This is a genomic window from Pseudomonas sp. GM48 (genome assembly GCF_000282335.1).
Lineage (GTDB): Bacteria > Pseudomonadota > Gammaproteobacteria > Pseudomonadales > Pseudomonadaceae > Aquipseudomonas.
In genome coordinates, this window is sequence record NZ_AKJM01000064.1 from 1 (window position 1) to 57,671 (window position 57,671).

42 protein-coding genes (1 of these 42 running past the window's edge) are annotated in these 57,671 nt (G+C 59.8%); 23 read left to right on the forward strand and 19 right to left on the reverse strand.

The features are described from left to right. Positions 1-434: 434 nt before the first annotated feature. A complete protein-coding gene (locus PMI28_RS16660) occupies positions 435-2,486 on the reverse strand; it encodes a putative bifunctional diguanylate cyclase/phosphodiesterase (RefSeq protein ID WP_007986061.1) in 2,052 nt (683 codons plus the stop codon). Positions 2,487-3,272: 786 nt separating this feature from the next. Here PMI28_RS16660 and PMI28_RS16655 point away from each other — a divergent pair. Continuing rightward, positions 3,273-3,539, forward strand: coding sequence for a DUF6124 family protein (locus PMI28_RS16655; RefSeq protein WP_007986063.1), 267 nt, complete (start codon positions 3,273-3,275; stop codon positions 3,537-3,539). A 213-nt stretch (positions 3,540-3,752) separates the two neighbouring features. On the opposite strand, the gene PMI28_RS16650 is transcribed toward PMI28_RS16655, so the two are convergent. From PMI28_RS16650 to PMI28_RS16640, 3 genes are all read right to left on the reverse strand, one after another. Continuing rightward, positions 3,753-4,349 carry a superoxide dismutase gene (locus PMI28_RS16650; protein ID WP_007986065.1) on the reverse strand — a complete coding sequence of 199 codons (597 nt, stop codon included), beginning with the start codon at positions 4,347-4,349 and terminating at the stop codon, positions 3,753-3,755. 164 nt (positions 4,350-4,513) lie between these two features. Continuing rightward, the gene (locus PMI28_RS16645; protein WP_007986066.1) at positions 4,514-5,116 is read right to left on the reverse strand and encodes a LysE/ArgO family amino acid transporter; all 603 of its coding nucleotides are present in this window, start codon (positions 5,114-5,116) and stop codon (positions 4,514-4,516) included. A 6-nt stretch (positions 5,117-5,122) separates the two neighbouring features. Next, on the reverse strand, positions 5,123-5,524 hold the full coding sequence (locus PMI28_RS16640) for an ACT domain-containing protein (RefSeq protein WP_007986068.1): 402 nt from the start codon (positions 5,522-5,524) through the stop codon (positions 5,123-5,125). A gap of 96 nt (positions 5,525-5,620) precedes the next feature. On the opposite strand from PMI28_RS16640, the gene PMI28_RS16635 reads away from it, so the two are divergent. The 3 genes from PMI28_RS16635 (at position 5,621) to PMI28_RS16625 (ending at position 8,599) form a co-directional block, all read left to right on the forward strand. Beyond that, positions 5,621-6,520 (forward strand): LysR family transcriptional regulator ArgP, encoded by a 900-nt coding sequence (locus PMI28_RS16635; protein ID WP_007986070.1) that lies wholly within the window; start codon positions 5,621-5,623, stop codon positions 6,518-6,520. A gap of 96 nt (positions 6,521-6,616) precedes the next feature. Continuing rightward, positions 6,617-7,609, forward strand: a complete 993-nt coding sequence (locus PMI28_RS16630; RefSeq protein WP_007986073.1) for an NAD-dependent epimerase/dehydratase family protein — start codon at positions 6,617-6,619, stop codon at positions 7,607-7,609. Between the two features lie 117 nt (positions 7,610-7,726). Continuing rightward, positions 7,727-8,599, forward strand: coding sequence for a hypothetical protein (locus PMI28_RS16625; protein ID WP_007986074.1), 873 nt, complete (start codon positions 7,727-7,729; stop codon positions 8,597-8,599). Between the two features lie 190 nt (positions 8,600-8,789). Here the strand turns inward: PMI28_RS16625 and PMI28_RS16620 are convergent, their stop codons facing one another. Together PMI28_RS16620 and pobA are read right to left on the reverse strand one after the other, a co-directional pair. Next, complete coding sequence (locus PMI28_RS16620; RefSeq protein WP_007986077.1) at positions 8,790-10,307, reverse strand: MDR family MFS transporter; 1,518 nt, start codon at positions 10,305-10,307, stop codon at positions 8,790-8,792. 78 nt (positions 10,308-10,385) lie between these two features. Further along, positions 10,386-11,570, reverse strand: a complete 1,185-nt coding sequence (pobA, locus tag PMI28_RS16615) for a 4-hydroxybenzoate 3-monooxygenase (protein ID WP_177318966.1) — start codon at positions 11,568-11,570, stop codon at positions 10,386-10,388. A gap of 190 nt (positions 11,571-11,760) precedes the next feature. Between pobA and PMI28_RS16610 the strand changes: the two genes are divergently transcribed. Next, on the forward strand, positions 11,761-12,657 hold the full coding sequence (locus PMI28_RS16610) for a helix-turn-helix domain-containing protein (protein WP_007986082.1): 897 nt from the start codon (positions 11,761-11,763) through the stop codon (positions 12,655-12,657). A gap of 9 nt (positions 12,658-12,666) precedes the next feature. Here PMI28_RS16610 and PMI28_RS30760 read toward each other — a convergent pair whose 3' ends face one another. Both PMI28_RS30760 and PMI28_RS16605 read right to left on the reverse strand, forming a co-directional pair. After that, the gene (locus tag PMI28_RS30760) at positions 12,667-12,843 is read right to left on the reverse strand and encodes a hypothetical protein (protein ID WP_007986083.1); all 177 of its coding nucleotides are present in this window, start codon (positions 12,841-12,843) and stop codon (positions 12,667-12,669) included. A 206-nt stretch (positions 12,844-13,049) separates the two neighbouring features. Next, positions 13,050-13,955 (reverse strand): LysR family transcriptional regulator, encoded by a 906-nt coding sequence (locus PMI28_RS16605; RefSeq protein WP_202949525.1) that lies wholly within the window; start codon positions 13,953-13,955, stop codon positions 13,050-13,052. 224 nt (positions 13,956-14,179) lie between these two features. Here PMI28_RS16605 and PMI28_RS16600 point away from each other — a divergent pair, with 224 nt between their 5' ends. Further along, complete coding sequence (locus PMI28_RS16600; protein ID WP_007986087.1) at positions 14,180-15,064, forward strand: MBL fold metallo-hydrolase; 885 nt, start codon at positions 14,180-14,182, stop codon at positions 15,062-15,064. 189 nt (positions 15,065-15,253) lie between these two features. Then, on the forward strand, positions 15,254-15,868 hold the full coding sequence (locus PMI28_RS16595; protein WP_007986089.1) for an NAD(P)-dependent oxidoreductase: 615 nt from the start codon (positions 15,254-15,256) through the stop codon (positions 15,866-15,868). A gap of 115 nt (positions 15,869-15,983) precedes the next feature. Here PMI28_RS16595 and PMI28_RS16590 read toward each other — a convergent pair whose 3' ends face one another. Beyond that, positions 15,984-16,865 carry a LysR substrate-binding domain-containing protein gene (locus tag PMI28_RS16590; protein ID WP_007986091.1) on the reverse strand — a complete coding sequence of 294 codons (882 nt, stop codon included), beginning with the start codon at positions 16,863-16,865 and terminating at the stop codon, positions 15,984-15,986. 159 nt (positions 16,866-17,024) lie between these two features. Here PMI28_RS16590 and PMI28_RS16585 point away from each other — a divergent pair, with 159 nt between their 5' ends. From PMI28_RS16585 to PMI28_RS16560, 6 genes are all read left to right on the forward strand, one after another. Then, on the forward strand, positions 17,025-18,662 hold the full coding sequence (locus PMI28_RS16585; protein WP_007986094.1) for a 5-guanidino-2-oxopentanoate decarboxylase: 1,638 nt from the start codon (positions 17,025-17,027) through the stop codon (positions 18,660-18,662). Continuing rightward, positions 18,659-20,107: an aldehyde dehydrogenase family protein gene (locus PMI28_RS16580; protein ID WP_007986097.1), complete on the forward strand. Its 1,449-nt coding sequence runs from the start codon at positions 18,659-18,661 to the stop codon at positions 20,105-20,107. The genes PMI28_RS16585 and PMI28_RS16580 overlap by 4 nt, the downstream gene beginning before the upstream one ends. A gap of 295 nt (positions 20,108-20,402) precedes the next feature. Continuing rightward, entirely contained in the window at positions 20,403-21,506 is a 1,104-nt protein-coding gene (locus tag PMI28_RS16575; protein WP_007986100.1) for an ABC transporter substrate-binding protein, read from the forward strand. A gap of 195 nt (positions 21,507-21,701) precedes the next feature. Next, a complete protein-coding gene (locus tag PMI28_RS16570) occupies positions 21,702-22,610 on the forward strand; it encodes an ABC transporter permease (protein WP_007986102.1) in 909 nt (302 codons plus the stop codon). Next, entirely contained in the window at positions 22,607-23,455 is an 849-nt protein-coding gene (locus tag PMI28_RS16565; RefSeq protein WP_007986104.1) for an ABC transporter permease, read from the forward strand. The genes PMI28_RS16570 and PMI28_RS16565 overlap by 4 nt, the downstream gene beginning before the upstream one ends. A gap of 18 nt (positions 23,456-23,473) precedes the next feature. Continuing rightward, complete coding sequence (locus PMI28_RS16560) at positions 23,474-24,529, forward strand: ABC transporter ATP-binding protein (RefSeq protein WP_007986106.1); 1,056 nt, start codon at positions 23,474-23,476, stop codon at positions 24,527-24,529. A 135-nt stretch (positions 24,530-24,664) separates the two neighbouring features. Here the strand turns inward: PMI28_RS16560 and PMI28_RS16555 are convergent, their stop codons facing one another. Then, positions 24,665-25,594: an AraC family transcriptional regulator gene (locus PMI28_RS16555; protein WP_007986108.1), complete on the reverse strand. Its 930-nt coding sequence runs from the start codon at positions 25,592-25,594 to the stop codon at positions 24,665-24,667. 336 nt (positions 25,595-25,930) lie between these two features. Here PMI28_RS16555 and PMI28_RS16550 point away from each other — a divergent pair, with 336 nt between their 5' ends. Then, entirely contained in the window at positions 25,931-26,284 is a 354-nt protein-coding gene (locus PMI28_RS16550; protein WP_007986110.1) for a putative quinol monooxygenase, read from the forward strand. A gap of 41 nt (positions 26,285-26,325) precedes the next feature. Beyond that, positions 26,326-26,556, forward strand: a complete 231-nt coding sequence (locus tag PMI28_RS16545; RefSeq protein WP_007986112.1) for a hypothetical protein — start codon at positions 26,326-26,328, stop codon at positions 26,554-26,556. Between the two features lie 5 nt (positions 26,557-26,561). Here the strand turns inward: PMI28_RS16545 and PMI28_RS16540 are convergent, their stop codons facing one another. The 8 genes from PMI28_RS16540 to PMI28_RS16505 all read right to left on the reverse strand — a co-directional run bounded on the left by PMI28_RS16540 (position 26,562) and on the right by PMI28_RS16505 (position 41,956). After that, positions 26,562-27,185: a flavin reductase family protein gene (locus tag PMI28_RS16540; RefSeq protein ID WP_007986114.1), complete on the reverse strand. Its 624-nt coding sequence runs from the start codon at positions 27,183-27,185 to the stop codon at positions 26,562-26,564. 267 nt (positions 27,186-27,452) lie between these two features. Next, positions 27,453-27,686 carry a hypothetical protein gene (locus PMI28_RS16535; protein ID WP_007986115.1) on the reverse strand — a complete coding sequence of 78 codons (234 nt, stop codon included), beginning with the start codon at positions 27,684-27,686 and terminating at the stop codon, positions 27,453-27,455. Positions 27,687-27,910: 224 nt separating this feature from the next. Then, positions 27,911-29,230 carry an MFS transporter gene (locus tag PMI28_RS16530; protein ID WP_007986116.1) on the reverse strand — a complete coding sequence of 440 codons (1,320 nt, stop codon included), beginning with the start codon at positions 29,228-29,230 and terminating at the stop codon, positions 27,911-27,913. 300 nt (positions 29,231-29,530) lie between these two features. Further along, on the reverse strand, positions 29,531-30,865 hold the full coding sequence (locus tag PMI28_RS16525; protein ID WP_007986117.1) for a sigma-54-dependent transcriptional regulator: 1,335 nt from the start codon (positions 30,863-30,865) through the stop codon (positions 29,531-29,533). Beyond that, positions 30,859-32,625 carry an ATP-binding protein gene (locus PMI28_RS16520; protein ID WP_007986118.1) on the reverse strand — a complete coding sequence of 589 codons (1,767 nt, stop codon included), beginning with the start codon at positions 32,623-32,625 and terminating at the stop codon, positions 30,859-30,861. Before PMI28_RS16520 ends, PMI28_RS16525 begins: the two co-directional genes overlap by 7 nt. A 126-nt stretch (positions 32,626-32,751) precedes the next feature. Next, entirely contained in the window at positions 32,752-35,604 is a 2,853-nt protein-coding gene (locus PMI28_RS16515) for an RHS repeat-associated core domain-containing protein (protein WP_033063272.1), read from the reverse strand. Next, entirely contained in the window at positions 35,601-40,223 is a 4,623-nt protein-coding gene (locus tag PMI28_RS16510) for a SpvB/TcaC N-terminal domain-containing protein (RefSeq protein ID WP_007986120.1), read from the reverse strand. Before PMI28_RS16510 ends, PMI28_RS16515 begins: the two co-directional genes overlap by 4 nt. A 209-nt stretch (positions 40,224-40,432) precedes the next feature. Further along, positions 40,433-41,956 (reverse strand): fumarate hydratase, encoded by a 1,524-nt coding sequence (locus tag PMI28_RS16505; RefSeq protein WP_007986121.1) that lies wholly within the window; start codon positions 41,954-41,956, stop codon positions 40,433-40,435. A gap of 501 nt (positions 41,957-42,457) precedes the next feature. Between PMI28_RS16505 and PMI28_RS16500 the strand changes: the two genes are divergently transcribed. From PMI28_RS16500 to PMI28_RS16490, 3 genes are all read left to right on the forward strand, one after another. Next, the gene (locus tag PMI28_RS16500) at positions 42,458-43,564 is read left to right on the forward strand and encodes a GGDEF domain-containing protein (RefSeq protein ID WP_007986122.1); all 1,107 of its coding nucleotides are present in this window, start codon (positions 42,458-42,460) and stop codon (positions 43,562-43,564) included. Next, entirely contained in the window at positions 43,557-44,492 is a 936-nt protein-coding gene (locus PMI28_RS16495; RefSeq protein ID WP_007986123.1) for an iron-sulfur-binding ferredoxin reductase, read from the forward strand. The genes PMI28_RS16500 and PMI28_RS16495 overlap by 8 nt, the downstream gene beginning before the upstream one ends. Before the next feature lie 146 nt (positions 44,493-44,638). After that, complete coding sequence (locus tag PMI28_RS16490; protein WP_007986124.1) at positions 44,639-45,388, forward strand: enoyl-CoA hydratase-related protein; 750 nt, start codon at positions 44,639-44,641, stop codon at positions 45,386-45,388. Positions 45,389-45,580: 192 nt separating this feature from the next. On the opposite strand, the gene pyk is transcribed toward PMI28_RS16490, so the two are convergent. After that, positions 45,581-47,032, reverse strand: coding sequence for a pyruvate kinase (pyk, locus tag PMI28_RS16485; protein WP_007986125.1), 1,452 nt, complete (start codon positions 47,030-47,032; stop codon positions 45,581-45,583). A gap of 170 nt (positions 47,033-47,202) precedes the next feature. Here pyk and PMI28_RS16480 point away from each other — a divergent pair, with 170 nt between their 5' ends. The 5 genes from PMI28_RS16480 to PMI28_RS16460 form a co-directional block, all read left to right on the forward strand. Next, on the forward strand, positions 47,203-47,586 hold the full coding sequence (locus tag PMI28_RS16480; RefSeq protein WP_007986127.1) for a tetratricopeptide repeat protein: 384 nt from the start codon (positions 47,203-47,205) through the stop codon (positions 47,584-47,586). A 231-nt stretch (positions 47,587-47,817) separates the two neighbouring features. Next, entirely contained in the window at positions 47,818-48,177 is a 360-nt protein-coding gene (locus tag PMI28_RS16475; RefSeq protein WP_007986128.1) for a PilZ domain-containing protein, read from the forward strand. 249 nt (positions 48,178-48,426) lie between these two features. Then, a complete protein-coding gene (locus tag PMI28_RS16470) occupies positions 48,427-48,768 on the forward strand; it encodes a hypothetical protein (RefSeq protein ID WP_007986129.1) in 342 nt (113 codons plus the stop codon). Between the two features lie 147 nt (positions 48,769-48,915). Further along, the gene (locus PMI28_RS16465; protein WP_007986130.1) at positions 48,916-53,616 is read left to right on the forward strand and encodes a Tc toxin subunit A; all 4,701 of its coding nucleotides are present in this window, start codon (positions 48,916-48,918) and stop codon (positions 53,614-53,616) included. Positions 53,617-53,708: 92 nt separating this feature from the next. Then, positions 53,709-57,671: the 5' portion of a neuraminidase-like domain-containing protein gene (locus PMI28_RS16460; RefSeq protein ID WP_007986133.1), read on the forward strand. The gene runs 630 nt beyond the window's last position; only the first 3,963 of its 4,593 coding nucleotides appear in the window; it begins with the start codon at positions 53,709-53,711; its stop codon lies beyond the right edge, outside the window.

Here is a 57,671-nt window from a genome sequence, read left to right on the forward strand (position 1 = left end):
CGGCTGGAGCCGCCGCAATGCTGGCAGCTGGCGCAGGCGCGGCAGCTTTTTCTTGGTCTTTACCATCGCCGCAACCGGCGAGGGAAATAGCGATGGCCAACAGACTGGCGGTAGCCAGAGGCATACGAATCATGGCGAACATCCTGCTTCGATAAGGGGTGGAGTCGTGCTATGCACACGCAAAACTGCGACATAATGCAAATCTTTCGCATTATGTGTAAAGGGTTGTACCTGGAAATATTTCTTATTCAGCGGGTGGTTTGCGGCAAATCAAAAGATCGCAGCCTTGTAGCAGCTGGCGAAGCCTGCGTTCGGCGGCGCAGCCGTCGTAAACCCTGACGACGCAGTTCGCCTGACACACCGAGGTGCCTGATCTCACGACGGCTGCGCCGCCGAACGCAGGCTTCGCCAGCTGCTACAAAGGCTGCGTTGTTTCAGAGAATGGCCGCGTTACTGCGTTGGGCCTGCTTGAGGTAAAGGCCCAGCTCCCGTGCCGGCAACGGCTTGCTGTAGTGATAGCCCTGACCTTCGTGGCAGCCTTCGGAAATGATATAGGCCTCCTGCTCGGCGGTTTCCACGCCTTCGGCAATCACTTGCATGCCCAGGCTCTTGCCCAGCTGGATGATGGCGCGAACGATGGTCGCATCGTCGTCGTCATCGAGCAGGTCCTGGACGAAACTCTTGTCGATCTTGATCTTGTCCAGCGGCAGGCTCTTGAGATAGCTCAAGGACGAATAGCCGGTTCCGAAATCGTCGATGGCGATCAGCGCGCCGGAGCGGCGCAGGCTGAGCAAGTGCTGGGCCGCGGTGCTGATGTCTTCCATCAGGCCGGTTTCGGTGACTTCCAGCTCCAGGCTGCGTGGTGGCAGGCGGTACATCTGCAGCAGATTGTTGACCACCCGTGGCAGTTCGGCGTGGTGCAATTGAACCGTGGACAGGTTCACCGCCATGCGCAGCTCGGTAAAACCCTGGTCATGCCACTCGCGTAATTGTTTGCAGGCCTGGTCCAGCACCCACTCGCCGATGGCAATGATGGTGCCGTTCTGTTCGGCCAGCGGGATGAACAGGTCCGGTGGCACCATGCCGTGCTCGGGGTGTTGCCAGCGAATCAGGGCTTCGACGCCCACCACGCGATTGTCGCGATAGCTGATCTGCGGCTGGTAGACGAGGTAGAACTGATTGCGGACCAGCGCATCGCGCAGGTCTTTTTCCAGTTCGCGGCGGCGGCGCATTTCGGTGTCGACGCTGGCGATATAGAACTGATAGCGGTTGCGCGAACGGGTCTTGGCCAGCGTCATGGTCTGCTCGGCCTTTTGCAGCAATTTCTCCGTGCTGTCACCGTCCTCGGGGAACAGGGTGATGCCGATGGTGGCGCGCAGGCGGATCTCCTGATGGTCGAGGGCAAACGCCGCTTCCAGGTCATCGAGAATGCTTTGCGCCAGCTCGGCGGCTTCGTAGGGCTGCTCGATATCGGCCTGGACCAGGGCGAACTGGTCGCCACCGAGACGGGCGAGGGCGCCCAGGCGACCGCTATGGCCGCGCAGGCGATCGGCCAGGGCCAGCAGCAACTGGTCGCCGGTCTGGTAGCTGAACTGCTCGTTGATGCCCTTGAAGTCATCGAGGCCGACACACAACACCGCGACCCGGCGCTGCAACTTGCCGGCGTCGATGAGAATCTTGTCCAGTTGCTGCTGCAATTGCTGGCGGTTCGGCAGCCCCGTCAGGAAGTCGTACTGGGACATGCGCAACAGGCTGTTTTCCGCTTCGTGGCGCAGGTGGGTATTGCGTTCGATGGATTCGAGCAACTGGTTGGCGGTGTTGATCCAGATGCCCAGTTCATTTTTCTCGTGACCCTTGAGCAGCGGAATCTTGTGCTCGCTGGGACGATCCGGATTGATCTCCGTGAGGTGCTCGATGATCCGCGACAGCGGCTTGGTCAGCAGCCAGTGATAGACCAGATACAACACCAGCCCCATGGCGAGCGCGCGCAGTACGCCGGAAATGAAGATGATCACCGAACTGACGATGAACCCCTGGCCGTAGGTGGCGGTATCGAGGGTGATGCTCAGGTCGCCGTAATACTCGCTGTACGGCCCGCGACCGACGAGTTGGGTGGTGAAGGTGCGTTCCTTGCCAAGAATCAGGTCGGTCAGCCAGCGGCTGTGGGAGTGCTGTAGCTCGCGGGTTTTTTGCGCGAGCATGGCTTCGTTGGGATGGCCAATGGAAGCCTGGCGCACGGCGGCGTCCTGAAACAGGCCTTCGATCACCTGCATGCCCATTTCCCGGTCCAGGCTGTAGACGGCCTGGGTCGAGGGGTCGCGAAACATGTCGAGGATGCGATCGGCATCGCTGGCGACGGCCTGGCGTGTTTTATAGGCATCGAACACGATCTGTGCGCAGCTCAAGACCACGCCGACGATCAATGCCGACAGGAGCACGACCCGGAGCAACTTCACCGACAAGCTGTTCTTGAGTTCCAGCTTCAAAGGGTTATTCCTTGTTCCGTGCGGGTGGCATCAAGTTGCCATGAGTATTGGCAATCCCGTGATGGCAGTCAAAGGGACAATCATCCTTGAGGGATTTTGCCTTTAGCTTGGCCAATTTGCAGTTGTCTTGACGAGTTAGCCTATTAGCACTGTGTCGGTTGTCGAGTCCTTCAACTTGAGGGGCGGGGGTGGAGATATTTTCCTTTTGTTTGATGTTAGTCGTCCGGGGCGTTGGGGCAAGGGGGGCAAGACTTGTTTCATCGTTAGAAATTGTTCTGGGTTGCTCGCTCAGGCGGCCTGCCAGCCGACCTGAATCTGGCGGATGTACCTCGACCCTGTGGGAGCGGGCTTGCTCGCGAAGGCGGCCTGCCAGCCGACCAATCTCCCACGCCTCTAAGCTGATCGCTCCCATGCTCCCGCGTGGGAGTGCTGCCAGGGACGCCCCGCGTTACGTTTTTGCGAGATGGCGCGGTGTAGGAAAGCGCCAGAAGTTTCCCACGCAGTTTTCAGGTTGTCCGTCGGAAGCGGACTCAATAGCCTCTGACTGTCGCTGAAAACTCAGCGATCGGGTGTGAGAACCCGGCTACTTATGGTCATCCAGAGCCTGTGCACGCATAATCGCCGCCAGCTATTCCGCTGTCTGTAAATGCGTCATGGCAGCTGTGTGCGGGCAGACTTAGGTCTGGCCCGGGTGTCCATACCGGTTTCTCACCTCGCACATAGCTGCCACCTCTTCACCGCGTGAGAAACGGCAAGTGGTGGCCACAGCGTTAGAGGAATGGTTTTATGGACAAATTAATCCCCGATCCCCCCAGCAGCACCACCAAACCCTACAGCCCCCGCACCATGTTCATGATCGTCCCCGACATGGACACTGAAAGCCTTCTTGCCCACGCCTGTGAATCACTGGCTTCAGCCAACGTCATGGCGAGTGATTTCGCCACCTTCCTGACCGGCCCTCAGCGCAACACGGCGTTGGCCATTGCGCAGATCATCATGCTGGCGGAACTGGCGGTGAATCGTGCGTTGGATAACGTCGATCCGCAGGGATAGGTATTCAGTCGGGTTGACCGCGTCATCGTTCTTCGCGAGCAAGCCCGCTCCCACACTGGATCGTGCCGTATACAGATCTAATGTGGGAGCGGGCTTGCTCGCGAAGACGGCCGGATAATCGACACGTTTTTCATTGATGTGGCCACTTTTCGGACTTTCCCGAGCTCATAAAAAAACCCGGCATAAGCCGGGTTTTCTTGACTGGCGTCGAGCTTAAGCGGTGAAGGTTTTGCCTTCGAACTGCTCAGCCACGAATTTCCAGTTGACCAGGTTCCAGAACGCTTCGACGTACTTCGGACGCAGGTTGCGGTAGTCGATGTAGTAAGCGTGTTCCCAGACGTCGCAGGTCAGCAGCGGGGTGTCGCCGTTGGTCAGCGGGTTGCCGGCGCCGATGGTGCTGGCCAGGGCCAGGGAACCGTCAGCCTTCTTCACCAGCCAGCCCCAGCCGGAACCGAAGGTGCCGATGGAAGTCTTGCTGAACTCTTCCTTGAACTTGTCGAACGAACCGAACGCTGCGTTGATGGCTTCAGCCAGTGCGCCGGTTGGTTGACCGCCAGCGTTTGGCGCCAGGCAGTTCCAGTAGAAAGTGTGGTTCCAGACCTGAGCGGCGTTGTTGAAGATACCGCCCGAGGAAGTCTTGACGATTTCTTCCAGGGTCTTGCCTTCGAACTCGGTGCCTGGCACCAGGTTGTTCAGGTTCACGACATAGGTGTTGTGGTGCTTGTCGTGGTGGTATTCCAGGGTTTCCTTGGAAATGTGCGGCTGCAGGGCATCGTGTGCGTACGGCAGCGGCGGCAATTCGAAAGCCATGATGATTCTCCTAATCAGGTCAGTTGCGGTGAGCGCAAGGCCGATCACGGGCGGCCAGACAAGCGCCGGGGAGTTTGTACTCTTTGCGGCGCAGGGAGTCGGATCATAGCACCGGGGGGACGGCATAACCACGCAACAACTGTGTGGAATAGAGGTTCCGCGAATCAGATGGCTGCGATTAACTGCAGCGCTACGGCAAACATCATCACTGCCACCAACAGATCGAGAATTCGCCAGGTACTGGGGCGGGCGAGCCACGGTGCCAGCCATGCCGCACCGAGCGCCAGGGTGAAGAACCACAGAAGCGAGGCACTGGCCGCGCCCACCACATAAGCGCCGGGCTCGGTTTGTTGTGCGCCGAGGGAGCCGATCAGCAAAACGGTGTCCAGATAGACGTGCGGGTTGAGCAAAGTCACCGCCAGCGCGCTGAGCATGACCGCCCGCAGCGAGCGTACGGTCTGGTTTTCGCCCTCTTGCAGGCTCTGTGTCGAAAAGGCCCGACGCAGCGCCTGGCTGCCATACCACAACAGAAACGCTGCACCGCCCCAACGGGCTATGGCCAGCAATGTCGGGTTCTGTGCCAACACCGTCGCCAGGCCAAACACTCCGGCGGCCACCAACAAGGCATCGCAGGCCACGCACAGCGCCGCCACCGGCAGGTGATGCTCACGCCGCAGGCTTTGCGCCAGGACAAACGCATTCTGGGTTCCGATCGCCATGATCAGGCCGAAGGCCACGAGCAGCCCGTTGACATAACTTTGCCACATGATTTTTTACTCCGCGTTGGCTGCCAGATCCCGCAGCACTTGCAGGGCACGGTCGGCGTCGGCCTGGCCGACAAACAAATGGTCGTGGTAGTAGCCGGCAATCACGTTGCAGCTGATGGCAGCCTGGCCGAGTGCCGTGGCGAACGCGGCGGTCAGGCCGACCGCTTCGAGGGCCGAATGCACGTTCAAGGTGATCCAGGCGGCGACGTAGTCGAAGCTGAATCCGGCCTTTTCGGCCTGGGAGCGTTCGAGAATAACGGTCAGGCCTTCCTGTTCGCGGAAGCTGCCGACAATCTCCAGATCCGTGGGCAACCTGCCGTCGCGCAGGGTGCAGAACACGTATTCGCCGGCGTTGAGTTGCGGGCTCATGCTGCGCAGCAGTGTTGCCAATGAAGTTTCGCCAGCCATGTGGGTGATCCTTGTTCAAGAGTTCTTGCTGGTCATTGTCGTTGTGAAGGCTGTATAAGAAAAACCAATCTTGCTGATCGCTCATTAGGAAAACTGATGTTCGACTATAAATTGCTTTCTGCCCTCGCGGCCGTGGTTGAACAGGCCGGTTTTGAGCGGGCAGCCCAGGTGCTGGGCCTGTCGCAATCGGCGATTTCCCAGCGCATCAAGCTGCTGGAAGCGCGGGTTGGTCAGCCGGTGCTGGTACGGGCCACGCCGCCAACGCCGACGGAAATCGGTAGGCGGCTGCTCAACCACGTGCAGCAGGTGCGCTTGCTTGAACGGGATTTGCAAAGCCTGGTGCCGGCGCTGGATGAAGAGGGCCTGCCCGAACGCCTGCGGATCGCCCTCAACGCCGACAGCCTGGCCACGTGGTGGGCGCAGGCCGTGGGGGCGTTTTGTGCGGAACAACATCTGTTGATGGATCTGGTGGTCGAAGACCAGACCGTCGGCCTCAAGCGCATGCGCGCCGGTGAAGTGGCGGCCTGCGTCTGTGCCAGCGAGCGCCCGGTGGCGGGGGCGCGCAGCGTGTTGCTGGGGGCCATGCGTTACCGTGCGCTGGCCAGCCCGGCCTTTATCGCCCGGCATTTTCCGCAAGGCGTACGCGCCGATCAGTTGGCCCGTACCCCGGCGCTGGTGTTTGGCCCGGACGATTTCCTGCAGCATCGCTATCTTGCGTCCCTCGGCGTCGAGGGTGGTTTCGAACACCATTTATGCCCGTCCTCCGAAGGTTTCATTCGGCTGACGGAAGCCGGGCTCGGCTGGGGCCTGGTCCCGGAACTGCAGGTGCGTGAGCAACTGGAAAGGGGCGTATTGCAGGAGTTGCTGCCAGATAAGCCGATCGATGTGCCGCTGTACTGGCATCATTGGCGTAATGGCGGCCAGTTGCTGGGTCTGCTCACCGATCAATTGGTACGCGTATCAAAGCAATGGCTGGTGCCCTTGGAGCAGCAGTAAGCGTCAAGCTGCATGCCGCAAGTGAAGCGCTTGCGCACTCGATTTAACTTGCAGCTCGTAGCTTTAAGCTTGTAGCTGCATCTGTAGGAGCAATTCATGAAGATTCTGGTTACCGGCGCAAGCGGCTTCATCGGCGGGCGCTTTGCGCGTTTTGCCCTGGAGCAGGGCCTGGACGTGCGGGTCAACGGTCGCCGGGCCGAGAGTGTGGAGCATCTGGTACGCCGCGGAGCCGAGTTCATCCAGGGTGACTTGAGCGACCCGGAACTGGCGCGTGAACTGTGTTCGGGCGTCGAGGCCGTGGTGCATTGCGCCGGTGCCGTCGGTTTGTGGGGACGTTATCAGGACTTCCATCAAGGCAACGTCCAGGTCACCGAGAACGTGGTCGAAGCGTGCCTGAAGCAACGGGTTCGGCGGCTGGTGCATTTGTCGTCGCCGTCGATCTACTTCGATGGTCGCGATCACCTGGGCCTGACCGAAGAGCAGGTGCCCAAGCGCTTCAAGCACCCTTACGCCGCCACCAAGTACCTGGCCGAGCAAAAAGTCTTCGGTGCCCAGGAGTTCGGCCTCGAAACCCTGGCCCTGCGCCCGCGTTTCGTCACCGGGGCCGGCGACATGAGCATCTTCCCGCGCCTGTTGAACATGCAGCGCAAGGGGCGCCTGGCAATCATCGGCAATGGCCTGAACAAAGTTGACTTCACCAGCGTGCAAAACCTTAACGAGGCGTTGCTCAGCAGTTTGCTGGCCAGCGGTTCTGCGCTGGGCAAGGCTTACAACATCAGCAACGGCACGCCGATTCCGTTGTGGGATGTGGTCAATTACGTCATGCGCAACATGGAAGTCCCACAGGTAACCCGCTACCGTTCCTACGGCTTGGCCTACAGCGTGGCGGCGCTCAACGAGGGGGTGTGCAAGATGTGGCCGGGGCGACCCGAACCGACGCTGTCGCGTCTGGGCATGCAGGTCATGAACAAAAATTTCACCCTGGACATCAGCCGCGCCCGGCATTATCTGGATTACGATCCCAAGGTCAGCCTCTGGACGGCGCTCGATGAGTTCTGTGGCTGGTGGAAGGCCCAGGCTAATCGGTGACGCTCGAACAACGACCCCTGACTGAACCGGAAACGGGGCTTCGGGGTCAATGGTTACGGCTGTGGGGTTTATACTGCGCGGCATAAAGCCATTATGTGATTCACTAAGGTTGACTCAATGTCCATGCGAAACGATGCCAACGACGACTTCGACGATGTACCGAGCCTGCGTGCGGACGTTCTCGACGACGACTTTCCGCCCACTGCCCGCACGGTCGTGCATTCGCGCCCGGCGCCGGTGGTGAAGGTCAAGGCGGCGAGCACCGGCCCCCTTTGGGCGTTGGTCGGGGCGCTGGTCATTGCGTTCGCGGTCCTGGCCTGGTGGAGCTTTCAGCAGATTTCCCTGATGGAACAGCAATTGGTGGCGACCCAGGAAAGTTTCGCGCGAATCAGTGAGGAGGCGGCGGGGCGCTTGCAGGATATTTCCGGAAAAGTTGTCGCCAGTCAGACCAACGTCACCACCGACAGCGAGGCCTTGAAGCTGCAAATCCGCCAGCTGGAAAACAAACTCCAGGACCAGAGCGCCCAGCAGCAAGGTGTTGCCGGCCAGGCCTCGGACCTGGACAAGCGCCTGGCACAAATGACCGCGCAAACCACCGAACTGGACAAACGCCTGGCGCAGCTGGCTGCCCGGGACACTGAACATCAGGCAGCCAATACGCAGTTGCAGGCCCAGGTCAAAACCTTGAGCGGTGAATTGGCCGCCCTGAAAAGTGCCCCGTCCGACGCGGAAAAACTCGATGCACAGTTGAAAAGCCTGGGCGCCGATATCGTCGCGCTGAAGAAGCAAGGCAACCCGGGCGCGGCCATTGAGCGTCTCGAGCAAGACATGATCGTGCTCAAGAGCCAGCAGGACAACCGTCCGGCCGCCGCACAGGGCTCGACCAACACCGCCGAGTTCGATGCATTCCGCAGCCAGGTCACCCGCAACATCAACACCCTTCAAGCGCAGATCCAGAACCTGCAGCAGCAACTGCGCGCCCGGCAGTAATACGAGCACTTGTGGCGAGGGAGCTTGCTCCCGCTCGGCTGCGCAGCAGTCGTAAGTCGGGCACCGCGGTTTACCTGTGCAACCGCGGCGAATGGATGGGGGGCGGCTGCGCCACCCAGCGGGAGCAAGCTCCCTCGCCACACAAGGCCATATCGCGGGCTTGCTCGCGAATACAGGCAACGCGGTCTACCTATCGAACCTTGTCCTCGCGCCCGCGCAACAACATGTTCGGCATGGCAATCGCTGCCGCCAGCCCCAGCAACGACACCACCGCACTGACCGTCAGCAAGTGCCGGAACGTCAGCAACAACTCGGCGCGCAAGGCGTTCTGCGCGTCGCCCGGTGCGGCGTTCAAGCCGTCCAGCAACACATTCCCTGAACTGCCCTCGACGATCAGCGACGAGCCGGCCAGGTGCGCGAAGCTTGAATCCTGCAACAGCGCCAGCAGCAGCGCCGACATCAATGCGACACCGACCGCACCACCCAACGAACGGAACAGATTGGTGGTGCTGGTGGCCACGCCGATGTCCCGCTGTTCCACCGAATTCTGCGTGCCCACCAAGGATGTCGGGAACTGCATGCCCGAGGAAATCCCGCAGAGCAACATGAACAGGCTGCTCACGACGAATGCCTGCGGAGGGCTGAACGCCATGCCAAGAATCGCAATGGGCATCATTGCGGCACCGGTGAGGATCATCGGTTTGTAGCGTCCGGTCACGGAGGTGCGGCGGCCAGCGAAATACGCGCCAATCGGCAAACCCATGGCCAGCGGCAGCAGGTGCAGGGCGGCGCTGTCGGCACCGGCGCCGGTCACGCTCTGGAAGCGCAAAGGCATCAATACAATCAGCGAGATGGCCTGGAAACTGGTGAAGAAAATCGTGCACCAGCACAGGATCGCATTGCGGTTGGCGAACAGATGCATAGGCAGCAACGGCTCCCGTGCCCGCCGCTCGTGGGCGACGAACAGCCCCAGCACGAGTACCGCACAAACGAGCAGTGCCAGCACTTCGGCACTACGCCACGAATGGCCCTGACCGATCTGCGTGATACCCAGCAACAACGCCGTCAGCCCGATGATCATCAGCACGGTGCCCAGATAATCGATGATCGGTTTGCGTTGCGGAATCGGCAGCCCCACCAGGGTGCGACAGGCCACCAGCCAGGCACCCAGGCCCAGCGGCAGGTTGATCAAAAATACCCAGCGCCACGACAGGTATTCGGTCATGTAGCCGCCGAGCACCGGGCCGGCCACGCTGGCCACCGCGTACATGCTGCTGAAATAGCCCTGATAACGACCGCGTTCGCGCGGTGGCACGATGTCACCGATGATCGCCTGGCTGACCGAGATCATCCCGCCGGCCCCGATGCCCTGGAGGATCCGCGCCAGAACCAATTGCTCCATGCTCTGGGCCATGCCGCAGAACACCGACGCCAGGGTGAACAGGCCCATGCCGAACAGCATCAGTTTGCGCCGTCCGTACAAGTCGCCCAGTTTGCCGTAGATCGGCACCGCCACGGTCATGGCCACCATATAGCCGGAAATCACCCAGGCCAGCAGGCTGACGTCCTTGAATTGCGCGGAGATGGCCGGCATCGAGACGGCGACGATGGTCTGGTCCAGTGCCCCGAGAAAGATCGCCAGCATCAGGGCGATCAGCACGCTGCGAATGGCCGGTTTGGGCGTTTCAGGCTGATGGAGATTGGTCACGGGAAAACCTGTGGGCAGTAATTGACCCGCAAGCAGCAAGGCGAGCGGTAGTGCTCGCCAGTGTAAGTCGGTAGGAAGCTATTCGATAGCCTCGTAAGGAAGCCCGACATAGTTTTCTGCAATGGTTTTGCGACCCGCTTCGGAACCGACAAAATACTCCAGCTCCGATTCGGCAATGCGCTGGCTGAACGCATCGTGCTCCTCGAATCGGTGCAGCATCGAGGTCATCCACCAGGAGAACCGCTCGGCCTTCCACACCCGGCGCAGGCAGATTTCCGAGTATTTCTCGAGTAAATCAAGGCGATCTTCGCGGTAAACCTTGAACAGGATGTTGAACAGCGTACTCACATCACTGGCCGCCAGGTTCAGGCCCTTGGCGCCGGTGGGCGGGACGATGTGTGCGGCATCGCCGACCAGGAACAGACGGCCGTACTGCATGGGTTCGACCACGAAGCTGCGCAGCGGCGCGATGCTTTTTTCGATGGACGGGCCGGTGACCAGTTTGTCCGCCAGCACTTGCGGCAATCGCGACTTGAGTTCGTCCCAGAAGCGTTGATCCGACCAGTTATCGACATGATCGCTGGAGGGCACTTGCAGGTAATAACGGGTGCGTGTCGGCGAGCGCATGCTGCACAGGGCAAAACCGCGCTCATGGCGGGCGTAGACCAGTTCATCGTGGACCGGCGGGGTATCAGCCAGAATCCCGAGCCAGCCGAAGGGATAGATCCGTTCGAAGATTTTCAGGCTTTCGGCGGGAATCGATTGCCGCGCCACGCCATGGAAGCCGTCGCAACCGGCGATGTAGTCGCAATCGAGTCGCCAGGTTTCGCCGTCCTTCTCAAAAGTGACAAACGCTTCATCGGTTTTCAGACCGTGGGGGACGACGTTGTCGGCTTGATAAATCGTCTGTGCGCCGGCCTCCCGACGAGCGGCCATCAGGTCGCGGGTGACCTCGGTCTGACCATAGATCATCACCGTTTTGCCACCCGTCAGGGCGTGTAGATCGATGTTTACCCGGCGCCCGTCGAGAGCCAGCTCGAAACCGCCATGGACCAGTCCCTCGGCGTCCATGCGCTGACTCACACCGGCCTGACGCAATAGCTCTACCATGCCTTGTTCAAGCACGCCGGCGCGGATTCGGCCGAGTACATAGTCCGGGGTCTGACGTTCTAGAATGAGGGTGTCGATGCCGGCGTTGTGCAGCAATTGGCCGAGCAACAAGCCTGAAGGGCCGGCACCAATGATGGCGACCTGGGTTTTCAGTGTTTTCATTGTTTTTATGACTCGCAAGCTTCACGCGACCAGGGCCGGTGAATGATTTTTATGGATCGAGTGCTTGCATTTTTCCCTTGCGGGTCTGTCAATTGAAGGTGAAAACTGAGCGGATAGCTGTACATTCTGCCAATCGGTGCGATTATCGCCCGTCATCTATTCCGAGGCCTGGATTGAAGTGATGAACAAGCCTGACCTGCCTTCGATTCCGGTGTTCAAGCTCTACGGTGAAAGCCTGGATTGGCCGACCCCGGACTTGCTGCACTGTGAAACCATTTCCAAACGCAGTCGCGAACATCATTGGGAAATCAAACCCCACCGCCACGCGGATTTATGCCAGTTGCTCTTCGTATTCAAAGGTCAGGCAGAGCTTGAAATCGAAGGCAAACGTACGCAACTGGTTGAACCGGCGATCCAGATCCTGCCACCGTTGTCGGTGCACGGCTTTCGCTTTTCCGAGGACGTGGAAGGGTTTGTCGTGACCCTGGCCGCGCCGCTGATTGCCCACTTGCAGATGCAGTTGGGGCAATCGGTCAATGCCCTGGCCCAGGCCGAAAGTTACCCGGCAGCCAAGGATGCCGAGTACCTCAACAGCCTGTTCAGTGCCTTGCAGAGCGAATACACCAGCCATCAACCGGCGCGGGAAATGCTCATGCATTCGCTGGTCAGTGTGATCGTGGTGTGGGTCAGCCGCCAGGTGATCCAGCGTCGCACCGCCATGGCGCGACCGCAGCGGGCCCGGGAATACCTCAACGGCTTTATTCAACTGGTGGAAGAGACCTATCGCCAGCACGTCAAGGTCGAGGACCTGGCGCACCGGCTGGGGATTTCCGTGTCCCACCTCAACGGCACCTGTCGTGAGCTGGCGGGGCAACCGGCGTTGCAGATCATGCACGAACGGCAATTGCTGGAGGCCAAGCGCTTGCTGACCTACACCAGCATGACCATTTATGAAATGTCCGACGTGTTGGGGTTTTCCGATCCGACCAACTTCACGCGCCTGTTCCGACGTCGCGTGGGGATTTCGCCCAAGGCGTTCCGCGACCGCTTGAAGGCCGATCAGGACAACGAAGCCTGACCCCCTTCGTTACCGGAGGGCGTTGAGGGTCGCGTTGTGAGGGATGCAGCGCTCGAAGTTGCAGCTCGCGTATTCACGGGGCAGGTTGCGCAGTTGCTCGACGCGCCAGGCGGCAGCGCCATACAACCCGAGCGTGACCGCGCAGGTGATGAAGATCGCGAGGTATCTTCTTGTTCTGATGTTCATGGCGTTGACCTCTGAACGAATACCTTTCGGTATTACTTTGAGCATAGGTCAGCGCCGGTGGGTTGCCAGCAATAGCGCGGTATTCAGAGCACTGATGCCCCCATGTGGGAGCGGGCTTGCCCGCGAAAGCGGTATTTCATGCGCAAAATTTGCGTCGGATGTACCGACCTCTTCGCGAGCAAGCCCGCTCCCACATTTTGATCGGGTTACAGGCCGATATCCCATGCCGGTTCTTGCGGAAATCTCTCCACCAGAAAATCCAGCAGGCTGCGCAATGCGGCCGGCATGTGCTTGCGCGAGGCATACACCGCGTACACGTTCATTTGCCGGGGTTCGGCCGCCGGCAGCAGGCGAATCAACTCACCGCTGTGAATGTGCACGCCGGCCTGGTACGTGGGCAGCATCGCCACGCCGGCGCCGGCAATCGTTGCGCGTAACAGCGTGCTGGCCTCGTTGGCGCTGATGTTGCCCTGCACCGGTACTGAAACCTGTTCGCCATCCTGCTCGAAATGCCAGAGGCTTTTGCCGAAGTAGGAATGGGTCAGGCAGTTGTGCAGGCTCAGATCCTCAACCCGTTGCGGCGCCGGGTGCTCGCGCAGGTAAGCGGGGGACGCGCAAATCACCGAGCGGCAAACCGTCAGGCGGCGGGCGATCAGGTTCGGGTCCAGGTCGTTGCTGGTGCGGATCGCCAGGTCGATGCGCTCATCCACCAGGTTCACGGTGCGGTCGAGCATCTGCATGTCGATGCTGACGCCGGGGTAACGTTTGACGTAAGCGGCCATGGCATCGGCCAGTTGCGCCTGGCCGAACGAAGTGCTGACGCTGATCCGCAGCAGGCCGCGCGGTGCGTCATCCGGTTCGCTGACGGCGGCTTGCATGTCGCTGGACAGGTCGAGCATTTGCCGGCAACGCGGCAGGATCTCGTTACCGGCGGCGGTCAGGCTTAATTTGCGAGTGGTGCGATGCATCAGCCGCGCGCCGACCCAGTCTTCCAGTTCCGCCAGATACCGCGACACCACCGGCCGTGACAGCTCCAGATGATCGGCAGCGGCCGACTGGCTGCCGAGGTCGACTACCGTGACGAACACGCGCATTGCTTGAAGACGATCCATGATTTGCCCGCTTTCAGAAACAAACTATGTCCAAGCATCGCATTTTTTGTACTGAGTCAGGCAACTAAGCTCTGTTCCCATGTAGGAGCGAGCTTGCTCGCAATGGTCGTTAACGATGACGCGGGTTACCGGTTATACGTGGCGTCTTCGAATCCATCGCGAGCAAGCTCGCTCCTACAAAAAACGCATTGGCCAAACAAGGCATTCGGACAACGGAGCAACAGATGATCGGTTTCACCACCCTCAAGCGCGTATTACTGGCAAGCGCCGCCCTCGGTTTCGCCGCCCATGCAACCGCCTCGACCTTGACGCTGGATGTCTACAACCCCGGCGAAAAAGCCATCTTCCCGGTGACCTCGGTGCTGGTCAGCGGCGAAAAAGAAGCGATCCTGGTAGATGCGCAATTCGGCAAGTCCCAGGCCGAACAGGTGGTGGAAAAAATCCGCGCCAGCGGCAAGCAGCTGACCACCATCTACATCAGCCACGGCGATCCGGATTACTACTTCGGCCTCGATACCCTGACGGCCGCGTTCCCCAAGGCCAGGGTCCTCGCTTCGCAGCCGACGGTTGACCACATCAAGCAAACCGTCGACGGCAAACTGGCGTTCTGGGGCCCGAAAATGGGCGCCGATGTACCGGCCAAAACCATCGTGCCGGACGTGCTCAAGGGCGACAGCCTGATGCTCGAAGGGCAGAAGTTGCAGGTGCTCGGTCTTGAGGGGCCGCAGCCGGATCGCAGCTTTGTGTGGATTCCGTCGATCAAGGCGGTGGTCGGCGGTGTCGTGGTGGCGCAAAACATCCACGTCTGGATGGCTGACACGCAAACGTCGAAGTCCCATGCCGATTGGCTGACTACGCTGCATTCCATTGAAACCCTGAAACCGCAGACCGTGGTGCCGGGCCATTACCTTGGCGACGGCAACCATGCCCTCGCCGCGGTGCAGTTCACAGCCGATTACATCAAGGCTTTCGACGAAGAAACCGCCAAGGCCAAGGATTCTTCCGCGCTGATCGCCGCGATGAAAAAGCGTTTCCCGACCGTGGGTGACGAAAGCTCCCTGGAGCTGAGCGCCAAAGTCGCCAAGGGCGAGATGAAGTGGGGTGAATGAATTTAAGGGTTAATGAGAATTCCTGTGGCGAGGGAGCTTGCTCCCGCTGGAGTGCGAAGCGCTCCCCTGCATTTTTCAGCTACATCGCATGAACCGGATTTACGACTGCTTCGCAGCCGAGCGGGAGCAAGCTCCCTCGCCACAAAAGGCTGCGCTGCTTTTCAAATTTGTCATCCACTGGAGAACGTCATGAGCAAAATCGCAATCATCGGTGCCACCGGTCGTGCCGGTAGCCAAATACTGGAAGAAGCCCTGCGTCGTGGTCACAACGTTACCGCCATTGCCCGCGACACGGCGAAAATTGGCCAGCGTGCCGGTGTGGTCAGCAAGAACGTCGACGCCCTCGATGCCGCTGCATTGCAAGCAGCCGTCAAGGGGCATGACGTGGTGATCAGCGCGGCGCATTTCGCCACGCTACCGGCCAGCGCTGTCGTCGGGCCGGTGAAAGAGGCCGGGGTAAAACGTCTGCTGGTAGTGGGTGGTGCCGGTTCGCTGTTGTTGCCCGATGGTACGCGGGTGATCGACAGCAAAGGATTTCCGCAAGCGTACAAAGCCGAAGCCAGCGCCGGTGCCGAGTTCCTGGGGAGCCTGCATCAGGAAAAGGAACTGGACTGGACCTTCCTGTCGCCGTCGGCCGAATTTGTCGAAGGCGAGCGCAGCGGAAAATTCCGCACCGGTCAGGATGATTTGCTGGTGAGCAGTGAAGGGCGCAGCTGGATTACGTTTGCCGATTATGCGATTGCGCTGCTCGACGAAGTGGAAGCGCCGAAGCATTCGCGGCAGCGCTTTACAGTCGGGTATTGATGGCGTGGCTTAAACCATTCGCGAGCAAGCCCGCTCCCACAGGTGATCAACGTCGTACACAAATACTGTGTTCACAAGAGAGCTACTGTGGGAGCGGGCTTGCTCGCGAAGCTTTTCAGCGGCTCTGCGCCTGCTCCACCAACCAGCCCATCAACTCGCGCAACTTCGGCGAAGGCCCGGGTTTTTCGGGGAATACCAGGTAATACGCCAGTCCCGTTGTCACCTTCAATTCGAATGGCATGACCAGCCGCCCGGCATTCAGGTCATCGCCGATCAGCGACCAATCGCCAATCGCCACACCCGTTCCTTGGGACGCCATCGACATCGCCAGGTCCAGTGTTTCGAAATGCTGGCCCTTGCCGACATTGGTCAAATGCACATCCGCGGCTTTCAGCCAGGCCTTCCAGTCCCGTTCGTCGCGGGTCGGGTGCAGCAACAGGTGTTGTTGCAGATCGGCCGGTATCTGCAAGGGCATGGGGCCTTCGAGCATCGGTCTGGAACACACCGGCGTGAGTTGTTCGTCGAAGAGTTTTTGCGACATCAATGAATTGTCCGGCGGTGCGCCGTACATCACCGCCGCATCGAACTGCTCGAGATGAAAATCCACGCCGTGCTTGACCGTGGTGGTCAGTTCCACCGGCACGTCCGGGCGTTCCTTTTGCCATTGCAACAGACGCGGCAGCAGCCAGCGCATGACGCAGGTCGGTGCCTTGAGCTGCAGGGTTTCGCGCTTTTCGCCGATCTGCTCAACCGCTTCGTCGATCAGGCCGAAAATCTGCTGGACCCGTGGCAGCCATTCCCGTCCCTCGGCTGTCAGGTCCAGGCCTCGGGCCTGGCGGATGAACAACTCATAACCCAGATGGTCTTCCAGCCCGGCGATCTGCCGACTCACCGCGCCCTGGGTGATGTGCAGCTGTTCGGCGGCCCGGGTGAAATTGCAGCACTGCGCGGTAATCAGAAAAGTGTGCAGCGCCGGCAGGGGAGGCAGTCGTTTCATTGGGATCCAAGGTATGACGTGAGGACATGGCTAGTATGACTTTTTATCCATTGTTGCGGCTACGTGTCGCCCGTTCCAATGAGGCCATTCCCGGGCCTGCGAATCCATCATAAACACAGCGCAGCCCCGGCGTCTCAAACGAACAAAAAGGGCAAAGACATGGCGACGTGCGGCGAAGTATTGGTCAAGTTACTCGAAAACTACGGAGTCGAGCAGGTGTTCGGCATTCCGGGGGTTCATACCGTGGAACTGTATCGCGGGCTGGCCCGTTCGAGCATCAACCACGTCACGCCGCGCCATGAGCAGGGCGCCGGCTTCATGGCCGACGGCTACGCCCGCACCAGCGGCAAACCGGGTGTGTGCTTCATCATCACCGGCCCTGGCATGACCAACATCACCACCGCCATGGGCCAGGCCTACGCCGATTCGATCCCGATGCTGGTGATCTCCAGCGTGCAATCGCGCAGCCAGTTGGGCGGCGGTCGCGGCAAGCTGCATGAGCTGCCGAACCAGGGCGCACTGTGTGCCGGTGTGGCGGCGTTCTCCCACACCCTGATGTCGGCGTCGGAATTGCCGGGTGTATTGGCCCGCGCCTTTGCGCTGTTCCAGGCTGGCCGTCCGCGCCCGGTGCACATCGAAATTCCACTGGATGTGTTGGTTGAAGAAGCCGACGACTTGCTCTCCAGCCTGCCGGTCAATATTGACCGCGCCGGTGCTTCGCCGAGCGCCGTGTCGCGCATGACCGAATTGCTGGCCAACGCCAAGCGTCCGCTGATTCTCGCCGGTGGCGGTGCCATCGACGCGGCGGCCGAGCTGACTGAGCTGGCCGAGCTGCTGGACGCGCCGGTCGCCCTGACCATCAATGCCAAGGGCATGCTCGCCTCCGGCCACCCGCTGCTGATCGGTTCGACCCAGAGCCTGGTCGCCACCCGTGCGCTGGTCGCCGAGGCCGACGTGGTCCTGGCCATCGGCACCGAACTGGCCGAGACCGACTACGACGTGACCTTCGCCGGTGGCTTCGAGATTCCTGGGCAACTGCTGCGCGTGGACATCGACCCGGACCAGACCGTGCGCAACTACCCGCCGCACGTGGCGCTGGTGGCCGACTCGCGCAACGCCGCCCAGGCTTTGCTCAGCGCCTTGTCGCACAAATCCCTGGCCGAACGCCGCAACGATTGGGGCCAGGTACGCGCCGCTCGCCTGCGTGAAGACCTGGCCGCCACCTGGGACGCACCGACCCTGGCCCAGACCCGTTTCCTCGAAACCGTGCTGCACGAACTGCCGGACGCAGTGTTCGTCGGCGACTCGACCCAGCCGGTGTACACCGGCAACCTGACGTTCAACCCTGAGCGCCCGCGTCGCTGGTTCAACTCGTCCACCGGTTACGGCACCCTCGGTTACGCCTTGCCGGCCGCGATTGGCGCCTGGCTCGGCGGCAGCGCTGCAAACGGTGCCCGCCCGCCGGTGGTGTGCCTGATCGGCGACGGTGGCCTGCAATTCACCCTGCCGGAACTGGCCAGTGCCGTCGAAGCGCGTACCCCGGTGATCGTGCTGCTGTGGAATAACCAAGGCTACGAAGAGATTAAGAAATACATGGTCAACCGCGCCATCGAGCCGGTCGGCGTGGACATCTACACCCCGGATTTCATTGGTGTGGCCAAGGCCTTGGGTTGTGCGGCCGAAGCGATCAGCAGTGTCGAGCAACTGCGTGGTGCATTGCGTATGGCCACCGATCGCCAGGGCCCGACCCTGATTGAAATCGACCAGGCCAAGTGGATGCAGGCGGTGTCGCAATGATGCTCCCTACGACTCTGGATGGCCTGTACATCAACGGCCAATGGTCGGCCGGTAACGAACACCTGCGCGTGATCAATCCGGCCACCGAAGCCCTGTTGACCACGGTGAATGGCGGCGATGAGCGCGCTGTTGCCCAAGCCGTGAGCGCGGCGACCCAGGCGTTCGCCGACTGGTCGAAAACCACGGGCGCCGAACGCGCTGCCATCCTGCGCAAAATCGCCGTGGGCGTGCAGGCCAAGCGTGAAAAATTGATGCACTTGCAGTCGAGCAATAACGGCAAGCCGCAATTCGAAGCGGCGATCGACGTCGATGACGTGATCGCCACGTTCGAGTATTACGCCGGTCTGGCCGAAGGGCTGGACGCGAAGCAGGACAGCTCCATCGAACTGCCAACCGATGATTTCAGCGCTCGCCTGCGCCGCGAACCTTGCGGTGTAGTCGGCTTGATCGTGCCGTGGAACTTCCCGATGGTCACCACCGCGTGGAAGCTCGCACCGGCCCTGGCCGCCGGTTGCTGCGTGGTGCTCAAGCCTTCGGAAGTCACGCCGCTGCCAGAGCTGGAACTGGCAACGATCATTGCTGAAGCCGGTTTGCCGGCGGGCGTGTTCAACCTTGTGTGTGGCACCGGCCTGGCCGTTGGCGCGCCATTGTCGGCGGATCCGCGGATCGCGAAAATTTCCTTCACCGGCAGCAACGCCGTTGGCGTGCAGGTCATGCAGCGGGCGGCGGAAACCGTCAAAGGCGTGAGCCTGGAACTGGGCGGTAAATCATCGCTGCTGGTACTGGCCGATGCCGATCTCGACCTGGCGGTGGAAGTGGCCTGCGGCGGTGGTTTCTTCAACGCCGGGCAGATGTGTTCCGCCACCAGCCGCGTGCTGGTGGCCGATGAGCTGGCCGATGAATTCCTGAGCCGGGTGAAGGCCCGTGCCGAAGCCATTCGTGTGGCCGACCCGTTCGACCCGAACGTTGAAATGGGCGCGCTGGTCAATCAGGCGCAATACCAGCGCGTGCTCGGTCACATCGATCGCGGTTTGAGCGCCGGCGCCAAGCTGGTTTGCGGTGGCAATCGCCCGGCCGATCTGCCACGCGGATATTTTTTGCAGCCGACGGTTTTCACCGAAGTGCCCCTCGACAGTGCGTTGTGGTGTGAAGAGATTTTCGGCCCGGTGATCTGCGTGCGCAGTTTTGCCTCGGAAGCCGAAGCGATTGCCCTGGCCAACGACAGCCAGTTCGGTCTGGTCGCCAGTGTGGTGACGCGCAATGCCGAGACCGCCGACCGCGTCGCCAACGCTTTGCAGGCGGGGCTTGTGTGGATCAACGCACCGCAGGTGATCTTCCCGCAGACCGCCTGGGGCGGCTACAAGCAGAGCAGCATCGGCCGCGAATTGGGGCCGTGGGGCTTGCAGGCTTTCCAGGAAATCAAACACGTGATTCGGGCTGTGTGACGCCAATTACTGTAGGAGCGAGCTTGCTCGCGATGGACGTCAACGATGACGTGGGGCGCCTGAATGTACGCGGCGCCCGTGCACCCATCGCGAGCAAGCTCGCTCCTACATGAGGCATGCGCTGGCGTCATGGCTTCAATGAGTTTTTATCGATAGTCAGGTGTTTTACACGACCTCAGGATGAACTTGCTGGTTCAGCCAAGCCCCCGAAAATAGAGGGGCTAACGCTGGTCCGGTCGCGCGGATGCAACAGTTTCGACCTGCCTCATACCTACAAAAACAAAGGGAGTCCGTAATGGGCGAGCATGATCTGAACAGACGTCAATTTATCAAGACCGTGGGCGTAGCCTCGGTTGCAGCGGCAGCCATGAGCATGCCGTTCATCAAGGCCAATGCCAGCGACACACGTTTTGCCGGCAAGACCCTGCGTTTGCTGACCTGGTCCGACGACACCGGCCTGGCTGCACTGCGCAACATCGCCGCGACTTTCGAAGACAAGTACGGCTGCAAGGTCATCGCTGACCGCACCGGCAGTACCTCGGAAATGGTCGCCAAACTCAAGGCCGGCGGTGATCGTCCGCAGTACGACATCATCACCCTGGCAGGCGTTGGCGCCGAAGGTCTGGCCGCCGCCAACCTGCTGGAAAAACCCGACCTCAACCGCATTCCCAACCTCGTCGATGTACCGGAGAAATACCGCACCGGCGCCAACGGCCACGGCATCGGTTACCTGCTGTGGTGCAACAGCCTGGTCTACAGCACCCGCACCCAGAAACAAGCGCCGGACAGCTATGCGGCCCTGTGGGACCCGGAGCTGGCCCCGAACATCTTCCTGCCGCCGCCGAACTGGACCGAGGCCATGGACCTGATCATCATCGCCGCCAAACTGGCCGGTGGTGACGAGCACAACATTGAGCCTGGCTTCAAGAAACTCGCCGAGCTGAAAGATCGTGTGGTGACCCTGGGTGAAAACCCGAACCAGATCGCCGAGCTGTTCCGCACCGGTTCCCTGGACATGGGCGGCCTGTACGCACCCGCGTTCTTCCCCAAACAGATCCGCGATCCGAACTACGGTCTGGGCGCCACCTTCGGCATGAAGGAAGGTTTCTACACCGACCTGATGCTGTCGGTGATGCCGAAGAATCGTCCGGGCGATACCGACATGGCCTACGCCTTCATCAACCACTCTCTGGACCCGCTGGTGCAGGGCAAGATGGCTGAAGACATCTACAACGGCCCGGTCAACGCCAAGGCGATCATCTCCGCCGAAGCGCGCAAGAGCCCGTACATCCTCACGCCGGAGCAGATTGCCGAGAAGGCGATCATGCACGACAACGCCTTCCTGGCGACCGTGCATGACCAATGGATTCGTCGTTACACGGAAATCTTTTCTTCCTGATCGAGTGACGCTCGCAAGCCCTTGAAGCACCACAAATCAAATGTGGGAGCGGGCTTGCTCGCGAATGCGGTGTGACATTCAACATTGATGTCGGCTGACACGGCCTCTTCGCGAGCAAGCCCGCTCCCACATTAGAAACGCTGCGCTTTCAGGTCTTGTGTTTGTCAGCTGCTTTCCATTGACGAGACCCTTGCTATGGAACACCAACCTCTGACTCATCCGTTGAGTGCCGCCCCCGTGCGCGCTGATCGGGGTGTTTCGCCGACGACGCGCGCCTGGCTTTTTCTCTCGCCGTCGATGCTTTTTCTTGGCGTACTGATTGCCGCCAGCCTGCTGGTGCTGCGCATGAGCGTGGGCACCAAAGGCGCGGAATGGTCCGGGTTCAGCCTGGCCAGTTACGCCCAGTTGCTGGAACCCTATTACCTCAAATCCCTGATGCTGACCCTGCGCCTGGCGCTGATCAGCGCAGTGATCGCAGTGATTCTGGCGATCCCGGTGGCCTACACCATGTCGCGCCTGACTTCGCCGTTCGTGCGACGGATCTTCCTCGCGGCGGTGTTGCTGCCGTTGCTGGTCAACCTGCTGCTGCAAAGCTACGGCTGGCTGGTGATCCTCGGCCCCGGTGGCATGCTCAACCAGACCCTGATGGGCCTGGGCCTGATCAAACGTCCGATCATGCTGCTGTACAACCAGAACGGCGTGTTGATGGGCCTGGTGCAAACCGCCTTCCCGCTGGCCGTGTTGCCGATTGCCAGCGCCATGCGCGGCGTCGCCCGCAGTTACGAAGAAGCTGCCGCCACCCTGGGCGCGAGTCGTTTCCAGGTGTTCCGCCAGGTGGTCTTGCCGATGAGTCTGCCGGGAATCATCACCGGTGCGACCCTGGTGTTCGCCTACAACGCCAGCAGTTTCGTGGTGCCGTTGCTGCTCGGAGGCCGGCGCGTGCCGATGCTGGCGGTGATGGTGCATGACCAGATCGCCCCGCTGATGAACTGGCCCGCCGCGTCCGCCGCCGGTGTGGTGCTGATCGTCACCACGCTCGCGATCATGACCTTGTCCGAATACATCACTGGCCGTCGTCGGCGCATGCTGGAGGCTTCCCAATGAGCACCCTGACCAAGAAGCGTTATGGGCTGTTGCCCGGCGAGACCGGCAAGTTTGCCGGCATCCTTTCGGGCTTCATTCTGCTGCTGGCGGTATTGCCGATCCTGACCATGATCGTCATGTCATTCAGCGGCGCGTCGAACCTCGACTTCCCGCCGAGCAGCTACAGCCTGCAATGGTACAAGGCCGCCTGGCACACCTTTGTGTCGCCGGACGCCAGCGATGTGCTGAGCCTGGGCAAAGCCATGACCACCAGCCTGATGGTGTCCTGCCTGACCATGGTCTTCGCGACCATCATCGCCGTGCCGGCAGCCTACGCGCTGACCCGTTGCGAGTTCCGTGGCAAGGCCGTGGCCCTGCAATTGATGTCGTTGCCACTGGTGTTCCCGATGGTGGTATTAGGACTGGCGTTGCTGCTGGTGTTCGACAGCCTGCCGTTCCAGATGACCACCTCGCGCCTGGTGATTGCCCACGTGATCCTCGCGTTGCCGTTCGTGGTGAAGAACTGCACGGCGGCGATGCTCTCCATCGGCAGCGAAGTCGAGGAGGCTGCGCAAATGCTCGGTGCCTCACCGCTGCGGGCGATTGTCGATGTGGTGGTGCCGTTGATGAAGTCGGGGATCCTGGCGGGCATGCTGCTGGCGTTCATTGTCTCGTTCAACGAATTCACCGTGACCTATTTCCTCTACACCATCGATGTGATGACCGTGCCGATCTGGATGTACAGCCGCACCGTGTCTTCGCTCGACCCAACCGTATTTTCGTTTGCCGTGCTGATCGTGCTGATCGACTTCGTCCTGATCTGGGCGCTGGAGAAGCTGGTTGGTGAAGGTGGCGTTTCGTTCTGATTTCTTGAGGTAATTCACATGACTGGTCTGATTCTGGAAAACGTCGAGAAACATTACGGCTCGGCCTGCGCGGTAACCGATGTGAACCTGCATTTGCCCGAGGGCAAACTGGTGTGTTTCCTCGGTCCTTCGGGCTGTGGCAAAACCACCTTGCTACGCATGATTGCCGGCCTTGAAACCCTGACCGGCGGCGAGATCCGACTGGACGGCGAAGACATCGGCAACACTCCGGCCCACCTGCGCAACTTCGGCATGGTGTTCCAGTCCCTGGCGCTGTTCCCGCACATGACCGTGGGCGAGAACATCGCCTATCCGTTGAAGTTGCGCGGGGTCAGCAAGGCTGATCAGCAGGCGCGGGTGGTGGAGTTGCTGGAGCTGATTCAGTTGCAGCAAATGATTGATCGTCCGGTGGCCAAGCTGTCCGGCGGGCAACGCCAGCGTGTGGCGATTGCCCGGGCGATTGCCAATCACCCGAAAATCCTTCTGCTGGATGAACCGCTGTCGGCGCTGGATGCCAAGCTGCGTGAATCGATGCAGGTGGAGATTCGTCAACTGCAACAACGCCTGAACATCACCACCATCATGGTGACCCACGACCAGCGCGAGGCCATGACCATGGCTGATATCGTGGTTGTGCTGGGTGAGCACAAAGTGCAGCAGGTGGGCACGCCGATTGAAATCTACCGGCACCCGGCCAACGAGTTCGTCGCGGACTTCATCGGCTCGGGCAACATCTTCCCGGCCACGGCGCTGGGTAACGGCAAGGTCAGCCTGCCGGGCGGCGATGCGCTGCAAGTGCCGATCTGCAGCAGCATTGTGGTCGGTGAAAAAGTGAAGATGCTGATTCGTCCGGAAGACCTGCAACTGTCCGCACCTCAGGCGACCGCGGGCAACCGTTTGCTGGGCAAGGTGACGTTCGTGCGCGATATCGGCGCAACCATCGAGACCACGGTCGAATGTTCCGGAGTGTCGTTTACCGCGCTGAGCACGCCGTGCCAGGGCTTTGGCCTGAGCGTTGGGCATCCGGTGTCGGTGACCTTGCCGGTGGAGGCTTGCCGGGTACTTGGGGCCTGATCCAGGACTTGTAGTGCCTTAGCTGGCCTCTTCGCGAGCAAGCCCGCTCCCACACTGGATTTGTGAACGCCACAAATCAAATGTGGGAGCGGGCTTGCTCGCGAAGGCGTCAGTAGCTGCACCGAAAATTCCGGATCAGACTGACAAGCGCAACCGCGCCAGATCCCGCAACGGCGGCGCCCCGAACAACCGGCTGTACTCACGGCTGAACTGCGAGGGGCTTTCATAGCCGACGCGATACCCCGCCGCCGAAGCCTCCAGGCCTTCGGCCAGCATCAAGCGCCGCGCTTCCTGCAGGCGCAACTGCTTCTGATACTGCAACGGACTCATCGCCGTCATCGCCTTGAAGCGGTGATGCAGCGTCGACACGCTCAGGTTCACCTCTTTGGCCAAATCATCGATGCGCAACGGCTGTTCAAAATTGCCGTTGAGCCATTTGATCGCCTGGCTGATGCGATGGCTCTGACTGTTGGTGATGGCGATTTCGTACAACCGATGCCCTTGCTTGCTGCGCAGCAGTCGATAGAGGATCTCCCGGCGAATCAGCGGCGCCAGCATGGCGATGTCTTTCGGCGTGTCCAGCAAGCGTGCCAGGCGCAACACGGCGTCGAGCATGGCGGTGTCGAGCCGCTCGACATACAGCCCGCGCCCGGTCGGCCGGGTGGGCACGCCGAGGGGGCCGGCGTCGGCGATCAGTGCGGTGATTTCCGCCGGGTCGATGTCCAGGCGCAAGGCCAGGATCGGTTCCTCGGCCGAGACGTCCACCACCCGTCCACTCAGCGGCATCGAGACCGAGACCACCAGGTAGTTCAACGGGTCGTAATTGAAGTATTCATCGGCCAGCCGAACTTCCTTGCGGCCCTGGGCCATGATGCACAGCGCCGGTTGCGCCAGCCCGGGGGCGAACTCATGGGACTGGCTGTGGCGCGACATGAACAGCGAGCCGATGGCCGTGGCATAACTGCCATCTTCGGCGGTGTTACGGCGGATGATCGCCGCCAGTTCCGCGCGCTGCTTTTCCATGTCGGTGTCCAGCGGGGCTTGAAAGTGATCGAGCGACGACATGCGCGGCATCCTCGGCAAGGCATGGAGGGAATGGACAGAGCATAAGTTTGTGCAAGTGGCAGCGGTAGACACATCCTGCCAGATGCTTGCCTGATTCTGCCTGGGGTCGACCGGTGGCGTTGCCACTAGAGCCTTGAGCCTGAAAAACTTGCTTGAAACTCGTATGACAGAACCGTGACAGGTTTTACCGCTTGTTACAGGCTGTCCATGCAGTTTCGCAGGATTGTGCAACACGCTGGCAGGAATCGACTAACGAGACAGGCGTCGCGGCCCTTAACCTTGGATCCTGTCGCAGCCCGTCCCTGGCTGCCACGCGACTCCCCGGGAGGGTTGAACATGTCCAAGCAGATCCCCGTCAGTCATATGGCCTTCGTTCGAGCGCGCGCCGGGCGCTCGGCGGAACTCGGTGTGCGCCTCAGCGCCCTGATCGAACCGTCTCGCGCAGCACCGGGCTGCCTGAGCTTTGCCTTGCAGCATTCGCAGTGCGATCCCGAGCTGTGGCTGGTGTCCGGTTTCTGGAGCGATCAACAGGCCATGACCGCGTACTTCAGCACGCCGGCGATGGAGATTTTTGCCGAGCTGGTGCAGGAACTGGTGGTCAACAGCCTGGACTTCCACACCTTCAAGGATGTGTCGGCGGCGCAGGCCCTCGGTCAGTCCGGGGCAGCAGTACACAAACTGGCCGGTTGAGGGTTTAATGACAGCATTCTCAACCAGCCAGGATTCGCGACATGGCACGTAAAGCCTTTGATCACTTCGAAGCTGTTTCCGCTGTAGTACCGGGCGAGGGTGGTTACCACGCCGCTATCGCCGTCAAAGCGCTGGATGGTTCCGGCGCCCCGCGTTTTCACAAAGTGCTGGAAGGCCAGGTCTTTAAAACCGCCCATGATGCCGATCTGGCCGCCGCCAAAGAGCTGCTCCATCTCAAGGACGTCAAAGAAGACACCGACCTGCTCTGGTAATGACTTCACCGCCCCGGGCGGTACATCTTGAACAAGGCCTCAGGCCCCAGCTGGAAATAATCCGCCGGCCCGCCGCCGCGCAGAATCGGTTCTGCCGCGGCGGTGTCGTATACCCCATCCTTTAATAGCCATTTGGCGATATGCACGGCGACCACTTCGCCGAGGATCAGCCATGTCGGCACCACATTGCCGTCCGCCCGTTGCAACTGAATGATCTGCGTGACCTTGCACTCGAAGGACACCGGGCTCTCGGCCACCCGTGGCACCTGAATGACCTTCGAGGCCACGGTCGTCAGCCCGGCCAGTTCGAATTCGTTGACCTCAGGCACGACCATGGCGCTGCTCTGGTTCATCTGTTCCGCCAATGGCCGCGTGGCCAGGTTCCAGGCGAACTCGCCGGTTTGCTCGATGTTGTTCAGGCTGTCTTTGCGCCCGACGCTGGAAAAACCAATGATCGGCGGGATGTAGTTGAAGGCGTTGAAGAAACTGTAGGGCGCCAGGTTCAAGCGGCCCTCGGCATCCTGTGAAGAGATCCAGCCAATGGGGCGTGGGCCGACGATGGCGTTGAACGGATCGTGGGGCAGGCCGTGGCCGTTGGCGGGTTCGTAGAAGTGGATGTCGTTGGGCATGGAGTGAATTCCGGAACTTGCGGGTGACGCTCATGGTGCAAGCACGCGGCGCAGATTTCCAGTCGGATTCAGTACTTGAAATGATGAGGTTAAATGTGGGAGCGGGCTTGCTCGCGAAAGCGGTGTGCCAGTCACATTGATGTTGGATGTGCCGCCGTCTTCGCGAGCAAGCCCGCTCCCACAGGTTTTGTGGTCTGCCGGAAGAATTGTATTACCCCCAAAAAGACTAAGCCCGGCCGAAGCCGGGCTGTGAACTTCCCTCCACGATCAGCCGATAGCTTCTGCGCTACCGGTTTTGTCGAAGCCGTCGGCAGCGATAGCGTCCGCGCTACCGGTTTTATCGAAACCATCGGAGGCATAGGTGCCCGAATGGGCGTGTTCGATGGCGGCGCTGGTACCGGCGCCGTAGGAGGCCGATCCGGTTTTGTCGTAACCGTCAGCTGCAAAGGCATTGGCAGCCAGCACGGAAAGGGTCAGGGCAAGGATCAGTCGGGTTTTCATGACGGGTACTCCAGGTACGTTCGCAATGGGTACGTTCAGACGCTCTTTCGAGGCCTGTAACGGATATACGTGCGTCCTGTTGTTTTGGATGCACTCGGCTGCAGGGTGCGGCCGGTGAATTAACCGTTGATTATCTTGCTGGCGGGGGAGATGAATGGTGCCCTTCGCGAGGTCGCTCGCGAAGGGCCTTGGCGCTCACCGTTGCAGTGAGCGCCGGCTGACGGTCAGTCCGTCACAATCCGCGAATGCTTGCGGGTGTCTTTCATGGTGACGTACACCAGCAACGACACGGCAATACACGCCGTGACGTACCAGTAGTAACCCGTCTCCATGCCGATGCTCTTGAACCACAGCGCGATGTATTCAGCGGTGCCGCCGAAGATCGAGACGGTCAGTGCGTACGGCAGGCCAACGCCCAGGGCGCGGATTTCGGTCGGGAACAGTTCGGCTTTCACCACGGCGTTGATCGAGGTGTAGCCGCTGACGATGATCAGCGCCGCCATGATCAGGAAGAACGCGCCCCACCAGGTCTGGATGGTGTGCAGGGTGGTCAGGATCGGCACGGTGAACAGCGTACCCAGAATGCCAAAGGCAATCAGGATCGGCCGGCGACCGATTTTGTCCGACAGCCCGCCGATGACCGGTTGCAGGCACATGAACAGGAACAGCGTGGCGGCGGAAATGGTGGTGGAGTCGGAAATGCTCATGCCGACGGTGTTCACCAGGTATTTCTGCATGTAGGTGGTGTAGGTGTAGAACGCCAGGGTGCCGCCCATGGTCAGGCCGACTACGGTCATCAGTTCCTTGGGGTGACGCATCAAGGTGCGCATCGCGCTTTCCTTGGCTTTTTCTTTCTTGGTGAAGGACTCGGTCTCTTCCATGCCGCGACGCAGGTACAACGCCACCACTGCACACAGTGCGCCGATGGCGAACGGGATGCGCCAGCCCCAGGCGTAGAGCTCTTCGGTGGTCAGCAATTGTTGCAGCACGATCAGTACCGCCAGCGCGATGAGCTGGCCGGAGATCAGGGTCACGTACTGGAAGCTGGAGTAGAAGCCGCGACGTTCCTTGGTCGCCATCTCGCTGAGGTACGTGGCCGAGGTGCCGTATTCGCCACCGACCGACAGGCCTTGCAGCAAACGCGCGAACACCAGCAGGATCGGCGCACCGATGCCGATGACTTCATAACTCGGGCTCAGGGCGATCAGCAGCGAACCGAAGCACATCAGGTACACCGAGGCCATCAGGGCCTTTTTGCGCCCGACCTTGTCGGCATACAGACCCATCAGCCAGCCGCCGATCGGGCGCATCAGGAAGCCCACGGCGAAGATCGCGGCGGTGTTGAGCAGTTGGGCGGTGGTGTCGCCTTTGGGGAAGAAGGTCTTGGCGAAGTACAGGGAGAAAGCGGCGTAGACGTACCAGTCGTACCACTCGACCATGTTGCCAACGGAGCCGCTGAAGATCGATTTGATGCGGCTGGACGTGGTTCTTTCTTTGGCCGGCACGGCAGCCGACCCAAGCGGCAGGGAGTTGGAGTTATCCATTGAAGGATCCTTCGTTTAATTGTTTTTGTGGAGCGCGTTTAAACGCAGCCTGCGAGGGATATAGCAGGAGCTGTGCCAAAGGGGAGAGGGCCGGTTTAGAGGGGGGAAGGAGGTTTTTTGAGCGGAAATCCGCTTATTTGTGGCAGGTGATGAGCGGAAATTTGCTTACCAGGGGGGTATTTGTATTGCCTTTGCCGGCCTCTTCGCGAGCAAGCCCGCTCCCACAGTGGGTCTGTGTACGCCGATCATTGTGGGAGCGGGCTTGCTCGCGAAGAGGCCAGAACAGGCACCGCAAAAAACTCAGCTCTCTTGCAGGAACATCTCCCGGCTCAACCCATGCCGCTGCATCTTTTCATTGAAGGTCCGGCGCGGCAGTTGCAGTTCTTCGAGCACCGCTTTCACATCGCCCTTGTGCCGGGTCAATGCGGCACGCAGGCATTGCGCTTCGAACGCTTCCTGCTGCGCCGCCAGTGACTGGCCGGGCTCGATACCCAAGGGCTCCGGCTCACCGAGCCCCAAAACCTGACGCTCGGCAACGTTCGCCAGTTCGCGCACATTGCCTGGCCAGTCGTGGCTCAATAGATGGCTCAACTGCGGACCGCTCAACGGCGCCAAGGTCCGGCCCAGGCGTTCGGCAGCAATGCGGGCAAACGACTCGTAAAGCAACGGGATGTCCTCGCGCCGGTCGCGCAACGGTGGCAAACGCAACTCGGCTACGTTCAGACGATAGGCCAGGTCTTCACGAAAACGTCCGGCCCGAGCCTCGTCGAGCAGGTCCGGTTTGGTCGCGGCGATGATGCGCAAATCCACGCGGATGCTCTGGTTCGAACCCAGTCGCTCAAGTTTTTGCTCTTGCAACACCCGCAGCAATTTCACCTGCTGGGCCAAGGGCATGCTTTCGATTTCATCGAGAAACAGCGTGCCGCCGTCGGCGTATTCGAGTTTGCCGATGCGCTTGCCCTGGGCGCCGGTAAACGCACCGCTCTCGTGACCGAACAGTTCGGCCTCGAACAGTTGCTCGGGGATGGCCGCGCAATTGAGCGCGACAAAGGGCTTGTCGGCTCGCGGCCCGAAGTCATGCAAGCAACGCGCAACCAGTTCCTTGCCACTACCGGTTTCTCCGCGAATCAGCACGTTGACCGGCAGGGCTGCCAGGTCCAGCACCTGTCGACGCAGGGTTTGCAGGCCACGGGACACCCCGAGCAGCGTGGCATCGAGTTTGGCGCGGTTATCGGCCTGTTCGTGCAGTGCGCGGTTTTCCAGGACCAGCCGGCGCTTGTCGAGGGCGCGACGCAGGCTGCCGAGCAGGGTTTCCGGGCTGAAGGGTTTTTCGAGGAAATCGTAGGCCCCGTCGCGCATGGCCTCGACCGCCATTGGCACATCGCCGTGGCCGGTCAGCAGGATCACCGGCAAATCGGCATCCCGGCGTTGTACTTCCGCCAGCAGTTCCAGCCCGGTCATGCCGGGCATGCGCACATCGCTGAGAATCACCCCGGCAAAATGCTTCGGCAACTGCGCCAGGCACTCGTCGGCGCGGCTGAACAGCTGCACCTCGAAACCCGACAGGCTCAACCATTGCTCGACGGCACTGCGGATGCTGCTTTCGTCGTCGACCACCATCACTGAGTTCAGCATGGTTCATGCACCTCCTGGTCGATGGGCAAGGTCAGGGTAAACACGGCACCTTTGTCATGATTGCCGGCACTCAGGCGCCCGCCGGATTCGTGAACGATGGCAAAGGACACGGCCAGCCCGATCCCCAGTCCTTCGCCCACCGGTTTGGTGGTGAAGAACGGATCGAAGACTTTCGACAGATTTTCCTCGGCAATACCACCACCGTTGTCGATGACGCTCAGGCGCCACAATTGTTCGTCGGCCTCGAGGCGGATTTCCAGGCGTTTGCAGGGTTTATCCTGCATCGCATCGAGGGCGTTGCGCAGCAGGTTGATCAGCACCTGTTCCAGGCGAATCGCATCGCCACGCACCCAGGCCGGGCGCGTCAGGTGCAGCACTGTGCTGACCTGTTCGTCGCGCAGCCGGGTGTCGAGCAGTTGCAGCGACTGGTCGACCACCGCTGCCAGGTCCAGGCGTTCGCGCAAACCGCTGGGGCTTTTGCGGGCGAAGGTTTTCAGGTGGCCGGTGAGGGCGGCCATGCGCGTGAGCATTTCATCCACCGGTTTGAGCGCCTTGTAGGCGTCGTCGACCCGGCCGTGGTCGAGCAGCAGGCGCAAGGTCGCCAACTGCATGCGCTGGGCGGTGAGCGGCTGGTTGATCTCATGGGCCAGGGCGGCGGACATCTGCCCCAGCGCCGCGAGTTTGGCCGATTGCACCAGGCCTTCCTGGGCGGTGCGCAGGTCACGGGTACGCTCTTGTACAAGCTGTTCGAGTTCTTCGCGGCTGCGCTGGCGCATTTTCGCCAGGCGCCAGCGCTGGTTGAGAAACAGCAGCAGGAACACCAGGGTCAGCCACAACCCGGCTGCGGCGAGCGCGGCATTGCGGCTGTCTTCGAAGGCGACCTGCGGGCGCCGCAGCAGGTGCAGGGTCCAGCCCTCGGCACTCAGCGGCAGGGATTCCCACAGGTAATCCGCCTTGCCGTCCGGGCCATCGACCCGAGCCAGGTCGCTGTTGTCGTCGAAGCGCCGCAACGACTGAAACACCAGCGGGGTCAGGGGCTGTTTGTCGTACTGGCGGGTGGCCTTGAGTTCGGCATGATCGCTGTCGCCGAGCGGCTTGAGCAGGCGATAGCGCCAGCCCGGCTGGTTGGCGATGAAGATGATCCCGCGCGCGTCGCTGACCAACAGCGTGTCGCTGCCCTGACGCCACTCGCGTTCCAGTTCGGGAAACTCCAGTTTCACCACCATGGCGCCGAGGAACTGGTTGTCGTCACCGCTGACTGCGCTGGAGAGGAAGTAGCCGGGAATACCGCTGGTCACGCCCACGGCGTAGAAGCGCCCGGTGCCCTGGGTGCGGGTCTGGCTGAAGTAGGGACGGAAAGCGTAGTTATGGCCGACGTAACTGCTGGGCAGGCGCCAGTTGCTGGCGGCGATGGCCAGGCCATTGCGGTCGAGCAATTCCAGGGTCGAGGAGTCGGCGGCGCCGTTGATCTTTTCCAGTTTGCGGTTCAGCGCATCCTGCTGCCCGGGGCTCACCGGCCCCTTGAGCGCCGAGCGCAGCTCCGGGTCCAGCGCCAGCACGGCGGGCAGGGCACGGTAACGTTCGATCAGGGTATGTAGGGATGTGGCATAGAGCGCCAGTTGCTGATTGGCTCGTGCGGCGTCTTCGACCATTGACTGGCGCACGGCGTGGCGCATGGCCAGGGTGGCGGCGATGGCGGCACCGGCGATGATCAGCAGGGTGTAGAGCGCCAGGCGCAGGGTTCGGGAGGTCGGGAGCATGCTATGGGAAGGCTGGAGTCAGGGTGGGCACCATAACATGTGCCGGGTGATGGGAATCTATTCATCCTTTGACTGGTCCTACCCGGCATTCAGACCTGTACACCCCATTCTTTCATTGAAGACGGTTCACAATGGTCTTCTCCAAGACGCAAGGTCCCCACTTCGGATGAATCGCCCCAATGCGAGTTTTCTGTTTGTTTTTTCAATTGTATGTTGGTCGAATTCTTTGCCAGAAAAACTGGCGACGATGTTTTCAATTGCTGGGCCGATTTCATTGTCGATTCGCTTGTAGACGTCTGTCAGTAATCCGGGGCCGACCATGGATGACATGATCTTGAAGCGGCCGACTGGTTCTTGATGAAGGATGCCCTCTCCGATGAAGTCGTTATCATCGTTGTATTGCTTTAAGTCAAAAATTTTATTGTAACGCGCGACCATTTCTTTAGAGATTTCTTTTAATACCGTGTTTCCCGGGTGCGCAGCAAACGAACTGTTATTTATATATACGCCCGGGTGTGTTGATGCCGCTTCCCAAGGTACAGAAACGGGTGGCAAAGTGCGCAGCTCGTCTGGCTCTGCGCCGATTGATCGGTCGCCCAATCTAAGGTGCATATCTGTATCGTCGTGAAAGTAGTAGTCATCGACATCAGAGTAAATTCCCCCTTTTTTCTCCACGATAAACATCCGCAAGACATCTACCGCATGGGCAAAATTGAGAGGAGATCCGGACCTGAAATCGTTGTAAATAGTAGCTGTTTGACTGTTTTGGAAGTCGTTGAAAAGTTCGCTGCCTCTCAGAGGGATGAAATCGTGAATTTTCAGTTCTTCTACTATGTTTGAGAAATTGTCTTCCTTGGCTGAATCCAGGTAGAGATGTACCTTGTACCCATCTGCTTGCGTAGCGGTGTTATTGATGTTGTCAGTAAGAGGTTTCAGTTTGTTTGCATCTTCCCCTACCCATATAAGATGAATGTCTTTATTAATCGCTGTTCTGACGTTTCCAAAAAGGTCTATGTAAGAAATAGGGTTGTTTCCAGTCATCCTGTAGAGATTAAGCCCATCTATATTCCCCGCCGGATCCGGATTTATCCACCGCCCCAGCCACCCCGCGTAATACCGGGCGCCATAGTAATAAAGCCCACTGGCATCCCGCTCCTTGCCCGAATACCGAATGGTCTTGTAATCGGCATCGACCTTCGAGCGGGCAGCCCACCATGCCGTGCCCCCGTTGGGGTAATAACCCTCGTGACTGATGGCGGCGGCCTGTTGATCCAGCTCCAGGCAACTGGAGCCCAGGTGATCATCGATGCTGTAGCGCAGTTGACCGTTATCGATACCGTCCGGTGGCCCTTTGACCCAATGCAGGCACCGCACGCTGCCATGGGCCAGTTGAACGTGAATAACCTGAAGCTCTTCGCCGTCGTCGGCGGTGCGCACTTCCAGGCCCGGGAGATAGTGCACAACATCTTGATGGGTCACAGTGCGGGCCTGTCGGGTGCTGAACTTGACGGCCCGCTCTCCGGCAGCGTTGTAGCGATACCATTCGCCGTCACTAATCCCACTCGGGCGCTGGACATTGATGACGCTTTGCAACTGATTGCGCGCATCCCAGGTCATCGGTTGGGTGCTTGACGCCAGGTATTGCAAGTTGCCGTTTGCATCGAAGTGACGGCTGAAGTCGGGAACGGCCACACCCTCATTCCATGACAAGGCGCGGTTGCTCTGGGGATCGACGTACATTTGGCGACTGAACGGATTTTTATCACTCTCATGGCGCAACAATGTCCGGTTGCCACCAGCGTCGTACTCGTAATATTCGCTGTAGTTGAGCAATCGGGTGGGGTCGATGGGGCTGGGGATGTTCAGCTCCGGTAATCCCGGGTTCTGGCCCGCACCCGCCGTTTCACGCCCCTTGGCGCTGGTCAGTTGATAGAGGCTGTCGTAGGTATAGGCATTCTCGGCAGCCACGCGCTGATTGTCGAAATAGCTGTCCGCCTGTGTGTGATCCACCAGCCGGAGGATGTTGCCAACCGGGTCGTACTCGTAACTCATTTCCTGCAAGCGCCGGCGTGTCGAGGTGGTCGCGGTCAGGCATTCCAGTCGTCCGTTTTCAGGCTGGTAGCTGGCAACGTTGGTGACGTTGTTGCCGGCAATCTGAGTGAGCAATTGTCCTGCGGCGTTGTAGTCGGCAGCTCTGAGTAACGGCTGTAATGCCTTGCCCTTGAGCGTCAGGTCGATACGTTGCAGTTGCCCGGCGCGGTCAAATTTGAATTGTTGTAAATGACCGCCAGCATCAATCTGCTCTAACACTTCGCCTGACGGACCGTACCTGGATTCGCTGGTATAGCCTTCGCCCGGTTGCAGCAACAGGTCGCGATCCACCTCGTTCGCTGGCCAATTGGCGGACACTCCGGCCTGATCCGGCAGGAAACGCCGGGTCTGGCAGACCAGCCCGCCATTCAGGGCGACCTGTCGAAACCAAACCGTACCGGACGAATCGTCATGGCGGATCAAACTCCCGCACTGGTTGCGCTCGGCGAACTCAGCCGAATTGTCGGCATACGTCAGGCGTTCGACGGTGCGTAAGCCCGCGCCCAAGGCGTATTCATGGAGAGCGATGGGCCGGCGCAGGTCGTCGTACTCGTTCTGCCAATGACTGCCTCGGCCATCCCATTGCTCAAGCACTTGTCCGGTTTCCCCCGTCAGGCTCAGACGCCATCCCGCATCGACGCTGTCAGTCAACAGCGCCGCGCCCGACAGGCTGAAAAGCGTTGTCTGGTTTGATCGGGTTGCTGCTGAAGAAAACCGTGGATCGCGCTGAGCCACTAACCTTCCGGCGACATCATTTTGCTGAGTAGAAATTCGCGCAACGGGTTTGTCAGACACCACTGCGCGAAGATAGGCGACTTGCCGTACCGCCATGCCACGACCGTCTGTTGCAGCCAGTGCTGGCGTACGGCGATGGATGTTTGAGTTCAATGGATTGTCCAGTTGGACCGCCGTTGTACGGGTGGCGGGTCAAACAAGTCGTTCTCATCGAACGCGATGGTGTACCAGGTGCGATAGCGCTGTTCGCGGCGCAGCGGTTTTTCTTGCGGCGGGTTGCCCTGCAGCATTTTTTTCGCCAGCACGGTGTTGGTCGGCCGACCGGCCGCGTCGTAGAACTGCTGGTCGTGATAACCGGATTCACGGATCGCCGCATCATTGATGTAACGGTACGCGCTGGCGAAGTACGGCCGATAGATACGCACCGTCTCGCCTTTATTGTTGTACTCGACCCGTTCGCTGACTCGCCAGCGCCGGGCCGCCTGTTCTTCCTTGGGACGGCCGTCTTCGTTGAGGTCAAGCTCTCCTTTGTCGTTCACCACCCAGGCCATACCGGGTTCCACTTCCTGTTTGGCTTGCAGCGCACGCCCGAAACCATCCCAGCAGGCGATGGCCGCGCGGATTTGCAGCTCTGGATCGCCGGGGTAGCGGTCGGCCTGCAAGGTGACGACGTGCACGGGTTCCCTATGAGCTTCGTCGACGTATTGCTGAAGTGTTTGCTCATTCGCTGAAGGGTTTTGCAAGCCCTCAAGATGTACGCGGGCGCGGCTGCAGAGGTGGCCGTCGGGTAATACAAAACCTTTGGCGCGGGCCCAGTCCAGCCAAGGGGCGGGGGCAGTCCGGGGAACTTCGCCCATCCAGCTGAACGGTGCGGAAAATGTGGCCGTGGCAAAGTTGCCAATGGCCTTGTGCTTGTCGGCGATAGCCCCGGCCGGCGTGCGATCCTCGGGTGGCTCGTAGCCGCTGAGAGGGTCGAAACCAACCTCGACCCCCAGTTCGGTACCGTAGAAACTGGTTACCAGCACTTCGCCGAACGCGTTGTAGCGCGCCTCCTGGGTATTGCGATTAGGGTCCTCGATACCGGCAGGCAGAAACGAACGGTAGTCGATGTCGAGGATGCGCGTGGTGCAACCGTCCGGCAGCGTGACGTCCGTGGTCAGGCACCAGTGGTCGTCATAGGCGACGCTGGTGATGCCATGGCTTTTGGTCTGCTGGAATTTTTCGACGTTATAAAAACCTGTGAGGCTGTGATAGGTGGGGAAGCTTTTGCGTACTGACCACAGGTAGTCCTTGGCTTCATTGGAGTTGGCGGGTGGACTTGCTTCAGGCACAGGCAAGAACAGATCCATGATGTGGTAGCCAACCTCAGGTGATTCGAGTTTCTCCTTGAGGTTGAACGGCATATTGCCGTTTTCGTCCTTGAGCTTGTCATAGGCGCTCAGGGCGGTGGCATCCAGCTCGGCGGTTTCCACGTAGTCGGGCAGGGCGTTGAAGATCAGTTTGTCCGGGTCCAGCAAATTGCCCGTGTCCGGATCCTGATAGCGCTGCAATGACAAACCGGTCAGCACCGCTCTGGCTGACCAGGCCCCACTATCCGCGCTCCAGCCAAGGAATTTTTCGTGGTTGATGTCGACGGGCTTGAGTTCGTTTTTTTCCAGAACCAGCGCATTGCCGCGCTGACGATAAGGCAGGCCCAGACGCCAGCCATCAAAGTCTTCCAGATGGTGGTACTCGGCCTTGGCCTGGGTCAGATACCAGCACTGTTGAGCTTTGTCATGGGCGTCCAGCCACCACCTGTTTTCGTAGTCTTCATCGCTTTCGTCACCGTGTGTAGCGACGGCGAAGGGCGGGGTGTCCTTGTCTGTTTTACGCCGGGCGTAGTGCACGACAAAACCGTGGGTCAGGCCGCCGAATTTGTCCCAGTCCAGATTGATCGTGTGTTGAATCAGCGGGTCATCGGCCACTTGCGGTTCGTACTGGTAGGCGATGCTTTCCAGCGCCAGCGGTTGCAGTACGGCGTAAGGATGATGGTTGCCCTTGGGCCGGAGTTCACGCACCAGAAAGCGGTTCTCCTGTACGGTGTAGGGCACCGCTGTTGCGGGATCATCGTCGGCGGCGAAGACTTCCGTGTGCAGCACTGAGCCACTGAGTGCGCGGGCCATTTCGCGGGCGAGGTCTTCATCGGGATCGATCAGGCGACCCGCCGCATCGTTGAGGTGATACTCGTGCAGCGATGTTGCCTTCAGCGACACTGCGTGCGGATCACCGCGGTAATACCCGTCGTCGCCCATGTCAACGGCACGTCCGGTATGGAACCAGGTCTTGCTGAGGATTGGCGCAGTAAAACCCGGGTTCGCGCGTTCGGCGACTGAGGCTTCGGTATCGGTTTGCAGCAGCAGGCCGAAACCACGGAATTCACGCTCGACGCTGTCGTAAAAACCTTGGCGGTAGCTGAAACTCTGGGTCAGGCGATTGCCGGTAATTTCATCGAGTTGGGTTTGCTGGCTGACCAGATGCATGGCGAACGGCAGGTGCGACACCGGCGCCTTGCCCGCCGCAATCAGCTCGGCCTTTTCGTCCAGCCATTCCTGGGCCGAACTGCGGTAACTCACACCCGTCACGGTGCCCATATTGTTGTGGCTGGCATTCACCAGATACGGCTTGGCACTGACGAAATCGTAACGCCAGTGCCGGGGTTCCATATGCGCAACGGTCAGGATCAGACTGGAGCAGCCAAGCCCTTGCAGATCGGCGATGCTCACCTGGCAGAGGCGGTCGTAACGCACACCCTCGGGCCAAGGCATATCGACTGACACCTGATTGAAGCCATTGCCGCCATGGTTCATGAACACCCGGAAATGGTCGGACTCGAGGTAGATCAGATCAGCGGCACCGGAGCCGTCCAGGTCCGCCAGTCGCACCCGCGAAGCATCGAATTCGGCGTAGTCGAAGGGCAAGGCGCAAAGCACAAAGCCTTTGCCGAATTTGCCATGACCCAGGTTCGGCCAGCATTTGACTTCGTTGTGGCGGATGCGGATCAAGTGCTGCGCACCGCTGCCCAGTGGGTCGCTGAACGCCACCAGTTCAGTCTGGGCATTGCTCAACAGCGGCAGAGAGTCGTCATCGTGAGGAACGTCGGCACCTTGGCTGAACCCGATTTCACGACGGCTTGAATACAGTCGCACGCTGCGGGGGCCGATCAGTGCCAGATCAGTCAGACCGTCACCGACCAGATCCGCCAGTTGCGCCATCGGATGAAAAAACTCCGTGGGGAACGCATCGTAGGCCACGAAGTTCGACCAAGAGCGGTCGGGATTGAGGGTGAAGAACCCGGACAGACCGGGACGGGCGATTACCCAGTCGAGCTTGCCATCGCCAGTCAGGTCACTCAGGGACTGGCGAATCGGTTTGCTGCTATCGGCCACGGGAATGCCGGGCAATGCCTCCCAGTCGCCATAACTCACGTCGTTGCCACCGGTGGCGGCGCGCAACGGTTCGCGGTAGTACCAGGCCTTGTCACTGCTGAACAGCACCCCTGGCATTCCCTCGCCGTACAAATCCACCAACTGGTAACGCTGACCGTCATTCAGGCCGGGCATCGGGGCAAACGCTGCCCAGCCTTGATGCGCCGGATCGGCTTCGAAGCGGTTGTAGAAGAACTCCATGGGCGGGCGACTTTCCATCTGCCCCAGGTTGTCATACGCCTGAATGTGAGCGGCCGTCAGATGGTTGTAGCCCAAGGGGCTCTGACGGTGTTCGAGCAGCAGGCGCTGGACCAGCACCGGTTCGGTCCCCAGCTCATCGGTAAATTGATGAAACATCAGCACCTGCCGGCACAGTCGCCGGTTACCCAATTCGAAGCCGTAGGCGTAGTTCCAGAACGGGTCGCTGCGGACCTGCCATTCACCGGCGGGCTGGTAGGGCGGTACTTGCGTCAGGTCGGCGCTGCGTTCGCCATAGTCGAACAGCAAGTGGAAATGCCATTGCACATCTTTCCAGCCATTGGCACTCCAGGAGTACAAGTCGGCGGATGCCTGGGCATTGCCGTACAAAACCTTGTGCAGGTAGCGCTGGGCACGGTAATCGCGAAATTGCGGAGCGGCCGGCGCGTCGGTTTCAGCCTTGTATTCGTACACCACGTGTTCGCCGCGCAAGTTGAGGCTTTCGTCGATCAACCAGACCCCGACATGGCTTTTGTCATTGGGATTGGCCCGGCGCGAGGCCTGGGTTTTGCCGTAGCAGTGCAGGCTGCCGTCGGCGCCATGGATCAACCAGAAGCCGGCGGGGTTGTCCACGTCGTCGACTTTGCTCCAGTGCTCAATCAGATCAAACCCACCTTCAACCCGCGGCCAGTAACGCACGACGCGGTGCTTGCCGAGGTTTTTGACGGCGTTGTACTCCGACACTTCTCTGAAAATGACCTGGCCGTCGTCACTCTTCTCGGGCATCCACACATCACCACCAGGCCCCATCACCAGATCATTGCCGTCGTATTTCGGCACGCCCTTGGTGGTGCGCAGGGTGATGGCGTTGGTGGTCAGGCGCCAGCCGATGCCGAACGGGCTGTTGCCGACATCGCTGCTGTAGCCCAGGCCCAAGGCCGGGACCATGTCACGGTTGGGGGCTTTGCTGATCGGCAGCGGCAACTCCAGCGATGCCGCACCGCTGGTGCCGACAGCGCCCCAGCCCTTGCCGATGCTCTGGATTGCGCCACCACCCTTGGGAAGGGCCGGTGCGTTGATTTCGAGGGTGCCCTGCTGTTCTGTGGCCATGGATGTGTCCGCCGTGACAGAAATTACATCGATTGCGTTCAAGCTATCAGCGGTACTGGTTGCTGTAACCTGTCAGATCTGACAGGTCATCCCACTTTCCTTAGAACAATCGATGTGCTCGTTCCTGCCATCGATTACTTTTTGGCCGGCGTAAAAAAACCGGCCTGTCGTTGCCGACAGGCCGGTTTTCACTGTGCCGTGGTCAGTGCTTACTGCACTTCCACCGCCAGGCTTTCACTGATCTTTTTCTGCCAGATGGCGGGACCGGTGATGTGGACCGACTCGCCCTTGCTGTCGACCGCAACAGTCACCGGCATGTCCTTGACCTCGAACTCGTAGATCGCTTCCATGCCCAGTTCGGCAAACGCCAGCACCTTGGACTTCTTGATCGCCTGGGCGACCAGGTAAGCGGCGCCGCCGACGGCCATCAGGTACACGGCCTTGCTGTCCTTGATCGCTTCGATCGCGGTCGGGCCGCGCTCGGACTTGCCGATCATGCCCAGCAAACCGGTCTGCTCGAGGATCTGACGGGTGAACTTGTCCATCCGCGTCGCGGTGGTAGGACCTGCCGGGCCAACCACTTCGTCACCGACCGGATCGACCGGGCCGACGTAGTAGATGAAGCGACCCTTGAGGTCCACCGGCAGGGTTTCGCCCTTGTTCAGCATCTCGACCATGCGCTTGTGCGCAGCGTCGCGACCGGTGAGCATCTTGCCGTTGAGCAGGACGGTTTCGCCCGGCTTCCAGCTCTGCACGTCTTCCGGGGTCAGGGTGTCGAGGTTGACGCGACGGGCCGACGGGCCGGCTTCCCAGACGATTTCCGGGTAGGCGTCCAGCGGTGGCGCTTCCAGCGAGGCCGGGCCGGAGCCGTCGAGCACGAAGTGCGCGTGACGGGTGGCGGCGCAGTTCGGGATCATGCACACCGGCAGGGACGCGGCGTGGGTCGGGTAATCCATGATCTTCACGTCGAGCACGGTGGTCAGGCCACCGAGGCCCTGGGCACCGATGCCCAACTGGTTGACCTTCTCGAACAGCTCCAGGCGCATTTCTTCAATACGGTTCTGCGGGCCGCGAGCTTTGAGCTCATGAATGTCGATGGATTCCATCAACACTTCCTTGGCCATCACAGCGGCTTTCTCGGCGGTGCCGCCGATGCCGATGCCGAGCATGCCCGGTGGGCACCAGCCGGCGCCCATGGTTGGCACGGTCTTCAGAACCCAGTCGACGATCGAGTCGGACGGGTTGAGCATGGCCATCTTCGACTTGTTTTCGGAGCCGCCGCCCTTGGCTGCCACGTCCACTTCCACGGTGTTACCCGGAACGATGGAGTAGTGGATGACTGCCGGGGTGTTGTCCTTGGTGTTCTTGCGAGCGCCCGCCGGGTCGGCGAGGATCGAAGCACGCAGGACGTTTTCCGGCAGGTTGTAGGCGCGACGCACGCCTTCGTTGATCATGTCGTCCAGGCCCATGGTGGCGCCATCCCAGCGCACATCCATGCCCACGCGGACAAACACGGTGACGATACCGGTGTCCTGGCAGATCGGGCGGTGGCCGGTGGCGCACATGCGCGAGTTGATCAGGATTTGCGCCATGGAGTCACGGGCTGCCGGCGATTCTTCGCGCAGGTAGGCCTCGTGCATCGCCTGGATGAAATCCACGGGGTGGTAGTAGGAAATGAATTGCAGGGCGTCGGCAACGCTCTGAATCAGGTCGTCTTGCTTGATCACGGTCATGAGTCGCGCTCCTCTAAAAGACGGGAACATTCAATAAGGTGCTTGCAGCTTGGGTGCATCGGTCGGTTGCAAGCACCTTTCAAGGCACGCCGGGCATGCTGGCGCGACGCTAAAAAGGCGCGGCAGTATAGCGCGCATCAAAGGCCTGCACACGCGCCGGTAGTCAATCGTTGGTCGTATAGGGGCAGCTACAAGCGGCAAGTTTGAAGCGACAAGTCAAAGCGCATGACCGTTGTGGCGAGGGAGCTTGCTCCCGTTCGGCTGCGAAGCAGTCGTAAATCTAACGGCGCGATACCCCTGAAAGAATGCCGGGGGCCGCTTCGCAGCCCTGCGGGAGCAAGCTCCCTCGCCACAGGATTATCGCAACAAAGGGTTGTCGTTGTGACGCCAGTTATTCATCCCGAAAATTGAATGGTCATTTATCGGCCACGCCACTAAAGTGACATACGGTCTGTAGAGTAGGACGCTCTGTCAGTCTTCTTTCATTTGGTGAGTCAACGATTGACCCAAAACGCCATCCAGCGCCTGTTGCTCAAACGTTTCGCCCTTGCGGCCGGCACCTATGCCCTGGCCTTGCTGTTGCTTTGGCTGGCATTTTTCACTGGTCACTACGACGCGCCGCTTTCCAGTGTCGTCATCGGCAGCACGCTGGTGGTGATCAGCCAGGCCACCCTGTTCGCGGTGTTTTACAGCGGCTGCAACCTGCGCTTCGCCGACCCCAGCCTGACCGAGGCACAAGTGTTGGTGGGGCTGGGCTGGCAAACCTGGCTGATCGCCCATCTGGACGAAGCCCGGGGTGCGTTTCTGGTGTTTTACGTCCTGATCCTGCTGTTTGGCCTGTTCCATCTGTCGCGCCGATCCTTTGTGCGTTGCGCGTTGCTGGTGTTTCTCAGTTTCAGTGCGATAACGCTGTGGGAGGGCTACCACTTCCAACTGCCCGACCCGGCCATGGCGGTGTTGCAGGTCTGCGTGCTGTTCATCGTGCTGGTGTGGCTGGTGCTGTATGCCCGCCATGTCCAGGCCTCGCGAAAGCGTATGCGCCAGCGGCGTTTTGCGTTGCAGGCGCACCAGGACACTCTGCGGGGAATGATGCGCCAGCTCGAAGGCCTGGTGGCCACCGATGAGCTCACAGGCCTGTTCAATCGCCGGCACTTCCTGCGCCTGGCGTCCCGCGAGCTGAAGGCCATGGAGGCGGGTGTCGTGCATGGCCTGGCGCTGATCGACCTCGACCATTTCAAGCGCATCAACGACCTGTACGGTCATGCCGCAGGTGATCAGGTCCTGCAAGCCTTTGCCGGCGTTGCCACTGCGTGCCTGCGCGACGGTGACGTTCTGGCCCGCTACGGCGGCGAAGAGTTCGTGGTGCTGCTTCCCGACTGCGACGCCGACAGTTTGACTTCGTGCTGCGAGCGGCTGCGCATCGCGTTCACCGATGTCGAGTTGATCGGTCTGAATGTGCGTAACCTCAGCCTGTCCGCCGGCATGACCCTGCTGGAGCTGGGCGACGACCTCGATGACGCCCTGCAACAGGCCGATCAGGCGCTCTATCGCGCCAAGCGTGACGGTCGCAACCGATGCGCGGCGGCGTGGGAGAACATCGATGCCTGAGCTGCGGGTTGGCGAGCGGCACTGGTCGGTGGCGGCGGGCAGCAATCTGCTCGACGCGTTGAATCAGAACGGCGTGGCGGTGCCTTACAGTTGCCGCGCCGGCAGTTGCCATGCGTGCCTGGTGCAATGTGTGCGGGGCCTGCCGAGCGACAGCCGCCCCGATGCCCTGAGTGTACAGCAGCGTGAACAGGGCTGGCGCCTGGCGTGCCAGTGCCAGGTGGTCGAGGACTTGCAAGTGCACGCCTTCGACCCGCAGCTCGATGGCCAGCCGGCCGAGGTCGCAGCGGTCGATTGGCTGAGCACCACGGTGCTGCGCTTGCGGGTCATCCCGCAGCGGTCATTGCGCTATAGCGCCGGCCAGCACCTGGTGTTGTGGACAGGCAACGTGGCGCGGCCGTATTCCCTCGCCAGCCTGCCGCAAGAAGACCGTTTTCTGGAGTTCCATCTCGATTGCCGTCAGCCCGGGGAGTTCAGCGATGCAGCCAGGCAAATGCAGATCGGCGATCCGATCCGTCTCGGTGAATTGCGCGGCGGCGCCTTGCATTACGATCCGGACTGGCACGCCCGGCCGTTGTGGTTGATGGCGGCCGGCACCGGGTTGGGGCCATTGTTTGGTGTGCTGCGCGAAGCGCTGCGCCAGGATCACCAGGGCGCCATTCGCGTCATTCACCTGGCCCATGATGCCGATGAACACTATCTGGCCAAACCTCTGCAGGCCATGGCCGCCAGCCGTCCGAACCTGAGTATCGAGCTGTGGACCCCGGCCGGGTTGCCAGCGGATTTGGCGCAACTGCGGCTTGTTTCCCGGCAAACCCTGGCCTTACTCTGCGGAGCCCCCGACAGTGTCGACGCCTTCGCCCGGCGCCTGTACCTGGCGGGATTGCCGCGCAATCAACTGCTGGCCGATGTATTCCTGCCCCGTGGTTGAGCGCTGAATCCGCTGTTGTGGCGAGCGAGCTTGCTCGCGCTTGAGTGCGCAGCGCTCACAGGTTTTTTGGGCCGCTGCGCAGCCCGGCGCGAGCAAGCTCGCTCGCCACAATGAAATCTTCTGACCTCGCACCGCTGAGACCTGCCATGACCGATGCCATCCAAGTTGAACGCGAACGCGGCCTGTTGACCCTGCGCCTGAATCGCCCGGACAAGAAAAACGCCCTGACCCGCGCCATGTACAGCCACCTGGCCGAAGCGCTGAAACAGGCCGACTGCGACCCCGAGATCAATGCCGTACTGATCAGCGGCTCTGCCGAGTGTTTCACCGCCGGCAACGACATCGCCGACTTCATCCAGCAACCACCGACCAGCCTCGACAGCCCGGTGTTCCAGTTCATGCTCAACCTGCTCGAATGTCGCAAACCGGTGATCGCCGCCGTGGCCGGGGCGGCGGTGGGCATTGGCACGACGATGCTGCTGCATTGCGATCTGGTCTACGTCAGCCGTGATGCGCGGTTGCGCATGCCGTTCGTCAACCTTGGTTTGTGTCCTGAGTTCGGTTCCAGCCTGATCCTGCCGCGTCTGCTCGGGCAGGCTAAAGCGGCAGAGTTGTTGCTGCTGGGCGAGGGTTTCAGCGGTGAACAGGCGGCTGCGTGGGGCATTGCCAATGAAGCCTTGGGCAGTGGCGAAGAAGCCTTGGCCAAGGCGCGGGAAATGGCCTTGCGCTTTGAGGGCTTGCCGCCGGAAGCGGTGCGCATCAGCAAGCAATTGATGAAAGCGCCGGACCGGGAGCGGTTGCGCAAGGTGATTGAAGAGGAGGGGGCGTTGTTTACCCAGCGGCTGCGTTCGCCGGAGGCGTTGGCGGCGTTGACCGGGTTCATCAAGCGGCATTGAGTTTTTCGCTGACTGTACCGGCCTCTTCGCGGGCAAGCCCGCTCCCACACTGGATTTATGGTGTCCACAAGATCCCTGTGGGAGCGGGCTTGCTCGCGAAGGGGCCGGATCAGGCTAGACAAAAAAAGGATAAGAATGCAAAAAGCCCCGCCATTCACATGGCGGGGCTTTTGTTTTTCAGCAGCCGGTCACTCAGACCATCGGATCGCCAACGTGCAGGATTTTCATGCCGTTGGTGCCGCCGGTGGTGTGATAGCTGTCGCCCTTGGTCAGGATGACCCAGTCGCCTTTCTCGACCACGCCACGCTTGACCAGCTCGTCGATCGCCTTCTGGCTCACTTCGTTCGGCGCCAGCGAAGCCGGATCGAACGGGATGGTGTACACGCCACGGAACATTGCCGCGCGAGCCTGGGCTTCGCGGTGCGGGGTGAACGCGTAGATCGGCACCGAGGAACGGATGCGCGACATGATCAGCGGGGTGTAACCACTTTCGGTCAGAGCGATGATCGCCTTCACGCCCGGGAAGTGGTTGGCGGTGTACATGGTCGCCAGTGCGATGCTTTCGTCGCAGCGCTCGAACTCTTTGCCGATGCGGTGGCTGGAGGTCTTGCTGGTCGGGTGCTTTTCGGCACCGATGCAGATGCGCGCCATGGCCTGAACGGCTTCCAGCGGGTACAGGCCAGCGGCACTTTCGGCCGAGAGCATCACGGCGTCGGTGTAGTCGAGCACGGCGTTGGCTACGTCGGACACTTCGGCGCGGGTTGGCATCGGGTTCTGGATCATCGACTCCATCATCTGGGTCGCGACGATCACCGCCTTGTTGTGGCGGCGAGCGTGCAGAATGATCTTCTTCTGGATGCCCACCAGTTCGGCGTCGCCGATTTCCACACCCAGGTCACCACGGGCAACCATCACCGCGTCGGACGCCTTGATCAGGCCGTCGAGGGTTTCGTCATCGGCCACGGCTTCGGCGCGTTCGATCTTCGCCACCAGCCAGGCAGTGCCGCCGGCTTCGTCGCGCAGTTGACGGGCGTATTCCATGTCGGCGGCGTCACGCGGGAAGGACACCGCGAGGTAGTCGACTTCCATTTCCGCAGCGAGCTTGATGTCGGCCTTGTCTTTTTCAGTCAGGGCCGGAGCAGTCAGGCCGCCACCGCGACGGTTGATGCCTTTATGGTCGGACAGCGGGCCGCCGATGGTCACGGTGCAGTTCAGTTCGGTGGCTGTGGCGGTATCGACGCGCATCACTACGCGACCGTCGTCGAGCAGCAGCTCGTCGCCCACGCCGCAGTCCTTGACCAGGTCCGGGTAGTCGATGCCGACCACTTGCTGGTTGCCTTCGGTCAGAGGATGGCTGGTGGAGAAGGTGAATTGATCACCGATCTTCAGCTCGATCTTCTTGTTGGCGAATTTGGCGATACGGATTTTCGGGCCTTGCAGGTCACCCAGCAGGGCGACGAATCGGCCGTGCTTGGCGGCGAGGTCACGCACCAGCTTCGCGCGAGCCTTGTGCTCGTCGGGGGTGCCGTGGGAGAAGTTCAGGCGGGCGACGTCCAGGCCAGCCAGAATCAGCTGTTCGAGAACTTCCGGCGAGTTACTGGCCGGGCCAAGGGTGGCGACGATTTTGGTACGACGGACGGACATGCAAAGACTCCTGAGTTCAAGCGCTGAGTGAGGCTACTATGCTCCGAAGTTGTAGTCATTGTTCGAATGCACTACTTATCGCTTTCTTTATTGAACGTAGCGACTTTGCATCTGGGGCCTGAAGATTTCCGACCACAGGTCGATACAGGGTTCAAGACAGGAGATCCCCCATGCGATTCGTGCTCGTTGCCGCCCTTGCCCTCAGTGCCCTCAGTGTCACGGGTTGCACCCGTTGGTCGATGAACCATCATTTGAACAATGCCTATAGCGCCTATGACCGGGGCAATTGCGAGCAGGTGATGCTTGAACTGTCCAAGGTCGAACGCGACAGCCGCGCGCGGCCTTATGTGTGGCCGGAGGTGTCGATGATGCGCGGCCTGTGCCTGGAGCGGCAGAAGATGTTCATCGACGCGGCCCAGACCTACCAGTTCATCATCGCCGCGTATCCGCAAAGCGAATACGCCTACCGTGCCCACGCCCGCCTGGAAACCTTGCAGAGCCTTGGCCACTACCCGACGCGCAGTGCAGCAGCGGCAAAACCGACGCAGTTCTGATGGCGGCAGCCTTCTAATCGCCGCTTCGGCGGCGGGGGTGAGCTATAGTCGAAGGAACCGGTTTGGAGCCTGATCTCTGAATCGGGGCAACACCTGTGACCGGCACAAGCAGGACTCTGCGCTACAAGGACTGGCGCACCGGGAGCGGGGAGAGCGGGCAACGACACATGCGTACCCGTTCCGAAGCAGTAGTGCGGCTCTGCTTAAGGGCCTTGCATAGCGAAATTGCACATGTTCACCGACCGCCGAATCGAGCGGCATCAACTGCCGTACTTCCTGAAAGTGTTCAACGGTATCACCGGTAAACCCATCGGCTATCTGGGCAATGTCTCCGACGACGGGTTGATGCTGATCAGCCAGCTGCCGATGATGATCGGCGCGGACTTCAACCTGCGCCTGAAAATTCCCGCCAGCGAAGGTGGCCAGCGGATCATCGACCTGCAGGCCTGTTGCCTGTGGTGCCACGAAGACGCAACCCCCCAACATTACGACGCCGGATTCAGCCTGCAACGGGCTCCGCCGGAATATGGGCAATTGGTTGAGGCGTTGAAGCAGTACTTCAGTTTTCAGACGTTGCCTGCTTCGGCCTGACTTGAAGTGTTGAAAGCTTTGTGATCGAGTCCCTTCCACATATTCAATTACCTGTGTCCATGGTTCCTGTTTACGGCATCGACCAGCCGAGAGGCGGACTTGTTCGCGAGGGCGTCAGCACCAACTCCAATTGAAGATCGATATACCGATCGTCTGAACTGTCATTTGTTACAGGTGTTTTTGCGTCGCGAAGGCGGTAGCAATGACACCGTGCAATGACTGGTTGTTCTACGAATGGAGATTGGAAAAATGGCAAACCTTCAAGAAGATCCACGCCCGTTAGTTGATATCAGACCGCCCAATGTCAACAGCCCTCTGAGTGGGCAGGTTTATAGTTCGCCCGTGACTATCGACATAATTCCAGGGGAGGGAGGTCATTACAGAGCCAAGAACTTTAAAATCCACGTTCACTATAACGGACCATGGATAGAGAGCAGAGATGTTGATTCAGGCCCCTTTACTCAGGCAATGGATCCGGGCCCTCATGAGTTGCATACCCAGGCCAAATGGTTCAACGACAAGGATAAAGACGAATCCGATTGGGTATTCATCAAATACTTTTATGTATTGACCCCACCCAAGACGCTCTAGTTTGCAGAAAAACTACTCAGGAAAGATTCGCTTTCGAACGCGCTGCAATTCTTACCGTTCGTCGTGACTGTCATTTATGACAGGTATTTGGCATTGGGCTCTTCGGGTATATCTGAATCCATCGCTAATGACTGCCGGAGAGTCAGCATGAACCAGGACACTCGCCCTTCACCCCTTTCACAGCTGTTCGACTCGACAGTCGGTCGGAAGCGGATCGCAGAAACGGCGCAAGGCCAGCGCTTCCTCGAAGAGAACCGTTCAGTCTTGCAGTTGGTGAAGTTGGGGCATCAGGGACTGATGAACACCTTTGAGCTCTCCAGCCCCGAGGCAAGTGTTCTGCTGGATAAAGCCAATAGCGTGTTGGTGCACCTTGCGCGCCAGTACCGTAACCATCGATTGACCCGCTATACACCGCGAAACTCCTTGCATGAAACCGGTATTCGCTCCTTGGTGGAAGGTCCCGACTATCACCGTTTGTTCAAGCTGGCCTGGGGAAATACCACGCCTGTGGGCAGTCTGGATGCCAATGATTCGCCCGCCGCTTACTTCGTGGAGTTGTATCGCAAGGCTCTTGAACTGGAAGAGCGCCAGGCAAGTGGCGGCCAGAAAATAAAGCTGCAGAATCGGCGTCCTGACCTCGCAACACGTGAAATCAATCCGGAAATGGCCTATCGGATCACCCCGACGGTGGTGCTGGTCAATGAGGTGCTCGATCGCATCATCGAAGATCATGCCGCCGCCTGGGGGCTGGAAAATGAGGTGGTTGATGATCGGCTGCTTAACACCCGATACCCAATGACCACGTTGCCGTTCGAGTGGTACCAGGAGCAATGGGACTACGTGCTGAAACAGAACGATCTGTCCCTGGGCGATGTGGTGCGTATTGCGGATCCGGATTCTCCTTATTTCAAGAATCCGGGCGCTCACGGAAGCTGTTCGGATAACGCGATGCGCCAGTCCAGCGGACTTGGCCCGGCCATGCAGGCGATATTGCTGGAGGACCGCTACAGATTTGATGCTGCATCACAGAGCGCTGAGTCGAACCCGTATATAGACCCTCGCACGGGCCGTATTGACGCCGACCCGGAAACCACCAATGCGCAGTTCTTCCAGAACAACTTCGGCGCAAGTTACGATGATTTGCAGGATGTGGTGAAGTTCTGTACCCACACCTCGATGGATTCAGACACGCTGGCCAGCCTGCTGTCGATTGAGCGTTACGCGCCCACGGTTTCTCCTAACGCGCCAACACTTGCTGTGCCAAAACCCAATATTTTCGGCTCGGTGTTCATCAATGCCGATGGTAATGAGCCTGCAATCGGGGTGACCGAATCCAGGACAGACGATATAGAAAGAAGGCTCGCAAACGCTACGCAGCGCCGATTCGACCTGATCAACCGGATGCTTCGACTGGCCAGGCGCATTGATTTGCCCTACGACGAATGCGATCGCCTGGTGGTTGCGGCCATACGCGCCGAACGACGCGCCCCGGTTGGAGATGAGTCCGAAGAATTAACCGCGACTCAACCCTACAAAATCAGCGGCAATACCTTGAGGGCCATCGGTCTTTTCCAGGAGTTTCGTCGCCACTACAACTGTTCGGCGGAAGATTTTGCAGCGCTGATCGACGAAATGAGCGCATTTGGCCGGGGCGAGAAAAAGTCCCAGTTTGATCGTGTGTTCAACGCACAATCGTTGTTCGAAACGCCACTTCAGCTCGACGGTGGGGCTTTTGCCATTCACCCGCAAACAGAGATTGATCGACGCACGGTTGACCAGATTTGCAGTGGCCTTGGCATCAATCTGGAAACCTGGCGTTATCTGGCCAGGGTCGTCGCGGAGTGCTATGGCCTGCGCGGCGAACTGACGCGCAGTTTGCCGATTCTTTCGAGCCTGTACCGGGTGGTGCGGCTGGCCTCGTTCTGCGGTATCACTTCCATCGAACTGGCTGCGCTGCTGGAGACCATGAGCCCCAATGGCAGCGATTGGTTACGTGAACTGTTGGGCGCGCCGCGCATCAGCGGTTACCGGACTATTACCAAGGCCGACGTGTTGAATGTGCTGCATGCGGTGCATTCCTGTATCGAATGGTGTCGCGAAAACGATCTGGAGGTGATCTGGCTGGTGCAACACGTGGCACCGGTTGTGGTTCCGGTCTTTGCCTCGGAAGCAGAGCTGACATTGTTGCAGGAACTGCGCAAGCGGCTGGAACCGACCCGGTTGAGTGAGGAGGCGCTGTTGGGGGCGGGGGTTCCGCCGCTTGCCGTCAGCCTGGGCAACGACTGGCTGACGCTTCTGGACCAATTGGTGGATGAGAAGGGATTGGTGCTCAGCGGCCATGCCACTGATGAAGAGGCTTACGAAACGTTCGCCAAGGGCGAGATCGACGGGGCAGTCGAGTTAGCGCAGATTGATGTCACCCAGGTGGAACGGGTCAAGGCCACGATTCTGGCCATACTGCTGCAAACGCGTGCGGCGCAGAGCGCTGTCGTTCAGGAGAGCCTGTCGGTTTACCTGAATATTGCGCAAGACCTGGCGCTGGTCGTCTTGCGTTGGGTCGAGTCGGGCGGGGTTTACCTGCTGCTCAACGAAACCATGCGTGTGTTGGGCGCCGGGACGATGGCCCAACCGAGCATTGAGCTTGGTGACGACATTCTGAAAGTGTTGGCTCACCTGGTCCGGCGCACTGCGGTAGTGAAAAAACTGGCGCTGAGTTCGGCGATGTTGACCACACTTACCACCCAGGAGCACTGGCGCTGGTTTGGGCTGCGGCAAATAGAAGAATTGACCCTCAACTCGTTCTACCTGTTGACCATCTACGGTAGGGCGGTAGTGCACACCGAGGAGCCGGCCGAGAAGCTGCTGGCATACTTGAAACTGTTGAATGACCTTCCCGCTCAACTGACTCCGGAAGACCTGCGCCTGATTCGCGACGCGGCAGCGAGTTCACTGGCGCAGGCGCTCAAGTGGGGTATCAAGGAGGTCCTGGAATGCGCTAACTACCTGAACCCCGAAAAACCACTGATTCGCGAATTATCCCAACTTGATTTCGTTATTCGCGCACGGGGCTTTGCGGCTAAGACCGGCCTGGATGCCAATGCCATTCTGACGTTGGGCGCGCTCAGTCCGGAGAGTGATGTCGTCAGTTGCCGTCAGGCGGCAGAACATGCCCTGCAATGCTTGTCCGAGTCGGCCATCCAGAGCAAGGCGCTGGAGTTCGGTGAGGTAGGGCAAAGTGTTGCGGGCAGCATGACCGTCTCCCACCAACAGCTGATCTGCAATGCCCCGGGCGAGTATTCAAGGGTCGAGGTGACGTTGCGGGACTTTCAGAACGAGCCTTTGTCCAACGTCACCGTGACCTGGGAGTGCGAACGCAGCGGCTTGCAGGATCTGGAGTCGATCACAGACCACGAGGGACGAGCCGGTGTGCGCTTCAAGGCCGGTAGCTGGATGGGCCTGGCCACGGTAGTTGCCCGGTATGGCCTGGGGCAGCGGGTCTACGCGGAGCCGATCTTGATCGACTGTGATGAAGACTCCCTCGACTACTCGCTAAGTGATACCAGCCAACCTCCCTTTGGCGAGAAACTGGCCGGTGATCTCGAATACCTGGAACTGCAAGTCAGGCTGGTGGATCGGTTTGACAATTTTGCCATCGATCGCCCTGTTCGGTGGGGATGTACGGCCGGGCACCTGGATCCGGTGGTGTCTTATACCGACAAGGACGGTTTTGCCCGCACTCGAGTGCGTAGCCGCTCACCCGAAAACAACATCACTGTGACCGCGCAGTACGCGGACAAGGACTTGCTCAAGTTCGAGAACATCAAGTTCGTCGATCAGCCACGTGTTGTTGTGCTGGAGGCGATTTCACCCGCCGTGGCAGGACTTCCGCTGGAGCTGCGTTGCAAAGTCATTGGCCTGGATGGGCGTCCGGTCAAAGATGTGGAAGTTGCGTGGCTTCAGGACACGACGCCGCTTCCATCCAGCACTACCAACGAGGACGGCGAAGCAACGTGCACTGTCGCTAATATTGCCAAAGGTACATTTGTATTCAAGGCGACTGTCACCGGCGGCAGTATGACGCGCGAAATCGATGTGGCCGGTGGCGCGGTGATTTACGGGCAAGCGGTTGATTACCTGCTGCCCGTGGCAGGTTCTGACCGGCCCAGCCTGTTGTGGGTCGAGGTCAGGGAAGCGGCGAACAACGATGCCCATCCGATTGCGCGTTATCCGATTACCTGGAAGGTTGTCTATGAGGATGCCCAACCAGGTGATGATCCTCTGCCCGAAGAGCGGGTGGCAACAGATGCCAAAGGCCGCTCGACCTTTCCGTTCCTGGCCGACAAGCCTGGCCAATACACCGTAACGGCCACCGGTGACAGCGGTTCGAAGACATTCAATCTTGAAGTAGTCGAACCCCTGAAGTGGAGCATCAAGCTGATCGATACCACTTTCACCCCTGTCGAGGAAACGATTGAGCCGAACACTACGCTCAACTTCATCCGCGGACACAAGTACCGGCTTGAGCTCACACCAGAAACCAACCTCGATCTCACAGGCGCACGGGCCGCGTTGGGCTGGAGTGGCGCGTTCTCCGCCAAGGCGATGGGGATGACATTCGCACCATTGACCGGGGCCTACACCGATGTGGTCGGCGACACCATGTGCTGGACCATCGATTGCGCGGACCTGCGCAGCGGTGAATTCGAATTGACCTGGTTGTGCAACAGGGTTGACCAGTCTTTGGTGTTGAAGGGGTATTTGGGTACCGAGGGGGCACAATCGGAATGGGGTTTCAAAGGTCATTCCTTTTTAGTAGTCACTAATCCGCTATCGCAAGAAGACGCCTGACTGCGCGCTGGTTACTGCCTGCGCTGAAAAAAACATTGAGGCCGACTTCGCGGTAAGTGCGACTGGGTCATGGCCATGAAAGGAGAGTTGCGATGAACAAACCCGTTATCGGAGCATTGGCAGAGCGTCGTCGTAGTGCATTGGTGGATTACTACCGAAGTCACGTCGCAGCCACCCAGGATCAACGTCGTGAGCAGCCTCTCAACCTGACGACCATTGACGACGTCCAACAGTATCTGTTGATGGACACACAGATGACTGCCAAGGTCGATACCTCGCCGCTGGCCGAAGCTATTGCCTGCTTGCAGCGTTATCTGGGGCGAATCTATTCGAAGATGGAGCCCGGCTACAGCGATAAATTTACCGCGGATGAGTTGGAGTACTGGCACAAACGCTTGTGCAATATCAGCGATTGGGCGGGTTATCAGATGCTTGAGGACTATCCGGAAAACTACATTTCTCCGGGGTTGCGCCTGAAAAAAACCAAGTCGTTTACCGAGCTTGAAAACAACTTGTCCCAGGCCCGCATCAGCGACGCATCGGTGCAGGCAGCGCTCTATGAACACCTGGGCAAGTTCGAGAAAATCTGCAACTTGAAGTTGATATCCGCGTATATCGATAGCACCGACAAACCATCGGCTGATCCGAACGAGCCGACCTTCAAGAACGCCCACTACTACTTTATCGGCCGGCAGACGGAGCAGCCTTACTCCTACTTCTGGCGCAAGGTCCGGGTGTACATCAACGAGAAAAACAAGGACCAGGACTACCTCAATCCAGCGGCCTGGAGCGAATGGGAGGAGTTGGTGCTGCCTGCTGGGCTCGAGGTGCTGGCGGTGCGCCCGGTGGTGTTCGGTGGGCGGCTGAGCCTTGTGTATATCGAAGGCGAACAAGCCAAGGATGAAAAGGACAAGGACGGCAACATCACTAAACCCGGTGCCTGGACTGTGGAGGCCAAGTTGTCGTGGCTGGACTTGAGCGGCATCTGGTCGACGCCGGTCAGCTTGCGCAAGGAAGAGTTCGCCGTTCTGGACAAGGATGCCATACGTTTGGTGGCGGTAACGGTTGCAGGCCCTCGCAAAGACATCGATGACTGGCTGGCCGTAAGTTTCACTTCTCTTAGTGTTGCGCCGGCTGCACAAGCCTGGCGCGCTGACACCGTACCAGGGTGGCTGTTTGCTTGTGTGGATGCCTATTCGCAGCCGCAACCGGTCAAGGTCGCTACGTTGCAAAGCTGGTCTGGCGGACGATTCAAAGACCAACGCTCGTTGCAGCACAAAGTAACTCGTGACGAGTATGCGTCGCTGAATCGGGAGCTTCGGGCTCCGGCGAGTGGTGGAACCATCGAGGGCGATCTCAGCGGTACGCTGGGAGTGAATCTTAACTTCAGCAGCCAGTTGGATGACAAAGGCGTCATTCAGAATCGCCTGCAGGTTCAAGGTTTGTGTCAAGCATCAAGAACCGATTTCGATTTGAAAGAAATCGTCCTGCTTTCTCAGCATAGATTTAATGGTTTGTTTGCCTTTTTCGAGGTTTCATACGAGGGGCCCACATCGGTACTGTTGACCTGCCATCTGCAAACTATACCGACTAAAGTCGAGCTGCTGTTCAAGGACATGGAGGAAAAGGAGTCTGTGTTGGGCGTTATCGAGGCCCATGACTTTGCTTACGTCAATGGCTGGCTCCGGGCGACGAAAGTGATCGAGTTGACTCAAGCGCACCTGGAGCAGCTGGCGCTAAGGCGGCCTGATGAAGCGTTAAGTGGCGCTGGTATGTCGATCCGCACCGGCCTCGGTGCGGCCCGATTCAACGATATGGTGAACAAGCTTTCAGTCAACGCAAAACCGCAACACCTCGGCTTCGGCTTGAAACTCTTTGATGGGAATACTCAGCTCAAGGCCCAGAATTTTGCCTTTGATCTGGAGCATTGGTATGCCTCCGGCTGGATTGAATATCCATGGCAGGGCGATCCGGCGGGCAAGACGTTGAGCGTGACCTGGGGTGATGACAACGGTACCCGAGGGCGTGACAAATACGACGTCACCATCTATCAGGCGCCCGCAGCCAGTAGCTTGCCACTGCTCGACACACAGGCTTCGGGTGCACAGTTTCTGGATTTGCAGTCGCTGGGTTTGTCCAATTTACGCTGGGTTCGGCTTAATTCGCCGTTTGGGCCGGTACTGAAATCGAAAGTGGCGGTGTCGATTGATGAGCTGCTGTCTTGGGAGACCCAGCACAGTCTAGAGCCTGCTCCGGAAGGCGCAGTGGGCAGTTATGCATCGGAGCCGATGGATTTCAAAAGTGCCCATGGCGTTTTCTATTGGGAACTGTTTTTCCATCTACCGTTCCTGGTTGCCCATCGGTTGTGCGAGGAACGCAACTATCTGGAGTCTCAACGCTGGTTTCATTACCTCTTCGACCCACAAAACAAACGTGAAAAAGATATGCCGGTCGAAGAAGGTCACTGGTACTGCCGGCCGTTGCTTGAACCCGGTTATGCCGGTGCCGAAGCCGACAACCTGGTGGACCCGGACGCCATGGCGTACGCCTGTCCGGTCATCTATCGCAAGACCATCTTCATGAGGTACGTGCGCTGCATTCTTGCCCACGCCGACTCGTTGTACCGTCGCTTGACCCGGGACGATCTGGTGGCGGCCAAGTTGTTGTATGAACGGGCACTGGCGCTGCTCGGCCCCAAACCTGATGTCGCACCCATGAGTCATTGGGTGCCGAAGTCGGTGACAGATATCCTCAACCCCGGCGCAGCTCGCGCCCCCTCGAAACTGGAGCTGTTTGAGCAGTCGATTGAGGTCAATGTCGCTAACCTGCCCGAACGGGTGGTGGGAACTCCGCAGTTGGCAGGCCTTGAACTCGATGAGTTCCGCCCAGCGACCAACGAGATGCTGCTGGACTTGTGGCGGCATATCGAACAATGCGTGTCGAACATGGCGAATAACCTGACTATCGACGGCAAACCGATGTGGTTACCGTTGTTCGCGCCGCCGACCAATCCACTGGATTTGCTCCGCGCACAGGCCGGTGGCTCATCGGGTGCTTCGCGCAGTGCCGGTGGCTGGTTGAATATTCCGCATTACCGTTTCCGCACGATGTTGGCCTCGTCGCAAAATGCGGTGCAGACCTTGATGCGATTCGGTCAGCAGGTGCTGCAATTCATGGAGCAGCGTGATCGTGGGCAATTGGAGGAGTTACAACAAAGCCATTTGATTGAGTTGAGCGCGTTTGCCAGGGAGATACAGGAAGCGACGATCGATCAGTTGAAGGCAGCAAAAGACGGGTTGGGGAAAAGCAAGGCAGTGCTTGAAAAGCGTGAGAATTATTACAAGGAGCAGCAGGCGTCAGGTTTGCTGGCGCTGGAAATGTGTGGCGATCGCCTGGGAATAGCAGGCCGGTTACTGGGGGCTGCGGCGTTCATTCCCGAGGTAGCTGCCGGAGGTGCAACACTGGCGGGAAAAGTTGGAACGTCGGGCGGTACAGTGGGTCCGTTACCAACGGCTTTCGCAACGAAAGAGACAGGAGACGCAGGTGCACCCATGCGCAGTACAGCATCTGAACTAACAGGATTAGGGGCGCTTTCATTTGCGGCATCCGAGGCTCTGCGTGTGACCGCTTACTACAATCGCCGTGCCGCCGAATGGAGTTTTCAAGAACAACAGGCCACCGCAGAAATAGACGTTATCGACGAGCAGATCCTCGCCCAGAATCATGCAATTGCCGCCGCCGAGGCCAGTTTGCGCCAAGCCAAAAAGAGCGCCGAGCAGGCCCAGGCGATCTACTCGTTCCACAAAACCCGAACCACTAATGTCGAATTGTATCGCTGGTTGCTGAGCCAGATGGCCACCCACTACTACCAGGCGCATGACGCCGTGGTCGGGCTGTGCCTGAGCGCCCAGGCTTCCTGGCAATACGAAATGGGCGATTACGACACCACCTTCGTGCGCCCCAACGTGTGGATGGACAACTATCACGGCTTGATGGCCGGCGAGTCCATGGCCCTGGACCTATTGCGCATGGAGTCAGCTTTTCTCCATCGTCAC

Coding starts and splice junctions, on each gene's coding strand:
- PMI28_RS16655 (WP_007986063.1), top strand. CDS start 3,273: ATGGACAAATTAATCCCCGATCCCCCCAGCAGCACCACCAAACCCTAC.
- PMI28_RS16650 (WP_007986065.1), bottom strand. CDS start 4,349: ATGGCTTTCGAATTGCCGCCGCTGCCGTACGCACACGATGCCCTGCAG.
- PMI28_RS16645 (WP_007986066.1), bottom strand. CDS start 5,116: ATGTGGCAAAGTTATGTCAACGGGCTGCTCGTGGCCTTCGGCCTGATC.
- PMI28_RS16640 (WP_007986068.1), bottom strand. CDS start 5,524: ATGGCTGGCGAAACTTCATTGGCAACACTGCTGCGCAGCATGAGCCCG.
- PMI28_RS16635 (WP_007986070.1), top strand. CDS start 5,621: ATGTTCGACTATAAATTGCTTTCTGCCCTCGCGGCCGTGGTTGAACAG.
- PMI28_RS16630 (WP_007986073.1), top strand. CDS start 6,617: ATGAAGATTCTGGTTACCGGCGCAAGCGGCTTCATCGGCGGGCGCTTT.
- PMI28_RS16625 (WP_007986074.1), top strand. CDS start 7,727: ATGTCCATGCGAAACGATGCCAACGACGACTTCGACGATGTACCGAGC.
- PMI28_RS16610 (WP_007986082.1), top strand. CDS start 11,761: ATGAACAAGCCTGACCTGCCTTCGATTCCGGTGTTCAAGCTCTACGGT.
- PMI28_RS30760 (WP_007986083.1), bottom strand. CDS start 12,843: ATGAACATCAGAACAAGAAGATACCTCGCGATCTTCATCACCTGCGCG.
- PMI28_RS16605 (WP_202949525.1), bottom strand. CDS start 13,955: ATGGATCGTCTTCAAGCAATGCGCGTGTTCGTCACGGTAGTCGACCTC.
- PMI28_RS16600 (WP_007986087.1), top strand. CDS start 14,180: ATGATCGGTTTCACCACCCTCAAGCGCGTATTACTGGCAAGCGCCGCC.
- PMI28_RS16595 (WP_007986089.1), top strand. CDS start 15,254: ATGAGCAAAATCGCAATCATCGGTGCCACCGGTCGTGCCGGTAGCCAA.
- PMI28_RS16590 (WP_007986091.1), bottom strand. CDS start 16,865: ATGAAACGACTGCCTCCCCTGCCGGCGCTGCACACTTTTCTGATTACC.
- PMI28_RS16585 (WP_007986094.1), top strand. CDS start 17,025: ATGGCGACGTGCGGCGAAGTATTGGTCAAGTTACTCGAAAACTACGGA.
- PMI28_RS16580 (WP_007986097.1), top strand. CDS start 18,659: ATGATGCTCCCTACGACTCTGGATGGCCTGTACATCAACGGCCAATGG.
- PMI28_RS16575 (WP_007986100.1), top strand. CDS start 20,403: ATGGGCGAGCATGATCTGAACAGACGTCAATTTATCAAGACCGTGGGC.
- PMI28_RS16570 (WP_007986102.1), top strand. CDS start 21,702: ATGGAACACCAACCTCTGACTCATCCGTTGAGTGCCGCCCCCGTGCGC.
- PMI28_RS16565 (WP_007986104.1), top strand. CDS start 22,607: ATGAGCACCCTGACCAAGAAGCGTTATGGGCTGTTGCCCGGCGAGACC.
- PMI28_RS16560 (WP_007986106.1), top strand. CDS start 23,474: ATGACTGGTCTGATTCTGGAAAACGTCGAGAAACATTACGGCTCGGCC.
- PMI28_RS16555 (WP_007986108.1), bottom strand. CDS start 25,594: ATGTCGTCGCTCGATCACTTTCAAGCCCCGCTGGACACCGACATGGAA.
- PMI28_RS16550 (WP_007986110.1), top strand. CDS start 25,931: ATGTCCAAGCAGATCCCCGTCAGTCATATGGCCTTCGTTCGAGCGCGC.
- PMI28_RS16545 (WP_007986112.1), top strand. CDS start 26,326: ATGGCACGTAAAGCCTTTGATCACTTCGAAGCTGTTTCCGCTGTAGTA.
- PMI28_RS16540 (WP_007986114.1), bottom strand. CDS start 27,185: ATGCCCAACGACATCCACTTCTACGAACCCGCCAACGGCCACGGCCTG.
- PMI28_RS16535 (WP_007986115.1), bottom strand. CDS start 27,686: ATGAAAACCCGACTGATCCTTGCCCTGACCCTTTCCGTGCTGGCTGCC.
- PMI28_RS16530 (WP_007986116.1), bottom strand. CDS start 29,230: ATGGATAACTCCAACTCCCTGCCGCTTGGGTCGGCTGCCGTGCCGGCC.
- PMI28_RS16525 (WP_007986117.1), bottom strand. CDS start 30,865: ATGCTGAACTCAGTGATGGTGGTCGACGACGAAAGCAGCATCCGCAGT.
- PMI28_RS16520 (WP_007986118.1), bottom strand. CDS start 32,625: ATGCTCCCGACCTCCCGAACCCTGCGCCTGGCGCTCTACACCCTGCTG.
- PMI28_RS16510 (WP_007986120.1), bottom strand. CDS start 40,223: ATGGCCACAGAACAGCAGGGCACCCTCGAAATCAACGCACCGGCCCTT.
- PMI28_RS16505 (WP_007986121.1), bottom strand. CDS start 41,956: ATGACCGTGATCAAGCAAGACGACCTGATTCAGAGCGTTGCCGACGCC.
- PMI28_RS16495 (WP_007986123.1), top strand. CDS start 43,557: ATGCCTGAGCTGCGGGTTGGCGAGCGGCACTGGTCGGTGGCGGCGGGC.
- PMI28_RS16490 (WP_007986124.1), top strand. CDS start 44,639: ATGACCGATGCCATCCAAGTTGAACGCGAACGCGGCCTGTTGACCCTG.
- pyk (WP_007986125.1), bottom strand. CDS start 47,032: ATGTCCGTCCGTCGTACCAAAATCGTCGCCACCCTTGGCCCGGCCAGT.
- PMI28_RS16480 (WP_007986127.1), top strand. CDS start 47,203: ATGCGATTCGTGCTCGTTGCCGCCCTTGCCCTCAGTGCCCTCAGTGTC.
- PMI28_RS16475 (WP_007986128.1), top strand. CDS start 47,818: ATGTTCACCGACCGCCGAATCGAGCGGCATCAACTGCCGTACTTCCTG.
- PMI28_RS16470 (WP_007986129.1), top strand. CDS start 48,427: ATGGCAAACCTTCAAGAAGATCCACGCCCGTTAGTTGATATCAGACCG.
- PMI28_RS16465 (WP_007986130.1), top strand. CDS start 48,916: ATGAACCAGGACACTCGCCCTTCACCCCTTTCACAGCTGTTCGACTCG.